Origin of the sequence: Saccharopolyspora sp. ID03-671, assembly GCF_045278815.1 — a bacterium.
GTDB lineage: Bacteria > Actinomycetota > Actinomycetes > Mycobacteriales > Pseudonocardiaceae > Saccharopolyspora > Saccharopolyspora ipomoeae.
In genome coordinates this window covers 6,533,450-6,588,668 of record NZ_CP134054.1, presented here as the reverse complement: position 1 = coordinate 6,588,668, position 55,219 = coordinate 6,533,450, and the positions used below count along the sequence as shown (strand labels likewise).

The window sequence follows — 55,219 nt, the reverse complement described above, 5'->3', positions numbered from 1 at the left end:
GCGGCGTCGAGCTCGGTGGAGCGGTCGACGGACGCGTTGAACTCGGCCACGGTGCTCTGCAGCGCCGCGGCGTCAACACCCGTGCCCGCGGCCAGTTCCTCGATGGTGTCGGCCACCACGACCGAGGCACCGGGCATGTCGTACTCCTCGGCGCGCAGCCAGGGGCGGGTGGTGGCGTCGAAGATCTGGAACGCGGAACCGCCGGGCTGGGCCAGGATCCGGGCGCCGTACTTGGCGTAGGTCAGGTTGCGGAAGTCCGCTCCCTCGTCGAGGAATCGTCGCCCGGCGGAGTTGACCACGATGCCCAAGGGGTACCCGCCGCGCGTGAGCTGGTTGGTGAACTCGCGGTTGCTCTCGTTGTGCTCGTGCCAGGCGTCCCACGCCACGCTGTGGCAGGTGCCCCAGTCCCCGTGGGTCGCCGCCCCGGCGGCGATCGCGGCGGTGAGCATGTCGCCGGTGTTGTGCGGCGTGCCGCGAACCTTGGCCTGCTGCCACCCCTCGCCGAGGTGCTCGCGGCGCATGTCCGCGTTGGCCTCGAAACCACCTGCGGCCAGCACGACGGACTCCGCGCGCACCTCCCGGCGCTCGCCCTCGGGATCGGTGTAGGCCACCCCGACCACCGCACCGCCCTCCAGCACCAGTTCCCGGCAGCGGACTCCGTAGCGGATCTCCACGCCCGCCGACTCGGCCGCCGCCGTGTGCTGTTCGATCAGCCCCTTGCCGCCACCCGTGCTCCCCACCGCCAGCCCGCCCCAGAAGACCTGGCGCTGCTCGTGGTCGGGATAGGCCTGGCGCTCGTACATGAGCCGGAAGCGCAACCCCTTCCCGCGCAGCCACCTCAGCGCGTCCTGGCTGTCGCCGATCAGCACGTCGGTGAGCGCCGGATCGTTGCGCCCCTCGGTCACCTTCGCCATGTCGGCGGCGAAGTCCTCCGCCGCGTAGGGCGGCAGGACCGAGATGGCGTGCCGCTCGTCGTCGTCGAGCAGGTCGGCGACGTCCTCAAGACCACTGTGGACGATGCGGAACGCGCCCGCGGTGTAGTAGCTGTTGCCGCCGGCTTCCGCGGGCGCTCCCCGCTCCAGCAGGAGAACGCGCCGACCGCGCTCGGCCGCGGCGTGCGCTGCGCTGAAACCGGCGTTGCCGCCTCCGACCACGACGACGTCCACCACGTCACCAGCCGCTGAGCGGTCCTGTTGTCGCACTCTTCCTCCCGGGTCTTGTATCCGACTGCATGTGACTGTATACATTCGTGCACCACGATGTCCAGGACAGCCCGAGGGAGCAATGGAGCTCTATGCGCAACAGAAGACGGCAGGACACCGCACCCCGGCGACGATGGACCTACTGGGCGCCGCTGGCCGTCGCCGTTCTCGCGACCGGCGCGCTCGTCGCCACTGATCCCGGGGAGGACCCCGAACGCGGCGCCGCGGCCCGGGTTCTCGCAGGCCAGCAGTTGCGGATCATGGCGCCCGCGGCTCCCGGTGGTGGCTGGGACCAGACCTCCCGCGAGATGCAGAGCGCGTTGCGCGATCTCGTCGGGCGCAGCGAGGTCTACAACGTCAGCGGCGCGGGCGGAACGATCGGGCTCAGCCAGTTCGTCCGCCACCAGGGCGATCCGAGCCAGCTGATGACCACCGGGCTGATCATGATCGGCGCCGCCGAGACCAACGACTCGCCGCACTCGCTGTCGGAGACCGTCCCGCTGGTCCGGCTCACCACCGACTACCAGGTCGTGGTCACCTCGGCGGACTCGCCGCTGCGGGACATGACCTCGGTCGCCGACGCGATGCGCGCCGACCTGCGCGGTGTTTCGATCTCGGGCGGCTCCGCCGGCGGGGTCGAGCACATCCTCGCGGCGATGCTGGCCAAAGCCGCCGGGGCCAACCCCGCCGAGGTCAGCTACGTGGCGCACTCCGGAGGCGGCGAAGCGCTCACCACGCTGCTGTCCGGCCGCTCGTCCCTCGGCATCTCCGGGGTGTCGGAGATCCGGCCGCAGATCGAAGCCGGTCAGGTGCGCGCGCTCGCGGTGTCCAGCCCGCACCGGCTCCCCGAACTGCCCGACGTGCCGACGCTGCGCGAAGCCGGGCTCGACGTGGAACTACAGAACTGGCGCGGTGTCGTCGCGCCGAAGGGCATTTCCGCGGAACACGAGCACGCGCTGGAGCAAGTGCTGCTGGAGATGACGAGAACCCCCGGTTGGCGCGAGGCGCTGGCCCGCCGGGGTTGGGGCGACGCGACGCTCGCCGGCCCCGAGTTCGAGGAGTTCGTGCGCTCCGAGGAGTCCCGCGTGGCGGAGCTGCTCGCCGAGATCGGATTGGGGAGGCGATGATGACCTCAGAACCGGAACAGGGCTGCGATCGCAGAACGGCCCTCAGCTCAACGCTCTTCGGCGCTCTCATGGTGGTCGCCGCGATCCTGGTCATCACCGACGCGATCGCGCTGCCCGACACCGGCAAGGGCGTGGCGGGACCGGCGACCGTGCCGCTGGTGCTGGGATCGCTGCTCGGCGTCGTCGGGATCGGGCTGGTCGCGCGGTCCTCCGCCGAACTGCGCTCGGCAGCGGCCGGAGTTCCGCTGCGATCGCGCTCCGCGCTGCGCCTCTGCGCCCTGGTGGCCGCGCTGGTGGCCTTCGCGCTGCTGCTGCCGGTGCTCGGCTACGTCGTGACCTCCGCAGGGCTGTTCATCGCGGCCGCGCTGCTGCTCGGCGCACCCCGCGGCTGGCACGTCGTCGCCCACGGGTGGTCGCTCGCCGCCCTGGTGTTCCTCGTCTTCGACCGACTCATCGGGCTCACCCTGCCCACCGGCCCCTGGGGGTTCTGAGATGGACCAGATCGGACTCCTGCTCGACGGTTTCGCGGCCGCGCTGACCCCGTCGCACCTGCTGTGGGCGCTGGTCGGCGTCACGATCGGCACGGCGGTCGGCGTCCTTCCCGGCATCGGTCCCGCGTTGACGGTGGCGATGCTGCTGCCGATCACCTTCCGGCTGGAACCCTCCAGCGCGCTGATCCTGTTCGCCGGGATCTACTACGGCGGCATGTACGGCGGGTCGACCACCTCGATCCTGCTCAACACACCCGGCGAGAGCGCGTCGATGATCGCCGCGCTCGAAGGCAACAAGATGGCGCGGGCCGGCCGGGCCGCGGCAGCGCTCGCCACCGCCGCGCTGGGCAGCTTCGTGGCCGCCACGATCGGCACCATCGGACTGACCTTCCTGGCCCCGCTCGTCGCCGACTTCGCGACCGGGTTCGGGCCGCCCGAGTACGTGGCGCTGATGGCGGTCGCGTTCACCACCGTCTCCGCCCTGCTGGGCCCGAACCTGCTCAAGGGCATCGCGAGCCTGCTGGTCGGCATCACCATCGGACTGATCGGCATCGACTCCCAGACCGGACAGCCGCGGCTGGTGTTCGGCGCCGAGGCTCTGCTCGACGGCATCGACGTCGTCATCGTCGTGGTGGCCCTGTTCGCGCTCGGCGAGACCTTCACCCGCCTGATCAGCAGGTACGGGCAGTCGAGCGTCCAACCGGTGCGCGGCCGCACCGCGCTGTCGCGCGACGACCTGCGCCGCTCGTGGCCGGCCTGGCTGCGCGGCACCGCGCTCGGCTTCCCGATCGGCAGCCTGCCCGCGGGCGGCGCCGAGGTCCCCACGTTCCTGAGCTACACCGTCGAGAAGAAGCTGTCGCGGCACCCCGAGGACTTCGGGCGCGGCGCGATCGAAGGGGTGGCCGGTCCGGAAGCGGCCAACAACGCCGCCGCGGCAGGGGTTCTCGTCCCGCTGCTGACCATCGGCCTGCCCACCTCGGCGACCGCCGCGGTGATCCTCACCGCGTTCCAGTCCTACGGCCTGCAACCCGGACCGGAGCTGTTCACCGAGTCCGGTCCGCTGGTGTGGACGTTGATCGCCAGCCTCTACGTCGGCAACGTGATGCTGCTGGTGCTCAACCTGCCGCTGGTGAAGGTGTGGGCGCGCATGCTCACCATCCCGCCGCACACCATCTACGCCGGGGTGCTGGTGTTCGCCGCGCTCGGCGCATTCGCCGCCGGAGGCACGACCGCGGACCTGCTCGTCCTCTGCGGACTCGGCCTGCTCGGGCTGCTCATGCGCGAAGCCGGCATCCCACCGGCCCCGGCGATCGTCGGGCTCATCCTGGGTCCGATCGCCGAGCAGCAGCTCCGCCGTGCGCTCGTGCTCTCCGAGGGGGACCCGTCCATCCTGGTCTCCGGCCCGATCACGATCGCGCTGTGGGCGGTGGTGGCGTTGTCGCTGCTGCTCTCCGTCCTCGTGCCGGTGGTGCGGCGGCAGCGGCGCGCTCGGGAGGGCGCGGACCTGACGTGAGCGCGTTGCGCCGCGAGGAGCAGTGCATACGGCAGTATGCTGAGCGAACCCGATCCGAGGAGGGACGAACTGTCCGAGGTATACGACCGGCTGCGCGCTGAGATCGTCGACGGCACCTGGGAGCCGGGCGCGGCCCTGGCGGAACTGGCCCTGGCGGAACGCTACGGGACCAGCCGGACGCCCGTGCGCGAGGCGCTGCGCCGGCTCCAGCAGGACGGGCTGGTCGAACGCGGTCAACGGGGCATGCGGGTGCGCACCCGCAGCCCCGAGGAGATCCTGGAGATCTACGAGGTGCGCGTCTCCCTGGAGGCCACCGCCGCGTCGGCCGCCGCGCAGCGCCGCACCGACTTCGACCTCGTGCGGATCTCCCGCGCGCAGAAGGAGATGTCGGCGACGCCGACATCGGATCCGGCGGAGATGGCCGCGGCGAACCTGGCGGTGCACGAAGCGATCTGGGCGGCCAGCCACAACGGCACCGTCGTGGACCTGCTCACCCGGCTGAACAACCACCTCACCCGCTACCCGGCCACCACCCTGGCGCTGCCGGGCCGCTGGGAGGAGGCGATCGGCGAGCACGAAGCGATCATCGCGGCGATCGAGCGGGGCGACGCCGAACGCGCGCACGACCTCGCCCGCGACCACATGAGCAAAGCCCGCGAACTCCGCCTGCGCATCTACGGCGACACCGCGAGCGGATGACGCACGTCCGGCGGTGGGCCGCGGCACTTCGGGTTTCGCGACCGGCGGGTGGCGGGAACACCGAGGTGACCCGCCCGTGAAGGCTGGTGGAACGCGGCGATGAACGGTGACCCGTTGGACAGGCACGTGCGCGATCGCACCGAGGGACGTCTCGGCACGGTGGACGCGATGGCCGGCTACCTCGACGACGTGCGCGAGGCCGCCCGGGCGATGGAGATCGAACTGGACACCGCCCGCCTGAACCGGCAGCGGATGACCGTCGAGATCGTGATCAGCGGCGCGCCGGAGCTGACCGTGGAGTGGACGCCGTACCTCGGTTGGAGCTTCACCGAGGGAAACCGCCGCTGCTACCGCGTCGGGCAGGAAGCCGACGCCGCCGCGCTGCTCCCCGATCCGGACGAGGCGGCGGGCTGGTTGGGCGTGCTCGCCACCGGAGACCGCACCGGGCACGTCGAGCAACCGATGCCCCTGGACCCCGACGACGCCGCGCTCGTCGAGCGCTTGGCGACCTTCGGCCAGGGAAGCGATCCGCACACCCCGGGCACCGATCACGCGTAGGTGGGCCGTGCCGGAACTTCCCGACGTCGAAGGTTTTCGCCGCGTGGTCAGCGACCACGTCGTGGGCTCGGAGGTCGCGGCGGTGCGGGTGCTCGACGAGGGCGTCGTGCGCACCTCGCCGGACGAGTTCGCACGTGCTCTCCGGGGCGAGGTGATCGCGGAGCCGAGCAGGTGCGGCAAGTGGCTTCGGGTCCCGACCCGCAACCGGTCCGGCTACCCGCAGCTGCTGGCGCATTTCGGCATGACCGGCGCCTTCGTGTGGACACCGGGGGAGCAAACCGATCACCGGCACGACCGCGTCGTCTTCGAGTTCCGCGACGGAGCGTTGCGCTACCGGGACATGCGCAAGCTGACCGGGCTGCGGTTGGCGACCGAGGCGTCCGAGGTCGAGGACCTGCTCGGCGACCTCGGCCCCGACGCCGCCGGGGTGAGCCGCCGCGACCTGCGCGCGCGGCTCACGCGCACGGAACGCCGGATCAAACCAGCGCTGATGGACCAGGCGGTCGTGGCCGGCCTGGGCAACCTGTGCGTGGACGAGATCCTGTGGCGCTCACGGCTGGCTCCGACGCTGAGGACCACCGACCTCGACTCGGCCCGCTGGGCGAGGTTGCACGCCCGGCTGGGCTCGGTGCTGCGCAGCTCGTCGCGCGTCGGGCACGTCCCCGACCGCCCGTCCTGGCTGACCGGGCACCGCAACGAGCACGACGCCCGGTGCCCGCGGTGTTCGACACCGCTGAGGAAGAGCAGGATCGGAGGGCGCAGCACCGTCTGGTGCCCCCGTTGCCAGCCGTCCTGACGTCGCTCGCCACTACAGGCTGAAGGCGACCGAACGCAGGATCAGGACGACCACGAACACGGCGGTGAAGGCCAGGTCGATCGAGAGCTCTCCGACGCGCACCGGCCGCAGCACCCGACGCACCGGCGCGATCACCGGCTCGGTCCCGGCGTGGGTCAGCGCGCGAGCACGTCTCACCCAGGGCGGCCCCTCGGTCGCGGCCCGAGCCCAATCCAGCACCACCCGAGCGATGAGCAGCAGCAGGTACGCCGACAGGACGTACCCCAGCAGGGTGCCGATGAGGCTCATGGCCAACTCCTCCGATGTTCGTCGATCCGGCTCTGCAGTATCAACGAACCACCCGCGCGGGAAGTGCCGACTCCCGGCGGCGAACTCCGGGCCCTGTGGATCAGCGCGCGCGGGTGGAGTCGCCGCGGTCGGTCGTGAGGCTGGCCTCGATCTCCTCCAAGCTGCGGTTCTTGGTCTCCGGGAGCCACCGGTAGAGGTAGCCCAGGCACAGCGCGCCGAGCAACGCGTAGATCCAGAACACCACCGATGCACCGAGCGCGGATATCAGGGTGAGGACTGTCAGCGACACGACGAGGTTCATCGCCCAGTGGGTGACGATTCCGAACGATGCCGCCTGACCTCGAACGTTGTTGGGGAAGATCTCGCTGTTGACCAACCAGATCGCGATGCCGAGGCTGCACGCGAACGCCGACTCGTAGATCATGAGCACGACGATCAGCCAGCTCACGGTCGCGCCCTGCAGCGGGAACAGGAACACGACCCCGATCGCCACGAGCGCGAGCACGATGACCGCCGTACCGCCCAGGATCCAGGGGCGGCGGCCCGCCCGGTCGATCCAGAGCAGCGCGGGCAGGGTGAACAGCACGTTCACCACCCCGATCGCCACCGAAACGCCGATCGCCGCGGTCTTGCCGAACCCCTCGTCCTCCAAGATGGTCGGCACGTAGTAGATGATCGCGTTCACACCGACGACCTGGCTCGCCCCCGCCGCGACGACACCGACCGAAACCCACCGGCGGTAGCGCGGACCGAGCAGCTCGCGGTAGGTGATTCGTCCCTCCGCGCGAACCGCCTCCCGGATCTCCGCGATCTCCGCCTCGACCTCGTCCGCTCGCCGGGTTCGCACGAGGACACCCCGCGCTTCGGCCTCCTTCCCGTGCGAGAGCAACCAGCGAGGGGATTCCGGCAGGCCCAGCAGCCCCACGGCCATCAGCACCGCGGGCAGCACGCCCACCCCGATCATCCAACGCCACGAAGCGGACTCGGACAGCCCGTAGCCGACCAGGTAGGCCATCAAGATCCCGACGGTCACCATGAACTGGTGGAGCGACACGAGCCTGCCCCGGTTGCGCGGCGGCGCGAGCTCGGCGATGTAGGTCGGCACGACCAGTGAGGAGATGCCGATCGCCACGCCCAGGAACACGCGCGAAACGATGAGCCATCCGGCACCGGGAGCCACCGCTGATCCCAGCGTCGCCAGTGCGTACAGGACGGTGACGCCGGTCAGCGTCCGCTTGCGGCCCAACCGATCCGCGACCTTGCCACCGACGATCACACCGACGACGGCACCTGCCAGCAGCGCCGCGGTCACCACCTGCTTCATCGTCTCGCCGAGCGCGAACGCGTCGCTGATGTAGGGCAGCGCTGCTGCGACGACACCCGTGTCGTAACCGAACAGCAGACCGCCCAGCGCCGCGACGACCGAGGCGCCGGCCACCAGCGCCCCTCCCGTCAACCTCCCCGTCCCGGCTACCCGGGCGTGCTCTTCACCTGGAGCGCGCGCCATGGTTCCCTCCGCAACCTCGCCATCCCGGTTACCTGCGCGATCGTCCACTTCGACCTGTCGAGCAGTGTCAATCCGGTGGTCGACCCGTCGCAACCACAGTGAGCGGACGCCGGCACGGCGGAAATGCGAAAGTTCTTCTCGCTCGCCGCGAGCGGTGCTCATGAGGGTCGCGGTCGTCGATCCTCGGCGCTCCGACTCCGGTGAGCTCGGGTCCGATGGGGATAATCGGCGTGCTGACGTCGCCGGTGGTGTCGAGGATGGAGTCGTGTCGTGATCGTGCTGACCCACCGCCGTAGCAGATCACCGAACGATCGGCGACCACGATCAGCGGCGGCGCCGGGACCACCCGGCCGAAGCCAGGCCCACGACGGCCGCGGCTCCCGCCACGGCCAAGGTGATCCCGTAGGCCGGGTGCATCGCGCTGATCGGTTCCCAGCCGGTGATCGCGATCCCGATCACCACCCCCAGCACGATCAGCGACAGCGCGCTCAGGAACCAGTTCCCGCCACGTCCCGCCCTCGTCCTCATGCCGCCGAGAGTACGCGGCCCGCCACCTCGCGGTGCCACCGTCACCCGAGCGCGGCCGCACCGTTGGAGGTTTCCCGTCATGCGCCGGTGGATCACCCGACCGCTGGCTGCGCTGCTCGCCGCGGTCGTTTGCGCGGTCCTGCTCTACGCACAACCCCTCGCCGCCACGCCTCGGGCGCGCGACGCGATGCGGTCCGGGCCGGACGTCACCGTCGTCGACCGGCCCACCGAGATCGAACTGCGCCCAGCTCGAACTCCCGTCCGCGCAACAGGTCTGGTGTTCCACCCGGGAGCACGCGTCGACTCCCGCGCCTACCTGCCCCTGCTGCGCCCGGTGGCCGAGGCCGGCTACCTCGTGGTGGTGCTCAAAGCTCCGTTCGGGATGGCGATCCTCCAACCGCAGCAAGGCCGGCACCTCTTCACCCGCGCCGGACCACCACGCCGCTGGGTCGCCGCCGGGCACTCCCTCGGCGGCCCCACCGCAGCGCGGCTGGCCACCCACCACCCCGCCGAGGTCCGCGGTCTGCTGCTGTGGGCGAGCTATCCCGACATCAGCCTCCGCGACCGCCGCGACCTCACCGTCACCTCGATCTACGGCACCCACGACGCGCTCTCCCGCACGCCAGACGTGCTGGACGCACCCCTGCCGCCGGACACGGAGTTCGTGCCCGTCCCCGGCGCCGTTCACGCCCACTTCGGCGACTACGGCCCGCAACGCGGCGACGGCCGGCCCGGCACGACCCGCGAGCACGCCCAGCAGCAGATCATCGCCACCACCCTCCGCCACCTCGACCAGGTCGACACCGCGCCATGACCCGCTGCCCCGCCGGGCGGGGGCGGCGCGCCTCGACTGCTTTCACGGCCTCGGGTCGGGATCAGCGCCGATTCCGAACACCGGGCCGTCGCGGCAGACCAGCGGCGCCTCGCGGATGCCGTCGCCGTCTCCGGCGGCGCAGCCGTGGCAGTAGCCGAGCCCGCAGGCCATGTGCGCCTCGATCGAGACCTGCGCGTCGGCGCGCCATCGCGCGGCGAGCTGCGCGGCCAACCGGGTCAGGCGCTCGGACCCGCTGGTCAGAACCAGCTGCGGCGGGTCGTCGTCGAACGCGCGGTGCAGGCGCTCGCGCACGGCGGAAACCCGGCTGGTGCCCTCCGCGTCGGTCACGAGGAGCAGCTCGGCCCCGCAACGGCGGAGGACGTCCTCGCCGAGCACCGCAGTGCGGTCGCGACCGCTGAGCACGGCCGACACGCGCACCGACGTCCCGGCGAGGTCCTGCGCGACGCTCGTCATCGCGCACGTTCCCACACCGCGCCCGATGAGCAGGACGTGCCGCGCCTCGTCGGTGATGGTGAACCCGTGCCCCAGCGGTCCGGTCACGACGACGTGCTCGCCCGCGACGACGGCGGCCAGCGACCTCGTGCCGTCGCCGACGACGCCGTACACGATCTCCACGACTCCTCGCTCGGCGTCCCGCGCGTAGATCGCCATCGGCCGCGGCAGCACCGTGCCCGGTCGCGCGTCCGGCGCGACCATCGCGAACTGCCCCGCCCGCGCGCGGTGCGCGATCGTCTCGGACCGGAGCCGCAGCACCCGGTACCGGTCGGACAGCGCCCGGTTGGTGAGCACCGGCGCGCGCTCGGACACCGGCGTCGGCAGCTCACCGCCGAGGACGTTCAGCTCAGCGGGTGCGATCACGGCAGGCTCCCGTCCAGGCGCAGCAGCCCGGCGGCCAGCGCCGTCGTGCCGAGCGCGATGTCGTCGATGTCGGTGCGCTCCGCCGGGTCGTGGCTGATGCCCGCCTCGCTCGGCACGAAGAGCATGCCCGCCGGAGCCACCCGGTCGACCTGCTGCGCGTCGTGACTGGCGCCGCTGGTCAGCACCCGGGGTTCGACCCCGACAGCTCGGCACGACGCGGCGAGCTCGTCGCGGATGCCCGCGCGCAGTTCCACCGGTGGGGTGTCGGCGAGCTGCTCGTGGCAGTACCCGATCCCCCGCTCGTCGCAGATCCGCTTCGCCCGTCGCACGATCTCGGCGGCGGTGTCGCGCTGCCGTCCCGCGTCGGTTCCCCGAACGTCGACCCACAGCGAGGCGCTGCCCGCGATCGTCGTCATCGAACCCGGTGCGACGTCGAGCCTGCCAACGGTCGTCCTGGTCCCGACGTTGCTCTCGTCCTGGCCCAGCGTCTCGACGGCGAGCACGATCTCGGCCGCCGCGGCCATCGCGTCAGCGCGCAGGTGCATCGGCGTACCTCCGCTGTGCGTCGCGCGGCCGCGGAGGTCCAGCCGCAGCCTCGTGCTTCCGGAGATCGAATCCACGACGCCCAGCCGGACCCCCTCGGTCTCCAGGACGCTGCCCTGCTCGATGTGGAGTTCCACGAAAGCGGCCCAGTCGGCCGGTTCCCACCGCGCGTCCTCGACAGTCGACGGGTCGAGGCCGACACCGGCCATCGCGTCGGCGAGCGTGACGCCGTCGGCGTCCACCTTCGACGGCAGGTCGTCGGAACCGGTGAGTCCGGCCGCGATCCTGCTGCCGGTGCACGCCTGACCGAAGCGCGCGCCCTCCTCGGCCGCGAACACGACGAACCGCAGCGGGTGCCGGTGCGCGATGTCGTGCTCGACCAGCAGCCGCGCCACTTCCATCGCCGCGCACACCCCGACGATCCCGTCGTAGGAGCCCGCGTTGGGGACGCTGTCCAGATGCGACCCGGTGCCGATCGCCGGGAGGCCGGCACCGGTGCCCGGCCGTTCCGCGAGCGTGTTGCCCGCCGCGTCGACCCACGTGCTCAGGCCGAGCGCGGACATCGTCTCGGAGAAGAGCGCATGGGCACGACGTTCGAGCGCCGTGTAGGCCAGCCTGGTCACGCCCGGCCCGCAGTCGTTCTCGGAGAGCGCCGCGAACCCGTCGAGCAGGTCGCGCAACCGCCCGCCGTCCGCGCGGAGAGACGTCATCGGCGCAGTTCCTCCGCCTCGTGCGCCGGCACGAGCGCCGCCGTGGGGAGGCCGGTGACGTCGTCGAGCGCCTCGGAACCGACGACGGCCGCGGCCGCCACGAGCTCGCCACCGCTGCCGATGACGAACTCGCGCAGCTTCGCCAGCCAGCGACCTTCCCACCGGGTCGCGACGAGCGCGGCGCGCCGGCCCTCCGCGATCGGTTCGTCGAGCGTCAGGATTCCCTCCACTTCGGACGCCCTCCGGACGGTCGCACCGAGCTGCAGCGCGACCGCGTGGGCCAGCACCGCCTCATCGGGCGTGCTCCAGATGACCAGCGTTTCGGCGTTCGACGCGCGCAGCTCCTCCGCCAAGGCGCGTCCGAGCACCTCGACGTAGCGCGGTGAGACTCCGGTGTTGACCGTCGGACCGTAGGTGTCCGCGTCGACGCCGAGCGCGCGCAGCGCGGACGTCGGTGTCGTCGTGTTCGGCACTATTCCTCGCTTTCCAGCAGTCGTGCGTCGGAAACGGTCAGCCCGCAACGCGTCCGCGCCGTCACGCGACCGCGCCGTCGAGCCGCTTGCCACCGCGTTCCGGGATGAGCAGCATCGCCACCATGTCGACGATGTAGATCAGCGCGAGGAAGCCCAGCGCCGCGCCGAACCCCTGCCAACCGGCGACGAGCGCCACGACCAGAGGAGCGAACCCGCCGACACCACGTCCGATTCCGAAGAGGACGTTCTGGGCCGTCGCCCGTGCCGCGGTCGGGTAGTTCTCGGCGATGATCGCTCCGTAGCCGCCGAGCATGCCGTTGGCGAACACGCCCATCACGGCACCGCCGATGAGCACGGCCATCGGCGAGGTGAGCTGGCTGTAGGCGAACAGCGAGATGAACGCGCCGGCCTGGAAGATCCAGAACGAGCGGCGGCGGCCGATCCGGTCGGCCAGCTGGCCGAAGATCATGATCCCGGAGATCATGCCGATCACGGTGGCGGCCGTCCAGAGCCCGGAGTTGGTGGTGCTCAGCCCCAGCTGCTTGGTGAGGTACGTCGGCAGCCACGTGAGAATGCCGTAGTAGCCGAAGTTCTGCACCGAGCAGATGATCACGATGCCGAGGCTCGTGCGGATCGTCCTCGCGTCGGCGACGAGCAGCCGGTACGGGTTCTCCTGCTTCTCGCCCGCCTCGACCCTCGCGCGGGACCGGACGAACGCCTCCGGCTCCTCCAGCCGCATGCGCAGCGCGATCGCGACGAGCGCGGGGAAGACACCGATCACGAACAGCCCCTGCCAGCCCCACCACGCGATCACCGGTGCCGAGATGAGCGCCGCGAGCAGGACGCCGAGCTGGAAACCGACGCCGACCCACGACGTCGCACGTGCGCGCTTGAGGGCGGGGAACGCTTCCGCGGCCAGCGCCATGCCGATGCCGAACTCGCCGCCGATGCCCATGCCCGCGATGAACCGGAACACCGCGAGCTCCACGAATCCCTGCGACAGCGCCGTGAGCCCGGTGAAGATCGCGAACAGCAGGATCGAGTAGGTCAGGACGCGCACCCGGCCGAAGCGGTCGGCGAGCGCGCCGAAGAACATCGCGCCCGTCACCGTGCCGATCAGGGTGATCGTGGCGAGCAGTCCGCCCTCGGTATCGGTGAGCCCGAGGCTCGCGGTGATCGCGGGCAGGGCGAAGCCGAGGATCTGGAGATCGTAGCCGTCCATCGCGTAGCCGACCGTGGCGCCGAAGACCGCCTTCTTGCCGTACGGGGTGACCTCCTGCGGCTGTCCGTCCTCCGCGCCGACGGCGGAAACCTCTTCGGCCGCTCTCATTCTCTGCTCGTCGTCTTCGGTCATCGCTGGTCCTCCGATTGAGTGGAGAGGGTGCCGATGAGTTCCGCGAGGCAGGCGACACCGAGCCGCGCAGCCAGCGCCGGGAGCTCCTCGACGATCTGGGCCATCAGGTGGGGCCGCGCGAACGTGGCGGTTCCGATCTGGACGGCGGTGGCCCCCGCGACGAGGAACTCCGCGACGTCGCTCGCCGATCGGATCCCCCCGCACCCGATGACGGGGATGTCGGCGGCGCGCGCGGCGAGCCACACGAGCCGCAGCGCGAGCGGCTTGACGATCGGGCCCGACACGCCACCGGTCTCGTTGCCCAGCGCGGAACTCCGCTGCCGGGCGTCGACGGCCATGCCGGGGAAGCTGTTGCACACCGTCACGGCGGTCGCGCCGGCGTCGCGGGCCGCTCGCACCGCGTCACCGATCGTCTGCAGCTGCGGGCTCAGCTTGACGAACACGGGTTTCGCGCTGCGCGCGACCACTCCGGCCACGACCTCGCCCATCGCACGGGGGTCGGTGTCGAGCGTCGCGCCTCCGCGTTCGAGATTGGGGCAGGAGACGTTCACCTCGAACGCGGCGTGCGGCGACTCCGACAGCTCGTCGACGACGTCCCAGTACTCCTGCGCGGACAGTCCGCCGACGCTCACCACCACCGGCACGCCGAGCCCCGCGTACCCGCCGAGCCCCGCCTCGCGGAACGGCACCACACCGGCGCTCGGAATGCCGACGCTGTTGAGCATCCCGTGCGGCAGCTCGGTGATCCGGTGGGTCGGGTTTCCCGGCCTGGCGTGCGCGAAGACGGTCTTCGTGACGACGGCACCGAGCTCCTCGACCCGCGTGAGGCCGTCGAGTTCGGGACCGAAGCAGCCGGAGGCCGGCATCACCGGGTTCGCCAGCGCGAGGTCGCCGAGCCCGACGCTCAGGTCCACCGGTGGGACGCCCGTGGTCGCCGGGCTCCGCGTCTCGTCGACGAATGCTGTCGTCTTCAAAGTGGAAACCTCTTTTCACTACGAGAACGGGAGCTTCTCCCCGGCACACCACGGCTGTCAAGAGCTCGCGCGAGGCGGTAACACGCCCGCTACACGGGTGACACCGCGCGCAGCGGACGGAGCACCTCGGAGCAGTCGTCGACATTGGGGAGCGCGAGAATCCGCTGCCACAGCGCGGTCTCATCGACCTGCGCGCCACCGACGAGACCGACGAACTTCGCGCGCAGCTCGTCGGACGACAGCGGGTCGTGATGGTGCCCGCGCGGGTCGTCCACCACCGCCGACAACGTCCCGGCCGAGGTGCGGACGACGACCTCCGTCGGCGCGTGGTCGGGCCAGCGCCGGTCGAACTCCGGCTTCGCGCTGACCGCGACCTTCGCGGCCAGCCCCGCCACATCGGGGTCGTAGTCGAAGGTCTCGACCGTCGACGCGCGATGCGTCAGCGCCGCCGCGACCGCGTAGGGCAACGAGAACCGCGCCGACAGGTCGTTCGGAGCCGGTTGCCTGTCCAGCTTGAGGTTGTTGCCGACGGTGTGGATCTCGACCGACTCGATGTCCGTCACGGGTACCGCCGGCAACGACAGCACGGCGTCGATCGCGCCGTGCGTCAGCGCGCACGCGCTGTGCCGCTTGAAGTAGTTGCGCAGGATCCGCGGCCGCGCGTGCTCCACCGGCTCCCGCAACGCCGCATCGTCCACCGGCTGGCCGGTCAGCCCCCCGAACAGCGCGGGGATCGATTCGATCGAACCGGTGAAACCCGCGCGCAGCAACCGGATCGAGCGCACGGCCGTCTGCGCGGCCAACCCCATCGCCGTGTTGCGGGCGGTCGCGCCGACGTAGCAGGCGTTCCAGACGGGCACGACCGGCGTCGTCGCCGCGATCGCCGCGGCCGCCAGCGGGTCCTCGTCGAGCAGCAGCGCCACCGCCACGGCACCACCGATCCCGGCGAGGTGGCCGTGCGGATGCGTCGGTGGTCGCAGCCGGAACACCGCGAGCAGCCTGGAACTCACCTCGTAGCCCGCGACGACCGCGCCGAGCAGCGCCGCCCCGGACCGGTGGGTCGCCTCGGCCACGGCGAGCGCCGCGGGCACCAGGTGCATGCCCGGGTGGCCCGTGGGACGGGTTCCCTCGTCGAGTTCGAGGAAACCGCCCGCGGTCGCGTTGTGGAACGCGGCGTGCTCGGCCGACGCGAGCTCGGCGCCCGCGGCCAGCACGGTCGAGCCACCCGCCGGTGGGGGCCCGCCGAGCTCGTCGTCGGCTCCGCGCAGGCGCGTCATCTCGGCGGTCCGACCACCGGCGATGCTCACGCCGACCGTGTCGGCGACGACGTGCGCCGCGTGCCGGCGCACGTCGTCGGACAGGGGTTCCCGCGCGAGTGCGCACGCCTGCTCGATCGCCGCGCGCACGCCCGAGGTGAGTTCCTCGACGGAGCTCATGCCGTCTGCCGATCGGCGCGGTGCGCGGAGTGGTCGGCTGCGACGAAGCGGCCGCGCCGCTCGGCGACGATCTCCCGATCGCGCACGACGACCTGGCCGCCCAGCACCGTTGCGACGGGGCCGCCGACCAGCTCGAAGCCGTTCCACGGGCTCACCGGCTGCTTCGCGATCAGCTCGTCGTTGCGCACCGTCCGGCGCAGTTCCGGGTCGACGATGACCAGGTCGGCGTCGCTGCCCGGCCGGATGACGCCCTTGCGCGGGTAGAGCCCGTAGAACTTCGCGGTGTCCGTCGAGGCCACCGCCGCGAGCCGTTCCGCGGTCGTCCTGCCGCGCGCCAACGCGTCCAGCAGCACGGGGCCGAAGGTCTCGCAGCCGACCGCGCCCGCGGGCTGGGTTTCGAATCCGCGCGCCTTCTCCTCGACGGTGTGCGGCGCGTGGTCCGAGCCGACCGACGAGATGGCGCCGTCGTTGAAGCCCTCCCACAGCGCGTCCTGGTCGCCCTTCCGGCGCACCGGCGGGTACACCTTCATCACCGGGCCGACCTTCGGGTAGTCGGCGTCGGTCAGCGTCAGGTACTGCGGGCAGGTCTCCGCGCTGACCGACACGCCGTTGCGCTGCGCCGTGCGCACGGCGTCGAGGCCCATCTCCGACGCGAGGTGCACGACGTGGAACCGGCAGCCGGTGGCTTTCGCGAACTGCGAGGCGATGGAGATCGTCGTGGCCTCGGCGACCGCGGGCCGCGCGGCGAGGAGGTCCTCGTAGGACTCGATGGGGTGGCCGAGCGCCTGCTGGCTGGTCGCGAGAACGTCCTTGTCCTCGCAGTGCGCCGCCAGCACACCACCGTGCTTGGCGACCTCGGCGAACAGCTGCAGCACCTGGCCGTTCGGCGGTGGCGGCAGCAGGTTCTCGGGCTTCTCGTCGCCGACGTTGTAGACCAGCGAACGCGTCTCCTTGTGCAGCGCGTAACCCCAGAACAGCTTCACCGCGACCGCGCCGGCCTCGAACAGCGGGCCGATCTGGTCGATGTTCGTCTCGCCCAGCGCGAGGCCCCACAGCCCGAAGTCCGTCCACGCGTGCTGTTCGTGCTGCCGACGACGCTCCTGGAACACCTCCGCGGAGTCGACCGGCGGGATCGCGTTCGGCATCTCCAGCACGGTGGTCACGCCACCGACGAGCGCACCGCGCGTCGAGTGGTCGAAGTCCTCCTTGTGGCTCGCCCCGGGGTCGCGGGAGTGCACGTGCGGGTCGATGAACCCGGGGAACACGAGCTTGCCCTCGGCGTCGTACCGCTCGTCGGCCTCGACCTCGGCGCCGCGATCGAGGATCGCCGCGATCTTCCCGTCCACGCACAGCAGGTCCGCGTCGAGCGCGCCTGCCGGGGTGACCAGCCGACCACCCGTGATGTGCAACCTCATGCGTCTTCTCCTGATTCTCCTGGGACTTCCGCGGCTGCGCCCGGTTGCCGCGCTCCGTCGAGCACGCCGACCGCGCACACCAGGTCCTGGATGGCGAGCCCGTGCGATTCGAAGACCGTGATGTCGTCCCCGTCTCCCCTGCCGGGAACCCGGCCCGCGACGATGTCGGCGAACTCGGTAGCCGCGGCGGGATCGAGCCCATTCGCGAGCAGGTCTCCGCATTCGAGCGCGGCGACCGCCGCCGAGTCGACGGCGACGTGCGCCGCCCGCTCGAACACCGACCGGTCGAGCTCCCTGCGTGCGGCGTGATTGCTGCCGACGGCGTTGACGTGCGTGCCCGCGCGCAGCAGTCCGCCGTCGAAGAGCGGCTCGGCCGCGCCCGTCGCGGTGATCACGACGTCGGCGCGCGGCACCGCGCGCTCCGGGCTCGTCCCGGCTTCGACGTCCAGCCGGGGATGCGCCCGCCGCAGCCCGTCCGCGGTGGCGGCTGCCCGCGTCGCATCGCGTCCGACGACCAGCACTCGGCGCAGCTTCGGCAGCACGTCGACGAGCGCGCTCACCTGCGCCGGTGCCTGAAAACCGGTTCCCAGCAGGCAAACCGTCTCGCTGTCCGGCCGCGCCATCAGCTCGGTCGCGAGGGCGGAGGCCGCCGCGGTGCGCCGCCTGCCCAGCAGGTCGGCCCGGACGAGACCGCGCAGCTCACCCGTCTCGCAGGTGTAGACGACCACGGCGATCGCGCTCGCGCGATTCGTGCCGGTGCGCACCACCGGGTACGACTTCACGGCCACCGCGTCGAGCGTCGGCGCGATCGCGGACATGACGTTGAGCGTGACGTTCCCGCCGGTGCTGCGGCGGCGCGGTTCGTCCCACGCCTCCCCTGCGCCGAGCAGCTCGAACGCGGTGCGCACGTCCGCGAGCGCTCGCGGAGGCGGCAGCAGCGCGTCGACGTCGTGGTCGGTCAGGATCCGCGGCATGCCTTCCTTCCCGGCGGCCGAGTTCCGCCCGCCACCGCACCGACACTCAGATTGGAAAGATGTTTCCAGTTCGGTTAGGCTGAGCTTGAACGACCGTTCGCGACGTTGTCAACCCCGGTCGCGGCTCAGCTAGGGTTGCCGACGACGCACGACGAGCACGGGAGGAGAGCACGCCGATGACCACCGCACGCCCACTCGAGGTCATCGTTCGCAGCGTGGAGGTGCTCAACGCGGTCGGTGCGGCGCGGTCCGGCCTGACCCTGCAAGAGCTGCACGACGAGCTCGACATCCCGCTCGGCAGCCTGCACCGCATCCTCACCACGCTCGACCAGGCCGACTACCTCCGCCGCTCCCCCGTCACCAAGCGGTATTTCGTCGGCCGCGCCGCCCGGGCGCTCGCCGGCCGCGGTGGCTCGCACGGCGCCCGCCTCGTCAAGCCGCCCGCGGCGCTCGCCGAAGCCGCCGACGAGACCGGCGAGACCGTGTTCCTCACCGAGCTCATCGGCGACGCCCCGGTCTGCGTGTCCATCGTGGAGGCCGAGCACGCGCTGCGGCTGTTCGTCCGCATCGGGCAGGAGATGCCGCTGCACGCCGCCGCGTCGAGCCGCGCGATACTCGCCCACCTCGACGAGGAGATGGTGCGAGCCCTGCTCGAACAAGCCGATCTCACCGAGTACACCGCTGGAACGCCGCATCACGTCGATGACGTGATGCACGTGCTCAAGCAGGTCCGCGAGAAGGGCTACGCGGTGTGCGAGAACGAGCTCGACCCGGACGCGTGGGCCGTGTCGGTGCCGATCCGCGACGGCGACGACCACGTGCTGTCGAGCGTCACGATCACCGCACCGGGTTCGCGCGTGGCCGACGCCGAAGTGCGCGAGCGGCTCACGGGCGCGGCGCTGCGGGCCGCCGCTCGCATGTCCGCGGAGCTCGGCAACCCCGACGCCCAGTCCTGATGGGTTCGCCGGAGACCACCCGCTCGATCGGCCTGCTCGCGACCGGCGGCACCATCGCCGTGGCACCGCCCACGACCGGGAACCAGGACCACGTCGGCGTCGCCGCGCTGACGCCTCCCGCGCCCGGCCTCCCCGAGCGGATCGAGGTCGTACCGCGCGACGTCCTCGGCCGGTCCTCGCGGCAGCTGACGGCCGACGACCTCTGGACGCTCGCGACCGCGGTCGACGAGGAGATCGCGGCGGGCCGCGACGGCGTCGTCATCACCCACGGCACGGACACGCTGGAGGAGACCGCCTACGCGCTGGCGCTGCTCGTCGAACCGAGGGTTCCCGTGGTGATCACGGGCGCGATGCGCTCGCCGCACCACTCCGGGCCCGACGGTCCGGCGAACGTGCGCGCGGCCCTCGTCGCCGCGGCCGACCCCTCGCTCGCGCCGTACGGGCCGGTCGTGGTCTTCCAGGACGAGGTGCACGTCGCCAGGCTCGTGACCAAGATGCACAGCGCCCGCGTCGCCGCGTTCGCCTCCCCCGCGGCGGGCCCCGTCGGCTTCGTCGCGGAGGACGAGGTCGAACTGCTCCTGGGGCCCGCGCCGGGAACCGACCGCCTGCCCCGGTCGAACCCGCCGACCGCGCGGATCGCCCTCGTCCACGCGGCGACCGGCGTCGACGGCTCCGCTGCCGACGCCCTGACGTCCGACCCGGGCACCGCCGACGGCGTCGTGGTCGCCGCCCTCGGCGCCGGACACGTCTCGCCGTCCCTGGGCGCAGCACTGGTTCGGCTCGCCCGGGCGGGCACTCCCGTCGTCATCACCAGTCGTTGTCCCGACGGCGCACTGCTGCGCGAGACGTACAGCGGCGCGGGATCCGAAGTGGACCTCCGCCGATCCGGATTGCACTTCGCGAGCACGCTTTCCGCACCGAAGGCACGGCTGCGCCTGCTCTTCGGGCTGTCCGCGGGCATCCAGCTCGACGAGCTCTTCCCGACGCGGCGTCCGGGCCGCGGCTGACTCCACGTCCCGCTGAACCGCTCGGCAAGTTCGGCAAGCTACCTCCCTGAACTGGCCTCGTTGACCGAGATCGCCTGACTCCGTTGCCGAAGTTCATCGGGACGAACTGTGGCGGTCTCGCTGAGCTCGGCCTCGCGCAGAGCTTGCGCACGCGGTGGTCGTCCACCAGGCGCAACATCTCGGCCAGGTCGAATCGCGACATCGTGATCAGGGGCGCGCGGGTGCGCAGGCTGTGGTTCATCAGCACCGTCATGCCGTAGAAAGTGGCCGGGATGCCCGACGACGCGATGCCGACCGTGCGCGTCACCTTCAGTGGAAGGATCAAGCGCAGCGAGGTCAAGCGTCAGCGCTGATCACTTAATACCCACACCATCCGAGCCGATTCCGGTGTCGTTTTGCGGCCCAACTAGGTGTTACCCGAGGGGAAACATGTGACCAGGGTCGAAAGGCCCGTGGTCAATCGCCCACCGGCACGCACACTCAACCCACGAGAAAGGAATCCCATGCGCCGTAAGACAACCCTCTCAGCGCTGAGCCTGGCCGCGTTCGGCAGCACGCTCGCGCTGGCCGGGTGCGGGCCCCCAGGCCAGGTATCGATAGACCCCGGTGCACCCGCCTACCTGGAGGTCTGGGGGAGCCGTAGCGAGGCCACGGTATCGACCATGACCGGAGTTTACGTATCGAACACCGTGGCGCTCCCGCACCGTCAAGCCCTGCCGGAGGGCCACGTGCGCGTGGGGGTAACGGCCATGCCCAGTGTGGATGACTACATCAACGGTGCGGGCAACACCACCGGCGAGGTCGGGTGCCGCATCGTACGCGGGGGAGGCGTGGTCGACGAACAGTGGGCCTCCGGGCAATTCACTAATATCAGCTGTGAGAAGTGGCGCTGATCGCCCAACACCCAAGCCACCCGAGCCGATGTCGGGTGGCTTTTGCTGCCCGACTACGTGTTGCCCAGGGGAACACAAGCCAAAAAGGTCAACTACAGCGAGATTCCGGACTATCTGATCGTTCGCAAGGAATTCGAGGGCGACTCGATGCGCGCCATCGCGGGGGCTGCACCCGCGCTTCGGACACCTGAGCGCCGAGTAACAGGTCAAGCGAAGGCCAGCACCCATCGGGGCGAGTTCGATCCGACCAGCCCGATCACGTCGCCTGTCCGGACTCCCCGGGCGTGCAGCCCCGCCGCGACGTCCTCCACGGCGGCGTGCAACCGCCCGAAAGTCATCGCGTCGCCGGTGGTCCCGTCCACGAGCGCGGTCGCTCCGGCGTGGTTCCCGACATCGGCTCCGAACAGGAACTCGGTCAACGACACGTCGGGCACGTCGACGTCCGGGTACGGGCTGCGCATCGGCATCGGAACTCCTCAGGGGGTCGTGTCTCGGCTGCGGCCGCAGGCGTGCCCGGCCGCTCGGTAGGCGTAGGTGTAGTTGCGGGCGTTGGCGAGCCCCGTCACGTAGCCGCGCAGCTCGCGGGTCGCGGCGGCGTTGCCCGTGGCGTAGAGGCCGCCGATCGGGGACCCGTCGCGCCGGAGCACGCGGGCGTCCCGGTCGATCCACAGCCCGAGCGTGCCCATGCCGAACCCGACCAGGGACAGTTCGAGGGCGTAGAACGGCGGGGTCCGCACGGCGCCCAGGCACGGGTTCGGCCCGTGCTCAGCGTCGCCGTAGGTCCGCCGCACGAACGGCCGGGTCCCCCGCTCGAACTCGGGGTCCTCACCGCGATCGGCCGCGCGGTTGAACTCGGCGACGGTCGCCCGCAGCCCTTCGGGGTCGATGCCCACCGCCGCGGCCAACCCGGTGATGCTGTCCGCCCGGGGGATCGAGTCGGGCCAGCGCTCCCCCGCCGCGTACGGCCCCAGCCGGTAGCGCGCGCGGAACTCGTCGTCGACGACGAACCAGCACGGCACGTTCGACCACCGGCGAAGGCGGGTGTCGAATCGGCGCAGCGCGCTGATCAACGCGCCGTAGTAGCTCTCGTCGCCGAACCTGCGCCCGTCGCGGTTGACGATCAGGGAATGGGGAAGGCCGAGGTGCGTCAGCAGGGGCCGCACGAGGGCGACGTCGGTGCCGGGGTGGACCTCCCCGGGGAACCCGTACCCGACGCTGAAGAAGGGGTCGGCGCCGCGAACCAGTCCCGCACCTGCTCGTTCCGCGAGCGCGATCGAGTCGCCGTCGACGACGGGCGGGGCGCTCTCGACCAGCGCCGGTACGTCCTCCAGCTCCGCCGCGTGCGGTGAACCGCCGTAGCCGCCTGCGGCGATCAGCACCCCGCGACGGGTCCGGACCCGGGTTCGCCCGGTCGGCCCGTCCAGCACCGCGCCGACGACGTCCCCGCCCTCGACCAGGAGCTCGCGCACCCTGCGTTCGAGCAGGCACTCCACCCCGCGACGCACGAGCGCCTCCCGCGCGAAGGCGCCGACGAGGCCCATGCCGTGCGTCAGGCGATCGTCGGCCACCTCCTCCCGGGCGGCCGAGTACGACTCGGTGCGGCTCACACCGATGTCGTAGTACGGCCCCTGCCGCAGGTGCGGGCGCCACGCGCCGAGGTCCCGGCCGTCGACGACGCATTCGAGCAGCCGTCCTCCGGCGGTCGATCCGGGAGCCGGGTGGTAGAGGTCCGGCGCGCCCGGGATCACCCGGAACGGAACACCGGCCGCGGCGAACCACGCGGTCGCCTCCCGCGCGTCGTGCAGGTACGCGCGGCGGGCTTCCCGATCCACCGGACGTTCGCCCTGGACGTGGTCCAAGTAGGACTCGACGGACTCCAGGGCGTCAACCGGTTCCGGCGTCAGCGGATCCCCGCCCACCCACGCGAAACCCCCGCTGTACGCCGCGACTCCGCCGACCACGTCGGATCGTTCGGCCACGAGGACCTCGGCGCCGAGGTCGGCGGCCCGCAGCGCGGCGGCGAGACCGCCGAGCCCACCGCCGACGCAGAGGAAGTCGACCTCCCCGGTGCCGGTCATCCGAACGCCTCGGAACCCGTTGCGGAACAGCGCGAATCGAGCACGGTCGACCTCCTGCGGTGCGTACGGACGGATTTCGCTCGCGACACTGCGGTGAACCGGGCGGTCAGACCGGCAAGCGGTCCCTGCCGGTCTCGCGCAGGGTCAGCACGGTGATCAAACCGACGACCGCCACCCCCATGACCCAGAACGCGGGCGCCATCGGGTTCCCCGTGCTCTGCACCAGTTGTGCGGCGATGTAGGGAGCGGTGCCGCCGGCGATGATCGTGCCGATGTTGAAGCCCAGCGCCACGCCGGTGTAGCGCACCTGCCGCGGGAACAGCTCGGTGAACTGGGGGAAGGCCGGGACCTGCGCGAACCCGTTGAACGACATGTACACGACGTACACGAGCCCGACGACCAGGATGCTCGACGTCGCGCCGAGGATCGCGAACGACGGCCACGCGATGACCAGGTAACCGACGTAGGCGGTGATCAGCACGGGCCGCCGCCCGAACCGGTCCGACAGCGCACCCGCGATCGGGTAGGTGACGCAGGCGAGCCCGATCCCCAGCGCCGAGGTCCAGTACACGACCTGCTTGTCGAAGCCGAGGTCGTTGATCAGGTAGACGTTGAAGTAGGTCAGCCCGATGTAGCCGCTGCCGTTCATGGCGATCGCGATGCCGATGACCCGCAGGATGGACACCGGGTGCTGCTTGACGACCTGCAGCAGCGGGCTGCGCACCACCTCCCGCTTGTCGGCCATCTCGGCGAACTCCGCGGTGTCCTCCAGCCGGACCCGAACCCACAGGCAGAGGATCGCCAGCGGGATGGAGATCAGGAACGGGATCCGCCAGCCCCAGGCCGTCATCTGCTCAGCCGTGGTCAAGGTGCTGACCAGGCCGACGACCGCTGCGGACACCGCGAACCCGAGGGTCGAGCCGAGCGCCGTGACCGAGCCGTAGAGCCCGCGGCGCTTGACCGGCGCCGACTCGGCGACGTAGGTCGCCGCGCCGCCGATCTCGCCACCGGCCGAGAACCCCTGGGCCAGCCGGATCAGCACCAGCAGCACCGGGGCGAGGACCCCGACGGCGGAATAGGTGGGCAGGAGCCCGAGCAGGCCGCAGCAGATCCCCATCGCCACGACCGTCACGACGAGCGCCCGTCGACGTCCGCGACGGTCGCCGAGCCTGCCGAAGAACCAGCCTCCGACGGGTCTCATGACGTAGGCCGATCCGAAGACCGCCAGGGTGAGCAGCAGGGACACGGCCGGCTGGCCGCTGGGGAAGAACAGGGGGCCGATGGTGACCGCGAGGAAGGCGTAGACGCTGAAGTCGTAGTACTCGATCAGCGTGCCGACGCCTCCCGCGGCGGCGGCGCGTCGAGCCATCGCAGGCGAGGCTCCGGTGGTGGGTGCGGCGGCTGGTGGGGCCGTCTCGGACATGGTGCTGACTCCTGATCGTCGTTGACCGGGTCGAGGAACGGTCAGTGCTGGGGGCTGGGGTTGCGGGCGTGCTCGGCCAGCAGGAGCTTGACCGAACCGCCGGCTTCGATCACGCGGCGGACGCGGGCGCTCGGCGGGTCGCCGCGCAGCTCGGTGCCGCCGTCGAGGCCGACCACCGCCGCTCGCCAGTCGACCTGCACCGAGTCACCGGTGGTGACCGCCGTGCTGATGCCGGGCACCGTCAGCAGCGGCATGCCGTTGTGGGTCTCCCCGCGCCAGAACCCCGGGGAGAAGGACTCGGCCAGCACCGCGGCGATGCCCAGGTCGCGCAGCGCCACCATCGGCGGGTAGTGCGGGTGGCCGTAGCCGAAGTTGCGGCCACCGACGATGACGTCGCCGGGCCGGACGCGGTCCGCGAAGGTGGGGTCGTAGGCCTGCATGACCTTGCCGCGCAGGAACTCCGCGTCGTAGGACTTGATGTTCTCGACCCCGATCACCAGGTCGATGTCGAAGTCGTCGCCGAACACCCAGGCCACGCGCCCGCGGATGAGGTCCGGTGGCGGAGGGTAGTCGCGGGCGGCGCTCATGAACGCGTCACCTCCCCCGCCGAGGCGATCGTGCCGGTCACCGCGCTGGCCGCCACCGTGAACGCCGATCCCATGAAGATGTTCGCGTCGGTGCTGCCCATGCGGCCGGAGATGTTGAGCACGCCGGTGGAGATGCAGTTCTCGTCCGGTTGCAGCGGTTTCTGGTAGCCGAAGCAGAAGTCGCAGCTGGAGCGGGCGATGTGCGCTCCGGCCGCCCGCAGCACGTCGAGCAGCCCTTCGTCCTCGGCCTGCCGGTGCACCGCGTCCGAGGTCGGGACCACGTTGAGCTCGACCCCCGGGGCGACCTTCCTCCCGTCGAGGACGAGCGCGGCCGCCCGGATGTCCTCGATCCGCCCGCTGGCGCAGGAACCGATGAACGCCTTGGTGACCGGCGTTCCGGACAGCTCCACGACCTGACGGGTGTTGGCGGAGCGAGCCGACCCCGGCAGCACGACCTGCGGGCTCAGCGCGGACAGGTCGATGGTGTGCACCGCCGCGTAGTCGGCACCCGGGTCCGGCAGCTGGGGCGTGAAATCCGTTGCGGCGAACCGCCGCGCGTAGGAGAGCGCGGCCTCGTCCGGCTCGAACACCGCGGACACCGCACCGGTGAACATCGCCATGCCGCACAGGCCCTGCCTGCGGTCGATCGACATCGCCCGCGCGCCCGGCCCGGCGAACTCCATCACCTGGTGCGCGCACCCGTCGGCCCCGAACTCGCCGATGATGTGGTGCACCAGGTCCCGGCTGTCGACGCCCGGAGCGAACTCGCCGGTCAGCTCGAACCGCGTGGTGCGGGGGACGTCGAGGTAGATCTGCCCGGAGACCCAGGCCTCCAGCAGGTCCCGGCGCACGCCCCACCCCAGCGCGCCGAACGCGCCCGCGCCGGAGATGTGGCCGTCGAAGTGGATCAGGAAGTTGCCGGGCAGCGCGTAGCCGAGCTCGGCCATCACCTGGTGGCCGATGCCGCGGGCCTCGTGCAGCTCGATGCCGTAGAACGCGCACCAGTCGCGGGTGACCTGGTGGACCTCCTGCTCCTTCTCGGTCCCCTTGGTCAGCATGTGGTCGATGAAGACCACGTAGCGCTCCGGTTCGGCCAGCGCGCGGATGCCGAAGTCGTCGTGCATCTGCCGGAACATCACATCGGTGTAGCCGGGGAAGTCGTAGGCGATCATGTAGTCGGGGCGCGCGGGCAGGTTGTCGCCCGCCTTGACGACGTCGACGCCCGCCGCCCTGGCCAGGATCTTCTCGGTGATCGTGCTCGCCATTGCGCCTCCCTCAGACCGTCTCGGTGGCGGGCAGGTACGCGTGCTGCTGCCGCTCGATCTCGGGCATCCCGATGAGCTCGACGAATTCGTGGTGCGGTGTGGCTCCCGCGCCGACCTGGGCCGGCGGTTCGCCCGCGGCGAGACGGCTCAGGCACTCCTGCGCGGCACCGGTCACCGCCATCAGCAGCTGGGTGGGCAGCAGCGCGATGCGGATGCCGATCTGCTCCATCACCTCGGGGGTGAACTCCCGCTCGGTCCAGGCCGAGGCCGTCAGGGTCGCCATCAGCGGTGCTCCGGTGATCTCGTGGCAGCGCCGCCACTCCTCGACGGTCGTGAAGGTCTTGGTGACCGGCATGATCAGGTCGGCTCCGGCCTCGACGTAGGCCTCGGCCCGGCGGAGCGCCTCGTCCCCCTTGGCATCAGTCCGGGCGATCACGAGCATTCCGGTCTCCCGCGCGGCGTCGCGCACGGCGCGGATCTTGCCCGTGGCCTCCGCCAGGTCGAGCAGTTCGAGCTCGGCACCGGGGATCAGCGGGCAGCGCTTGGGCGAGCGCTGGTCCTCCATGAACACCGCCGCGACCCCGGCATCGGCGAACCGGCGGGCTGTTCGCGCGGCGTTGACGGCGTTGCCGTAGCCGGTGTCGATGTCGGCGATGACCGGCAGCGGGCTCGCCTCGCGGATCGTCCGGACGGCGTGCAGGTTCTCCGACATCGTGTAGAGCTCGGCATCCGGGTAGCCCAGCGCGGCCGAGATCGCGAACCCGGACGCGCACAGCGCGGGAAAGCCCGCCTGCTCGGCCAGCCGCGCGGTCAACCCGTCCCAGACGCCGGGTGCGTAGACGAGTCCTTCGGTGGTCATCTCTCGCAGATCCACTGACAGCTCCCTTGTGTATCGTGATGCGATACGCGTTCCGAAACTGTGCGCGAGGGACACGACCATGTCAAGCCGCTTCGGTCAGCAGGCCGCTAGCCTGACGCTGTCCCGAAACACGAGAGGGGAGGTGGCGGTGGCACGAGAAGCTGTCGAGGACAGCTCCGGGCGGGAAACCGTCGGATCGGTGCTGCGCGCCTGTCAGCTGCTGGGGCAGTTCAGCGCCGAGCGGCCCGTGATCACGCTCGCCGAGCTCACGGCGACCAGCGGGTTCAACAAACCGACCGTCCACCGGCTGATGAGCACCCTCGTCGAGGCCGGCTGGGTGCACCGGGACCACAGCGGGGCCTACCGGGTCCGGATGCCGATGTTCACCATCGGCGCCGCCGCGCTCGCCGGGTTCGACCTGCGGACCGAAGCCCGGCCGGAGCTCGAAGCGCTGGCGTCCGACTTCGGCGACACGGCGTTCCTGATGGTCCCCTCCCCCGCCGGGGCCGTGTGCATCGACCGGGTCGAGGGCGGCAAACCGATGGTGCTGGCCGCCGTCTCGATCGGATCGGTCCTGCCGTACCACGCCGCAGCCGCGCCGGTGGCGATGGTCGCGTTCGACCCCGAGCTCCGTCGCCGGGTCCTGCGGGAGCCGCTTCCCGCCTTCACCGAGACGACCCACTCCGAGCCGGGGGAGTTCGCGACGCACCTGGATCACGTGCGCGCCGAGGGGGTTTCGCGCAGCCGCAACGACTACCTGCACGGGGTCTCGGCCGTCGCCGCCCCGATCCTCGGTTCGCGCGAGTCGCTGGTCGGCACGATCAGCCTCGGCGGGCACAGCGAGGACTTCACCGGCGCGGACGGCGATGTGCGGGCCGAGGCGGTGCGCGCGGCGGCCCGGCGGCTGAGCGACTCGCTGAAAGCCGCGCGGCCCTGAGACGCCGGATCGCGGCTGCGAGCAGCCGGGTTTCGGTGCGGGCGCTCGGGCGCGGCGAGCTCCGCCGCGCGCGTCGTCAGCTCACGCGGACGGACGCGGCGAGGCGCGCGCCCGGCGGTCTCCCCGCCGGGACGCCCGTTCTCACCGCTGGGCGGGCACCGTGAGGTCCGCCGCTGCGCCGGTGTGGAAGGTGAACCGCGCCTTGCCGATCCAGATCTCATCGGATTCGAACAGCTCGACGCGCTTCACGGGCCGCCTGTTGACGTAGATCCCGTTGAGCGAACCGCTGTCGCGGAGGAAGTACCGCCCGTCCACGATCTCCAGCTCAGCGTGGAACCGGGACACCGTCACGTCGTCGATCACGATGTCGCAGTCGCGGTGACGTCCGATCACCGTCAGCGGCGCGGAGATCACGAACTCCGCACCCTCGTCGGCTCCTCGTTCGACCACCAACCGCGTGCTCGTCCCGGCCTCGCGCGGCGTCGGGATCAACTCGCCCCACCGCCCGGTGACGGCGAGCCCCTGCGTCGGCGCGTCGTCCGATGCGCGCCGGTCGAACAGTCCGGTGACCTCGGCGATCTGAACCATCGGCTTTCCCTCCCGCAGCCGTTGAACCGACTCTCGAAAACGTCCCCTCCCGGGGAACCTCCTCGAGCATGCAGCCGAGTGGGGGTCCCGCGACCAGGTCTTTCGCCCCGGTTTTGCCGTGTTCCACCTCACCGCACCCGGGAAAACCCGCGAGCGGAGGTACCGGTGTTGCGGTTGCGCACACCTGGTGGCGGAGGTGCCGGAGCGTCGGAACCACCGGCGAACAGTTCTTCCTCAACCACGTCCTGTTCACCCAGCCCGACCACGAAACGGCCCGCTCGCTGCAAGCCGACGCCCTGGAACAGCTGGGGTTCGTCACGCCCAGCGACCACCGCGTTCGAAGATCATGACGGCCGTGGTGAGGAACCGGCGATGATGCGGTCGCGGAGTTCCTCCACACCTCGGGCGCGGGCACCGGCGACCTGCGGTTCGGGCACCTCGGCCGGGACGACGGGGACGTGGCGCGGCGCTTCGGCGAACAGCCCGGCGATGGCCCGGACCATCGCCGGCTCGGTGCCCCAGGCCCCGCCCAGCACGATGAGCTGGGGGTCGGCCAGCGCGACGGCGGCCGCGAACACGCCGCGCACCGCGCGCGCGAGCGCCCGGCGCATCCGGTCGCCGGCCTCGCCATCCGCCTCGATCGCACTCCGCAACGCCTCGACGTCGACGGCGGTCGACCCCCGCCGACGAAGCCCGAGCGCCGCGAACACCTCGATCAGCGGCACGACCGCTCCGTCCGGGCCCTCGGTGCGGAGGTGCGCGATCTCGCCCGCGAGACCACGATGCCCGCGCCGCACCGCGCCGTCGGTGACGACCGCGCACCCGAGACCTTCGTCCAGGTACACGTAGACGAAGTCGTCGACACCGGCCGCGCGGCCCGCGCCGCGCTCGGCACGGGCGGCCCAGTTGACGTCGTTGTCGACCAGCACCGGGCCTTCGACGAGCGGTTCCAGCACGGCGACCGGATCCAGCTCCCCGACGAGGAAGGGGACGTCCGGCAGCTCCACCAAGCGCCCGGTCTCGCGATCGACGGGGTCGGCGGCGCTCACCACGGCGCACCGGATCGAGCCGCGAACAGCGCGCCGGAGCCGGGCGGCGACCTCCGCCAGCGCGTCCGCCGCCACCTCCACGCCGGGCGACCTGCCGATCCGCTCCTGCTCCCGGGCGACGACGCGGCCGAACGCGTCCGCGGCCTCCGCGACCACCCCGGACGGCGTGATGCTCGCGATCATCACCGCCCCGCACTCCTCGCTCAACGAGTAGTACGAGCCCGCCCGCCCACGACCGGTCGTTCGCTCGCCCGTGTCCACCAGCACGCCGGCCTCGCTGAGCCTGCGCACGCTGTCGGAGATCGTCGGCTTCGAGATCCCCGTGCGCGCAGCGATCTCCGTTCGCGTCATCCGGCGCTGGTCCATGACGGCCCGGAGCACGTGCTCATCGGTCAGCGAGCGCAACAGCTCCAGGGACGGCTTGGCGGAGGACATGCCGAGAGTTTAGTCAGGAGTGTTGCCCAAACAGCACTCGGCAGCTACCTTCACCTATTAGTTAGGAGTCCTGACCAAAGGAGTTCGACGTGACCACCACATCCGACGTGCGGCGGACACCTGCGCTGCCTCACTGGGAGAGCACGCCTGATGACCTGTCCGCCGCGATCCAGCAGATCAAGCCCGCGCTGCGCGCTCGCATCGAAGCCTCAGGCCGCACCGTCGAAGAGGCCTTCGCGGTCGTGGAGCGGCGCATCACCGAGCGCGTGAGCGAGATCAAGGCGGCGCAGGAACGCGGCGAGCCGGTGGCCGGTCATCGACTACGCCGACATCGCCGGCGGGACCGTCAGCGCCGAGCAGATCGACCAGCTCAAGCGGCGAGGCTGCTTGGTGGTGCGCGGGCACTTCGACCGCGACCAGGCCCTGGCCTGGGACGCCGGCATCGTCGACTACGTCGAGCGCAACAACTTCTTCGAGACCTACCGGGGGCCGGGCGACGAATTCTTCGGCAGCGTCGGGTCGAAACCGGAGATCTACCCGATCTACTGGTCACCAGCCCAGATGGAAGCCCGGCAGAGCGCCCGGATGGCCGAGGTGCAGGCGTTCCTCAACTCCTTCTGGAAGCACGAATCCGAGGGCGTGCAGTGGTTCGACCCCGCGCGCGACGCCATGTACCCCGATCGCATCCGCCGCCGTCCGCCGGGTGCCGACTCCGCCGGGCTCGGCACGCATTGCGACCCCGGCACGCTCGACCTGTGGATGACCGAGTCCTACCAGCGGGCGTTCAGGCACCTCTTCGACGGCACCGTCGAGCAGTACGACCCCTGGGACGCCGCACACCGCACCTCAGGCCCCCAGTACCCCGGCTCCACCATGTGCTCGGCGTTCCGGACCTTCCAGGGCTGGACCGCCCTGTCCGACATGGACCACGATCAGGGCGTCCTGCACACCGTCCCGATCCCCGAGGCCATGGCGTACCTCATGCTGCGCCCCCTGCTCGCCGACGTCCCCGACGACGACATGTGCGGTGTCACCACCAACCAGGTCTTCCCCGCCACCCACAAGTGGCACACCGATCTGCTGGAGGGCCTCGTCGGCATCCCCGACATCGAGGCCGGGGACTCCGTCTGGTGGCACTGCGACATGATCCACAGCGTCGCACCGGTCGCCGACCAGCGAGGATGGGGCAACGTCATGTACATCCCCGCCGCCCCGTGGTGCCCGCGCAACGAGGCCTACGCCGCCACCGTCCGCGAAGCCTTCCTCACCGGCTCCAGTCCCACCGACTTCCCGCCGGAGCACTACGAACGGGACTGGACCGGGCGGTTCACCCACGACCAGCTCAACGAAACCGGCAGACGCGGAATGGGATTCAACTGACCGAACCGCCCTCACTGCGAAACCCCGGTTGTTCTCGGGGACTGGTCGATGAAGGGGGCGGTGCGGAGTGAGCACGACCGACCGGTCGGGACAACCCGAGTTCCTCTGAGAAGGCGACCGAAACCGCCGCGACGACCGGAGAGCTCGCGGCACGTCTCCACCACCTCGTCACCGGGGTGCATCGTTCGGACGCCGAGTTCGTCGGCCTGCGACCGGCGTGCGCGTGCCGTTCAGGACGACGTCCTGACCGGCGGCGAGCGCCTCCCGATACGGCCGACGGTGCGCCGGTGGCGGAACGCGTTCTCCTCAGGCGGCCGATCGGGTCGTCATCTCGGTCCTCGCGTGGCGGTAGAGCACCTTGAGCGCCGCGGTCACGGGAAGGGCCAGCATGGCGCCGAGGACTCCGGCGAGCGCCCCTCCGATGAGGATCGCGACGAACGCGCCCAGCGGGCTGAGCTCGACCGCCTTGGCGAAAACCCGTGGTGTGATCAGGTATTTCTCGACGGCCTGGTAGACGATGAAGAACAGCAGCGTGATCACGGCCAGGGGCAGGCTCTCGCTCAGCGCGACCACCGTGCCCGCCACCGAGGCGAGCGTGGCCCCGATCTGCGGGATGGTGTCCAGCAGCGCCACCACGATGGCGAGCAGCGCCGGGTACGGCACGCCGGCGATCAGGAAGAACGCGTAGGACGCGATCCCCGCGCACAACGAGACGACCGCTTGCCCGGTGACGTAGCCGCCCACCCGGCTCATCGCGGTGCGCAGCGCCTCCGCACGACCCCGGCCGGTCTCCTCCGACCGGTCGACCGCGGCGTGGATGCGCGGCATGGCCAGCGCGAAGTAGACCATCAGCGCCCCGACCGTGCAGGCGGCGAACACGCCGCCGAAGACCACGCCCAGGGCGGCGAACCCCGCGGTCAGCGCCTGCAGGGCGAACGTCGCCGCCGCGCTCGCGGTCTCCTTCAGCTTCTCCTGCACGGCCGGGTCGTGCAGGTGCGCGCGCAGATCGCCGGGTTCGCCGAGGTTCGCACCGAGGCCCGCGAGCAGGTCGGGGACGCGCGCGACGAAGTGGCCGAGCTGACCGATCGCCGGGACCAGCGCGAGCAGGACCAGCGCTCCGACGACGATCAGGACCGCCGCGACCAGGCACGCGATCGCCAGACCGCGTCGCACGTGATGCCGCTGCAGCCAGGCGACCGCCGGCTCGATGCCGAGCGCGAAGAAGAACCCCAGGAACACCAGCACGAGCATGCCGCGCACCGTGTAGGCCAGGACCGCGAGCACACCCACCGCCAGGTACACGCAGGCGATCTGCGCGTGGCGCACCAGCGCTGCGGGACCGCTCCCCCGTCCGTCCGGCGAGTTGCTGGTCATGGGCGCCGCCCTTCGGAGCGACAACGGTGGTCAGCCCACAGCCTAAGGACGAGCCCGGGAATCGCACGTCGGCGCCGACCCGGCCTCCCGCGTGAACGGAGCTTCGACAGCTACCCGTTCACCGCTCCCGCTCGAACAGTCGTCCGAGCCGACGGATCATCGCGTTCCCGTTGCGCGTTCGGGCAGCCGAGTTGCTCCGCGCCCGTCACCGGGAGCCCTTCTCGTGGTCGGGCGTGGTGGCGACAGTCGTCGAAGGCGGAGGGAGGTGACGGGATGCGAGAGCAGGAGCCGTGCCCCGAGCACCGGGTCAACCGGCCCAGCCGACCCGCGCGGACGCCTGCGGAACCCGCTGCCCGGGGTGTGGCGGCCGGCGGGCGGCTCACCCCCGCCGGGGTGCTGGCCCTGCAGCGCCTGGTCGGCAACGACTCGGTGGTGCGGACCCTCGGCCACGAAGTGCAGCGCAGTGCGGTGCACCAGGCGCTGCGGTCACCGGGGCAGCCGTTGGACGCGGAGGTCGCGGCGAACATGGGGACCCGGTTGGGAGCTGACTTCTCCGACGTCCGGGTGCACACCGATACCGCGGCGCACGAGGCGGCCGAGTCGGTGCGGGCGCACGCGTTCACGTCCGGTTCGCACATCGTGTTCCAGCGCGGGCGCTACGACACGTCTTCCCCGGCAGGCGAGCGAATGCTGGCGCACGAGCTCGCCCACGTGATCCAGCAGCGGTCGGGGCCCGTCCCCGGGACGGAGACCCCCGACGGGTTGAAGGTCAGCGATCCCGCAGATCGGTTCGAACGGGAAGCCGACGCGACGGCGGCCAGGGCGATGTCGAGCGGTGCCGCACCATCGCGGCCGATTCCTCGCAACGGCGCACCTCGGGACGTCGGGTCGACCGTCCAGCGCATGGACGAGGTGCGCGAGGAGCCGGAGGGACCGTCGGTGGTGGTCGACTTCCCCAGACCCAAGAGGAACTGGTCCCAGATATTCGTCCCCGGCAACACTCCCGAGTGGACCGAGCTGGTCGCCGTCGTCGAGCGCCACCACCCGCACATCACCGACGATCCGCAAGTGATCTTCAACCACGAGAAGCAGTCCGTCCTGGTCAAATACCATCCGCGAGCTCTGCACGACGCATATCCGTCCCTCTCGACCCACCTCGTGGGCAGCTTCGGGACGGTCGGGCGTCTCGAAGAGCGGGGAAGGCAATCCGCGAGAACTCGCCGGTACTGGTCCCAGCAGGACGCCCGAGACGAAACCCTTGAGCGCGAAGCCGTCACCGAGGCGAGGAATTTCGCCGGCGGCGCGGCGGTGAACCACCCCCTGGCCGGTCGAACCGGGCTGATGCCGGGGGAAGCGCTGCGAGCGCTCCTCACGAATCCCGACGCAGATGGCTTCGTCATCGGGGAGAAGCACGACGAGGAGTACGCCTGGAACTTCCTCGCGGCCAACCTGAACGCGGCGAAGGCCGCCGGTCTGCGCACGATCTACCTGGAACAGATCCGCCGGGGCGATGCCCAAGGCTGGGTCGACGAGCACCTGGGAAGTGCGCAGGACGCGCCGATGCCACCGCAGCTCGACGTCTTCTGCCGCGCGTACCAGGACCGCTGGCATCACGACGGCCTGCGGACAGTTCTCAACGCCGCAAAAGCCGTCGGCGGGATCACCATCCAGGGCGTTGATGCGATCCCCGCACGGAAGCGGAGGGTGCTGGGCACCGAGCAGGAGGTGGCGGAGGCTTGGTCAGCGCACACGCGTGCGGCGAGGATGAACACCTTCGCGGCCGACGTCGTCCGGCAGGACCAAGCGAGAACGCCGAGCAAGTACGTGATTCTGATTGGCCGCGCGCACGCCGGGCACCACTCGTTCACCGGAGACCGAACCAAGCTGATCGACGAACCCACCCACCTCGTGGGTGACGGGGACGCGAAGCCGGGTCTGCCCGACGTGGTCCCGGGAGTCGCCGACTACCTCGGCCTTCCCGCCGTTGAGATCTCCTCCCCCTCGGACGCCTGGGACTGGATCAACCCCATCGACCTTTCTGCGTCCTCTGCACGCCGGTTCACCGGGGACGAACGCCATCCTCGTACCGGCCACCCCACCGGGAATCCGTGAGCACCGCCGTTACGACACCGCCCGTGGTGGCAGCGGTCGCTCAGAGGATCTCGAGCGGTGTTGGGCGGTTCGGGGCGGGGAACCGGGCGTCGAGCTCGGCGAGATCGTCCGCTGACAGCCGGACGTCCAGTGCCGCGCGGTTCTGCTCGACGTGGTCGCGGGTCGCGGCCTTGGGGATCGCGCACAGACCTTCCCCTGCCAGGACCCAGGCGATGGCGATCTGCGCGGGCGTGGCCCCGTGGCGCTCGGCGACCCGTCGCAGCACCGGGTCCCCGAGCAGCCGCCCCTGCTCGATCGGCGAGTAGGCCATCACCGGCAGCTCGCGTTCCCGGCACCACGGCAGCAGGTCGTGCTCGATGCCGCGCCGGGTGAGGTTGTAGAGCACCTGGTTGACCGCGCAGTCGCCACCGCCGTCCTGCGCCGACAGCTCGGCCATGTCGTCGGGGTCGAAGTTGCTGACCCCGAAATGCCCGATCTTGCCGCTTTCGCGCAGTTCCTCGAACGCGTCGAGCGTCTCGGACAGCGGTGTTCCGCCCCGCCAGTGCAGCAGGTAGAGGTCGAGGTGATCGGTCTTCAACCGGCGCAGGCTGCGCTCGCACGCCTCGACCGTCCCCCGCCGGTCGGCGTTGTGCGGGAACACCTTGCTGACCAGGAACACCTCGTCCCGCCGACCGTCGATCGCCTCGCCGACGACTTCCTCGGCACCGCCGCTGCCGTACATCTCGGCGGTGTCGATGAGGCCCATGCCGAGGTCGAGCCCGTGTCGCAGCGCCGCGGTCTCCGCGGCGCGGTCCGCACCGCGCTCGCCCATGCCCCAGGTGCCCTGCCCCAGCACGGGCAGGTCGCCGCCGGACGGGAGTCGCAGGTGTCGCATCGTTCGCACTCCGTTTCGCGTCGCCGCTGACAGGCCGCGTCGGACCCGGCCGCGGTGCTGTCCGCAGCCGGCTCCACCGCATGTGTCAGGCTAACGTCATGGCACTGCCTCATGACGACATCGACCCCGGTGGCCTGCTGGAATACTCCGTGGTGTTCACCGACCACTCGCTGAATCACATGTCGCAGCGGTTCGCAGGCGTGATGCAGGGCATCATCGACGTCCTGCGGACGACCTACCGGGCGCACGGCGTCGCGGTGGTACCCGGCGGTGGCACCTACGGCATGGAGGCCGTCGCGCGCCAGCTCGCGACCGGCCGCCGCTGCCTCGTGGTGCGCAACGGGCTCTTCTCCTACCGCTGGTCGCAGATCCTCGACATGGGGTCGATCGCGCAGGAGCACGCGGTCCACCGGGCACGACCGGTCGACGAGTCGCACCAGGCCCCGTGGCGGCCGGCGCCGATCGACGAGGTCGTGGCCGCCATCCGCGAGCAGCGACCCGAGGTGGTCTTCGCTCCGCACGTCGAGACCGCAGCGGGCATGCTGCTGCCGGACGACTACGTCCGCCGCCTCGGCGAGGCCGCCCACGAGGTCGGTGGCCTGCTGGTCCTGGACTGCATCGCGTCCGGAGCGCTCTGGGTCGACATGACCGACCTCGGCGTCGACGTGCTGCTGAGCGCACCGCAGAAGGGCTGGAGCGGGTCCCCGTGCGCCGCCTACGTCATGCTCAGCGAGGCCGGTCGGGCCGCGGTCGAGGCGAGCACGTCGACGAGCTTCGCCGCCGACCTGAAGAAGTGGCTGTCGATCTCGGACGCCTACACGCAGGGCCAGACCCCGTACCACGCGACCATGCCGACCGACACTCTCGCGCACAACCTGGAGCTCATGCTCACGACCCGCGATCGCGGCTTCGAAGACCTCCGCGCCGCGCAGGTCGACCTCGGCGGCCGCGTGCGCGCGCTCCTCGCCGAGCACGGGCTCCCGTCGGTCGCCGCCGACGGGTTCGCCGCCCCCAGCGTGGTCGTCGTCCACGCGGACGACCCGGAGCTGCGCAGCGGCGCCGCCTTCAAGGAGGCAGGCATCCAGGTCGCGGCCGGAGTGCCGCTGCACTGCGACGAACCCGCCGACTTCTCCACCTTCCGCGTGGGCCTCTTCGGCCTCGACAAGCTCGGCGACGTCGAAGGCACCGTCGCCCGCCTCCGGACCGGACTGGAGAAGGTCAGCGGCTGACGACTCAGAGGTGGGTCGGTGCGAACATCCGCAGAGCCGCGGGCAGGGCAACCACGCTGAGTCCGCGCGTGCTGAGCGCATCTGCAAGATCAGCGCGCGTGACTCGGCGTCGGTCAGGGTTGCCGGACGCCGAAAGACCTGGCCGGCGCCACGAAATCGGGCCTGGCCAGGTCGGTGGCGCGCGACTGCACGAACGCGCTGGTCAGGTAATCGCGCGGGATGCCGTGGCCGCTGTCGTCGACGATGAGCCCGGTGACGTCGAGCTGGTCCGCACCGCGCTCACCAGCTCGGCACAGCATCAAGCTCTGTGGGGACAGCGCGCGTAGCCTAGGGCTTCGTCACGGGGTCGAACAGGGCCAACTGGCCGTCCTCGTCTTCGGCGAATTCGACGTCCGAGCACAGATCCGCCGTGTTGCACAGCTTTCGGCATTTTCGGCAGTCGGCTCTCAGCTCGACCGCTTCGCACTCGAACAGCGGGCCTCGGCTGATCAGCTGGCCGCAGACCGTCGTCGGCTGGTGCACGCCACTCTCGGACGTGACCTTGACGCGGTGCACCTTGCGTCCGGGACCGATGCGGAGATTGCGGTCTCGGAATCGTCTGAGCTGCTTCTCGGCTTCTGCTGCGACCTGGCCCGGACTCCCATCGGACGTAGACACATGATCATGCTCGCCCGGCCTCGACTCCCGGCGGAACCGCGAGACCGGTGATCGCATTGCTCCAACCGGCAGGCACCGTACGGATTCACGGGAATCTGCGGCCGAATCCAGGGATCAGTTGAGAGAACGGCGGCTTGAGCTGGACCGGTTGGGCGTCGATCGGGATTCGGTGCACGGCGCAAGGGGAGCTCGCGGAGGTCGAACCAGCGCGTCCGGCTACTGCACCCGACCGGTGCTGGTCAGTTCTCCGCGGAGGCGGGCGGTGTCCTGGGCTGGGGGGAGGCCGTAGGTGCGGCGGTATTCGCGGTTGAACTGGGTGGGGCTGACGTAGCCGACGGCTTCGGCTGCTCGGGCTGCGGTGGTGTTTCCGGCGAGGAGTTGTCGGCGGGCTTCCTGGAGCCTGAGGTGCTTCTGGAAGTTGAGCGGGCTCATGCCGGTGGCGGCCTTGAAGTGCCGGTAGAGGGTCGCCGTGCTCATGTGGGCGACCGCCGCGATCGCGTCGACGGTGAGCGGTTCGGTGTAGTGGGTGCAGATCCACCTGGCCGCCGAGCGGATCCGGGCCGTGGCGGTGTCGGCGAGGGTGAGGTCGCGCAGCATCGGGCCGAGGGGGCTGACGAGCAGGCGGTAGAGGATCTCGGCCTCGACTCGGTGCGCCAGCGGGCCGATGTGCTCGGGCGTGTCGAGCAGCCGCACCCATCGGGTCACCGCGTCGGTGATGTCGGGGGTCATCGGTGCGGTGATCTGGCCGCCCGGGTTCGGACGCGCGGGCGCGCTCGGCCCCAGCTCCAGGACGAGATCTGCGAGCGTCCCACCGTCGAGGCTCAGCACCGCTGAGCGGTAGGGCAGCTCCTCGAACGTGGCCGTGACCGGCATGACCAGCGAGTTGAGGAACATCTCGCCGCGGCCGACGGTCCAGCTCCGCTCCCCCGCGACACCGCGCTTGGAACCGGCGGCGGTGAAGCAGACCAGCGGCTCGTAGAGCACGTCGGAGGGCACGACGGGCTCGTCGATGATCGCCAGCGAGAGGCGGGGCACGGCGGACCCGTCGCCGACGTGCCGGGTGATGGCGGCTTCGAGATCGTCGAGCACGGAGCACTCCCCGTTGAGAAGATCAGGCAAGTTCATGCTACTCGCAGCCCATGCCCCCGGGGCGCGGCGAACCTAGCGTTGACGGCATGACGCAGCAGGACAACACCACGACTCTGCCGAAGCGCGCGCTCGGCACGCAGGGCCTTCAGGTCGGGGCGATCGGCCTCGGAACGATGGGCATGACGATGGCCTACGGCGCCGGAAACGAGTCCGGCGGCATCGCCGCGATCCGCCGGGCGCACGAACTGGGCGTGACGCTGTTCGACACCGCCGAGCTCTACGGCATGGGCACGGGCAGCAACGAGCAGCTCCTCGGCCGAGCCGTCGAGGGCATCCGCGACGAGGTCGTGCTCGCCACCAAGTTCGGCTTCGACATGAGCACTCCGCCCGGCCCCGACGGGTTCGCGCTGAACAGCAGGCCCGACAACATCCGCCAGGTCGCCGACAACAGCCTGCGCCACCTGGGCACCGACCACGTCGACGTGCTCTACCAGCACCGGGTCGACCCGGAGGTCCCGATCGAGGACGTGGCCGGGACGGTCGGCGAGCTGATCGCCGCGGGCAAGGTGCGCTACTTCGGGCTCAGCGAGGCGGGCCCGGACATCATCCGGCGCGCCCACGCCGTGCACCCGGTGTCGGTGCTGCAGACCGAGTACTCGGTGTTCGAACGCGCCGTGGAGCCCGACGTGCTGCCGGTGGTGCGCGAACTGGGCATCGGCTTCGTGCCGTACTCGCCGCTGGGACGGGGCTTCCTCACCGGTTCGGTCAAGCCCGCCGCCGAGTACCCCGCCGACGACATGCGCAGCTGGGACGAGCGGTGGCAGCCCGGCAACTACGAGGAGAACCTGACCGCCATCCGCGAGCTGACGGCCCTCGCCGGCACCAAGGGCATCACGGTCACCCAGCTCGCCCTGGCGTGGCTGCTGGCCCAGGGCGACGACATCGTGCCCATCCCCGGGACCCGCAGCCCTGAGCGGGTCGCCGAGAACACCGCGGCGGCGCACATCGCGCTCACCCCGCGGGATCTCGCGCGCATCCGGGAAATCCTGCCCCGCGGCTCGGCCGGATCCCGCTACCCGGAGTCGGTCATGCCGACCTGGTGAGCCGAGCGGACGCCCCCGTTCCGCCGACCTGCGTCCGTTTCCTAACGAATGATCCGGAAGTCTTGTGTCCCGTTCGGTGAACGGTGTTCATTGCACGGTGGCGCGGTCGCCGAGAGCCCGGTGTCTCCGCGCTGTCGATGCGGACCGAACGGCGGAAGGACGTCATGAGCGATCGCGAGAACGGCTTGGTCAGTCGGCGCTCCGTGCTGGTCAGCGGCGGGGTGGCCGCCGCAGGTGCCGCGATGCCGGTGGGGGCCGCGGGTGCCGCTCCGGCGGCTGGTGGCGATGCCGACGCGATCGTGGTGGGCGGTGGTCTGGCCGGGCTGGTCGCGACCTCGGAGCTGGTCGCGCAGGGCCGCAAGGTGCTGCTGGTCGATCAGGAGCCCGAGGCGAGCCTCGGTGGTCAGGCGTTCTGGTCGCTGGGCGGGTTGATGTTCATCGACTCCGAGGAGCAGCGGCTGGCCGGCATCCGCGACTCGCTGGAGCTGGCCCGCGCGGACTGGTTCGGGAGCGCCGGTTTCGACCGGGGAGTCGACGACCCGCTGGGTGAGGACCACTGGGCGGCGCGGTGGGCCGAGGCCTACCTGCAGTTCGCCGCGACCGAGAAGCGTTCCTGGCTGCACGGTTTGGGCGTGCGGTGGGTGCCGGTCGTGGGGTGGGCCGAGCGCGGCGGCCGGCACGCCGACGGCCACGGCAACTCGGTGCCGCGCTTCCACCTCACGCTCGGCACCGGCCCCGGTGTCGTGGAGCCGTTCGAGAAGATCGTGCGGGAAGCCGCCGACAACGGTCTGGTGACGTTCAAGTTCCGCCACCAGGTCGACGAGCTCACGATCACCAACGGCGCGGTCGACGGTGTGCGGGGCGGAATCCTGGAGCCCAGCAACGCGCCGCGCGGCAAGCCGAGTTCGCGCACCAGGGTCGGTGATTTCGAGCTGCGCGCGCCCGTGGTCATCGTGACTTCCGGTGGTATCGGCGGGAATCAGGACCTGGTTCGGCAGAACTGGCCGGAGTGGCTGGGCGCCCCGCCGAAGCGCATGATCACCGGCGTTCCGGCGCACGTCGACGGCCGGATGCTCGGGATCACCGAGCGGGCCGGTGCGCGGCTGGTCAACCGGGACCGGATGTGGCACTACACCGAGGGTTTGGCCAACCACACCCCGATCTGGCCCGATCACGGCATCCGGGTGCTGGCGGCGCCGTCATCGCTGTGGTTCGACGCGCGCGGGCGGCGGTTCCCGAACCCGGGCATCCCGAGCTACGACACGCTCGGCACGCTGAAGCTGATCAAGGACACCGGCTACGACTACTCGTGGTTCGTGCTCAACCAGCGGATCATCAACAAGGAGTTCATCCTCTCCGGTTCGGAGCAGAACCCGGAGCTCACCCGCAAGGACCTCGCCGCCTACCTGGCGAGCCGCGCGCTCAACGACACCCCGCCGCCGGTCAAGGCGTTCCAGGACTTCGGCGAGGACTTCGTGGCGGCCGATTCCGTCTCGGAGCTGGTGGCCAGGATGAACGACCTCAGCGGTGACGATCTGCTCGACGCCGCCGACCTGGAACGCCAGATCGTCCAGCGGGACCGCCAGGTGGACAACAACTACACCAAGGACGAGCAGGTCATGGGCATCCGCAACTCCCTGGCCTACGTCGGCGACAACCTGATCCGCACCACCCCGCTGCACAAGATCCTCGACCCCGAAGCGGGCCCGCTGATCGCGATCCGGATGAACCTGCTGACCCGCAAGACCCTCGGCGGCCTGCAGACGAACCTCGACGGCCAGGTCCTCGACGGCCGGGCCAACCCCATCCCGGGCCTCTACGCCGCGGGCGAGGTCGCCGGTTTCGGCGGCGGCGGAGTCCACGGCTACCGGGCGCTGGAGGGCACGTTCCTCGGAGGCTGCCTCTTCTCCGGCCGCCAAGCGGGCAAGGCAGCGGCCCGGGCGACGGCCTGATCGCGCGCCGGGGCGAGCTTCTCACCAGGACTACACTCGGAGGTAGCGGTGCTGGGCACCGAGCTGAAGGTGTGAGCTGGTGGTGACATGTCCCGGCGTGTGGGCAACCTCCCCGGCTCGGAGAGCGTCACCAGCTTCGTCGGCCGGCGGGCGATGGTCGGCGAGATCCGCGGGCTGCTCGGATCCGCCCGCCTGGTGACGCTGGTCGGCACCGGTGGCATGGGCAAGACCCGACTGGCCGTCCGCGTCGCCGAGTCCGCGCACCGGGCTTTCGCCGACGGGGTCTGGATCGTCGAGCTCGCCGAGCTCCGCGATCCGACCCTGACCGACCACGCCATCATCGACGCCCTCGGCGTCCCGGACCGCTCGGCGGAGTCGTCCCGGGACGTGCTGGTCGAGCACGTGCGGGACAAGTCGCTGCTGCTGGTCCTCGACAACTGCGAGCACCTGATCGACGCGTGCGGCGAGGTGATCGCCGCCGTGCTGCGCGCGGCACCCGGCGTGCGCGTCCTCGCGACCAGCCGGGAAGCGCTGCACGTCCTCGGCGAGCACATCGTCCCCGTCCCGCCGCTCAGCTTCTCCGGCCACGGGGACCCGCTCCAGCACGAGGCGATCCAGCTGTTCGCCGAGCGAGCGGCCGCCGCCGTGCCGGGGTTCACCCTCGACGCCGACAACCGCGAGGCCGTCGCCAGGTTGTGCGCGAGGCTGGAGGGGATGCCGCTGGCCATCGAGCTCGCCGCCGTGCAGCTGCAGGCGATGGGCGTCGACGAGATCCTGGACCGCCTCGAAGACCGGTTCCAGGCGCTGCCGACCGTGCTCCGGGGTGCGCCGGCCCGCCAGCAGACCCTGCGCGCCGCCGTGGAGTGGAGCTACGCGCTGTGCTCGCCGGCCGAGCAAACGGCGTGGGCGCGGCTGTCGGTCCTGCCAGGGGGGTTCGACCTCGCCACGGCCCTCGCCGTCATCGGCCGAGATTCCCTCACGACGCAGGAGGCCACCGACGCGATCACGGGCCTGGTCTCCAAGTCGGTCCTGTCCCGCTCGGCCCGCAGCAGCCGCTACCACGTCCTGGAGACCATCAGGCAGTTCGGCCGGGAGCTCCTGCGCGGCAGCGACGCCGAGGTCGAGGTGAGCCGACGGCACCTGCACCACTTCGCCGACCTGGCGGCGCGCGCCCGCCACGACTGGTCGGGGCCGCGGCAGCCGGAGTGGGCGGCGATGGAGCGGCGCGAGCAGGTCAACTTCCGGGAGGCGCTGCGCTTCGGCTTCGACACCGACGCGGACCGGCCCGCGACCGTGCGGATGGCCGTAGACCTGCGCCACCTCTGGGTCATGGGCGCCGGCCGCGAGGGGCGGGAGTGGGTCGACCGGGCGCTCGCCGAGCTCCACGACGACACTCCCCTGCGCGCCGAGGCGCTGTGGGTGGCGGGTTGGGTCCGGCAGGTCCAGGGCGATCCGATCGGCTCCGCGGCGATCTTGACCGAGTGCATCGCCGTCGCCGAGCGTCTCGGCGAGCAGCTCACGCGTGCCCGCGCCGAGCAGTTCCTCGGGGTCAACGAGCTGCTCGGCGGTCACCTCGACGAGGCGGACGCGCTCCTCTCCGGCGCGCAGAGCACCTACCGGTCACTCGGAGTCGCCGACTCGGAGTCGCTGATCGGGTTGGCCGCTCACGGGTGGCTCCGCCTGATCGAGGGCGAGGACCGGGAGGCCGAACGCATCGCCGAGCAGTGCCGCCGCCTCAGCAGGGAGGTCGGCGAGAGCTGGGCGGCGACGTGGGCGCTGTGGGTGCTGGGCCTCATCGGCTGGACCCGTTCCGACGAGATCCTGGCCTCGGCGGCGCTGCGCGAAGCGATCGAGATCAAGCGGGAGCTCGGCGACTGGCTCGGCATCCCCTGCTGCGTCGAGGTGCTGATCTGGGTGCTGGCCGAATCCGGTCGGCACCGGCGCGCGGCCCGGCTCGTGGGAGCGAACCAGGAGCTCTGGCTGCCGATCGGCCTGCCCATGTTCGGTTTCGCCGACTACCTCCAGGCCCACGAGCGCTGCACCGCCACCCTGCGCGAAGCGCTGGGCGACACGCGGTTCGACGCCGAGCAGACCGCGGGCACGCACATGTCACCGGAGGCCACCGTCGACTACGCGCTCGGCACACCGCAGCAGACCCGCACCGCCGATTCCTCACCGCTGACCCGCAGGGAGGGGCAGGTCGCGCGACTGGTGGCGGACGGGCTGACGAACCGGGAGATCGCCGAGCAGCTGATCATCTCGCCGCGCACCGCCGAAGCGCACGTCGAGAACATCCTGAGCAAGCTCGGCTACACGTCGCGGACCAAGATCGCCGCGTACCTGCGCGCGGATCCCGACCTGGCCGACTGATCCTCAGACCTCGGCTCGGGCCGGGATCGTGGTCACCGCGACGAGCACCGCCTCGCGGTGGGTGCGGCAGACCGTGCGCGCGCTGTCGGGGCCGGGCTCGGCGCGGGTGCCCTCGAAGTCGCAGATCCACCTGCCGGTGCACGGGTTGCGGTACACGTGGGACGTCTGGTGCGGCAGCTGACCGGTGGTTCGGCGGGAGGACATGATCGAGCTTTCTCGCGAAGGGCCGGGGGATCTGATGCGCTCCAACTTCCCGTGCGGGTGCTCGGTCGACCAGGGCAGAACTACCGAGTTCGCTACCTAGACCGCCACCGTCCTCGGCGCGCCCCGCCCGGTCTACGCAGTGACCTACGCAGTGCCACGGATGCCATCGGGACCGGGACCAAAGACCCTGGACAAGTCCTCGCACCACCGACCAGGGCGTCCAGATGCTCCTCCAGAACCGACCGCACCCACATCCCGCCGAGACCCACCGCCGCTACGCGCACCTCCGCGACCGCCGCCTGGCCGGTGTCCTCATCGACGAGGACACCGCCGAGGACCGCGAGGAGCTCTCCGCCCTCGAACGCATCAGCTGTCGCGTGCACCGCCGCTGGGCCCACGAGTGCATCAGCTCCCCCACCCACGTCATCGCCGTCACCGGCCACCGCTGGTGCCGCCCCTGCGAAGCCGAGGCCAACATCGCCGTCGACGAGCTCACCGGCGACATCACCATCACCTGCACCCGCTGCGCCCGAACCCCCACCACCCCGGCAACCAGGCAGATCCTCCGCACCTGCAGAGCAAGCCTCGCCACAGCCACCGAACACCGCCGACGCGCATAGCCGCCCGAAAACCAAGAGCGACCGCTGCGCGGGTCATGTGTCCGAGGCCGATGTACATCAACACGGCGTTCTGAAGCCGCGAGTTCTTTACGATCTTGAACATGGCGGAGCTGACGGCAGCGGAGAAAAGGCTCGTCGAGGGGGCGCGGTCGGGCCGGCTCGTCGACCTCTCGACGGCATCGGACAACGAGATCCGGGGCGTCGTGATCAGAGACCTCCTGCGCGGCCACCACTCCGAAGACCCTGATCCTCGCGGTGTGCGACTGCGCGGAGCCCACATCATCGGCGAACTGGACCTGATCGACATCCGGGCTTCGATTCCACTGGAACTCACCCACTGCGCCCACGACGCTCCGCTGCACCTCACCAGAGCTCACCTTCCACGCCTCGATCTGTCCGAAAGCACCTTCTGCGCGTTAGAAGCCGAGTCCTTCACCTGTGAACACGACCTGCAGCTCGTCGGGATTCAATGCGAAAGCCTGAATCTGGTGGGCGCAAACATCTCAGGCCAGGTCAACGCCACCCGTGCTCGGTTGGACTCCTCAACCAGACCGGCGGTGAACGCCGAACGCATCACCGTCGGAAACGGGTTGTTCCTCATCGACGTCATCGGTCGGTCAATCAGCTCTCGCGGCGCTCTGTGCCTGCTCGGGGCCACCATCACCGGGCCGCTGGAACTCGACAAAGCCCAACTTCGGGCGACCGATGGCCCTGCGATCAACGCCGATTGGCTCACCGTCAAGGGAAGTCTCTTCCTCAACGAGGGTTTCACGGCCGGCTCCGACTGCGAGCGCGGCACCGTCCGTCTGCAAGGTATGTCGCTCACAGGTCAGCTCAACCTCAACGAGTCGTCTGTCATGAATTCGTCCGCGGAAGGCCCAGCGCTGGTGCTCATCGGAGCCCAAGTCGGTTCTGACCTCGTCCTCCCCATGCACGTACTCAGCAATGGCGGAAATCGGACTGTTCTGGCGAACCTGAACGGCCTCCAGTACCCGTTCGTGCCACGCGGGTCGACGCACCGGGAATGGCTGAAGCTTCTCTCCCATCACAGTCCCGCCTACGCCGCTCAGCCCTACCAACAACTCGCCTCCGCACATCGCGCTGCAGGACACGAACGCGAAGCCCGCGACATCCTCATCGCCCAGCAGCGCGATTTCCGCCGCCGAGGCAGACCAGTCGGCAGAGGACGCAGGATCCTTCACCTCGCCAGCGGAGCCTTCATCGGTCATGGGCACCGCCCGTTCCGGGCCCTCGGATACCTCGCGGGCGTGTGTCTGCTCGCCGGAATCACATCGCTGGCCGCTTCCGCGCTCGGTGTCGCCATCCGACCCGCCCCACCAGGCGGTCGCTGTTCACCCGCCGAGGTGTTCGGCCTCGCCGCCGACACCGCACTCCCGCTTCTCAAAATGGGTGGCGCCAAGCACTGCGAGTTCGCCACTACGACCCAGCTCGGCCAGGCCTTCTTCGCAGGCGGTTATGTCCTGCACATGCTCGGGTGGGCCTTCGCAACCCTCTTCGTAGCCGGATACACCGGACTGGTCCGAAAACCCAGCTGACACCGGAATCTGGATCACGCTTCCCCGCCACTTCGCCCCCGTGGCAGCTGGCCGCCGCCACGTCAGGTGCGGAGGATTCCGACTGCTCCGAGGACGTTGCCCTTGTTTGCTTCTTCGTCGTTGACCGGGGTGTCCGGGCGCCAGTGGGCTGCGGGGACTACTCCTGGGGTGACCAGGGTGTAGCCCGGGAACAGGGCTTCGACTTCGTCGGGGGTGCGGATGTGCAGGTGTGGGGTGGAGGTTCCTGCGAGGAGGGAGCGGAGGGCTTCGATCTCGGTGTCGGTGCGGGAGAGTTGGGCGTTGTTGGAGACCGCCAGGGCGCTGTCGGGGACGCAGGCGTCGCGGTAGCGCTCGACGAGCGCTGCGCCGTCCGGGTCGGGGAGCAGGTCGAGGATGCCGAAGGCCAGGACCGCGACCGGTTTCGAGAAGTCCAGCAGCTCGGCCACGCCCGGAGCTCGGAGGACGGCTTCGGCGTCGCTGACGTCGAGTTCGGTGACCGAGACCTGCGGGTCGTCGCCGAGGAGGTGGCGGGCGTGGTGGCAGGCGATGGGTTCCCAGTCGACGTAGGCGACCTTCGCGTGCGGGCAGTGCTCGCGGGCGATCTCGTGCACGTTGCCGACCGTGGGGACACCGGACCCCAGGTCGAGGAACTGGTCGATCCCGGCCTCGGTCGCCAGGTACCGGACCGCGCGGCCGAGGAACGACCGGTTCGCGTAGCTGTAGTCCCGTTCGGTCGGGACGAGCGCGAGGGCGTGATCGGCCGCCTGGCGGTCCACCTCGAAGTTGGCGGAACCGCCGAGCAGGTAGTCGTACATCCGGGCGATGTTCGGCCGGGTGAGGTCCGCGTGCGAAACCTCGGCCGCCAGCTCGACTTCCCTGGTCTCGTCGGTCATGATCTCACCGTATCGGAACGGGCGGCGACCGATCAGCCACTCAGCGCGATCGCCTCGATCAGTCGTTGACCAGGCCGCCGTCGACCACCAGGTTCTGGCCCGTGACCGCCCGCGACCACGGCGAGGCGAAGAACAGAGCGGCGTCGGCGAACTCGGCGGGCGTCACCACGCGACGCAGCGGCGTGTTCGCCGCGATCGCGTCGAACACCTCCTCGGGAGTGGCGGCGCTCGCGTCGGTGGTGCGCAGCAGCCCACCCGAGACCATGTTGACCGTGATGCCGTCCGGCCCGAGATCGGCGGCGAGAGTGCGGGTCAGCGACAGCAGCGCCGCCTTCGCAGCCGTGTAGTCGTGGTAGGGCACGACCGGGTTCTGGAACAGGTTCGTCCCGACGTTGATGATCCGGCCGGCACCGAGCTCCCGCATGCCCGGCAGCGCCGCCTGCGCGACGTTCAGCGCACCTCGGACGCTGCCCTCGAACTGCCCGGAGAACTCGTCCCACGTGATCGCGTCGGCGTGCGAGCGGGCGTCGCCGTTGAAGGCGAAGTCGGCCAGAGCGTTGTTGACCACCGTCGTCACCGGGGTCCCGAAACGCTCACGTGCCGTGGCGAACAGGGCATCGACCTGGGTCCGGTCGGTGACGTCGGCCGCGACGGCGATTGCCCGGTCGCCGAGCTCGTCGGCCAGCGCTTCGGCCTGCTCGCGGCTGCGGCGGTAGTCGATCACGACGCGGGCGCCCTGCCCCGCGAACGCGCGCACCAACGCGGCGCCCAGCCCGCGCCCACCTCCGGTCACCACGACAACCTGATCGGCGAAATCCATAGGCCGCACGGTAACGCCCGGCAGCAGGACATCAGCACCCGCGGGTGCCCTGACCTGCTAAGAGGATGCCGGATCTCCGGTCACGACAACGATGCCCCCGCGTCCCCGGTGGCGAGGAGCGGGGGCACCGCACGAGCCGTGCTCACGGTCGATCGAACCTGTTGGCCTTCACCGCGCGGATGAATAACGACCACTGATCGCCGGTGGCCGTGAAGAAACCCGCAGCTCGGTCCTTGGTGTCGCGCACGGCAGCGCCGTCGCCGACCCGGCCCACCTCGACGCAGTTGTCGACTTGCGCCGAGCGCGAGCTCTTGCGCCATCCGATCGGACCGGTGTGGTCACGCATCCTGTTCCTCCCATTCCTCGACGATGTCGGCGATGAGCGAGGTGGACTCCGCCTCGCTCATCGCCATCTGCTCAACCCTAGGCAAGGCGGAGCGGTATGCCGAGACATCTTCGGGCTCGTCGAGATAAAGCGCGCTGACGCGGTTCTCGATGCTGATCACCGGATCGCGATCATCGAACTCGACCAGGACGAACGGACCCTCTAGACCAGCATGCCAACCCGTGCGAATCGGCAGCACGCGCAGCATGACGTTGGGCTGCTCGGCGAGCTTCAGCAGTTCACGCAACTGATCAACCATCGTCTCGTCGCTGCCGATCGCCTGCCGGAGCGCGAGTTCGCCGACGAAGGCATTCAGCTGTACGGGCTTCTTCCGGTTGATGGCGTCACGGCGACCGAGCCGCACGGCCACCCGCGTGTCGATCTCGGAAGGGGGTACCTCGGCCGAGATCATGATGTCGCGCGCGTAGTCCGCAGTCTGCATGAGACCTGGTACCAGCAGAGGCGAAACAGTCGTGATCCTGGTTGCCGCGCGCTCTATCTCCAGCAGCGTCGCGAGCTGACGCGGTTGCTCGGGCATTCCGATCGACAACCACCTCGGCGCGTCAGGTTCATCCGCCATCCCGAGGAGCCGCTCGCGCACGTCCGTCGGGGCTCGCACCGCTTGCAAATACGCGGCGACCTCGGCAACTCCTGGCCTGCGGGCGCCGGTTTCCCAGCGGGACACGGTTGCGTGCGACGTGTCCAGGAGCTTGGCGAGCCCGCGCAGTCCGAGACCCGCCGCCTCGCGAGTAGCGCGGAGTTCTGCCCCGAAGACTCGGGCCCTGATGGTTCGCCGAGTGTTACCAGCCATGTTCCAGAGCATAACCAGACGCGAGTTTGTGCAGGTAGATCACCCGATCGGTTCGTTGCCCCAGTCCGTTACCAACTGCCACAGTGTTACCCGTTCCAATAGTCGGCGGCGCGCGATGCCGCGGCACCACCAACAACGCACTGGGGACTCGATGACGAGCTTTCGGCCGCACCCGTTCAGCTGGCGACCAGGCGGCACCAGCAGGCACGCCACCACCGCCGCACCCGCCGACGGCCAGCAGTTCCAAACACTCTGCGGGACGACGGAAATCGCCGACACCTGCGCGGAGGCGTGGTTCTTGCCCACGTGCGCGGCCTGCAACGTGGCCACCCACGAACTCGCCGGTGTTCCGATGCCGCCCACCTCACCGGTGGGGCCATGAACAACGTCGCGAACGTCATGCGCGGGGCGCTCGTGTCGATCGCCGCCGCGGTCGACAACGTCGAAGCAGGCCACACGACCCCGGACGAGCGAGAGGAACTCGCACGGGTCTGCGACCGCCTCGCGGACGTCCTGCGCAGGGACACCGGCCGGCCGCCCGCGATCGACGGCGACGTCATCGCAGTCGTCGTCGAAGAGCACCGCCGATGAGACCGCTCCACCACCCGGTGGCTCCCGCTGCACCGCGGCGACGCCGAGAACCTGCTTCGCGACGCAGGAGCCACCGGACATCCCTCTGCCCTTGAAGCGCTCGGCCATCCGATCGTTGACCCCCGGATGCGGCAGCAGGCGGGCCCGGGCAGGGCCCGCCTTGGGTGAGAGGGGGAGCTCCGGACACGCTCAGGTCTTCTGGCGTGCTGGATGGATGAATCCTGGCTGAATGCTCGTTCGACCGCGGACTGCCTCAGAGCCGCACGTTCGCAGAGATGCCGTTGGTCGTGTCCTGCACCACGATGTTGGTGAACCGCACGGTCATGGGCGGGCTGCACGACGGCTGGAATGTCGCGGTCCCGGTGAGGGTGAATTCGGCCTTCCCGTTCTGCACCGGGAAGTCGCCCGCGGTCGAGACGCTCGTCTTGTTCACCGCGCGCGGGTGATTGCCGCCGCTGTTGATGCACTCCGCAGTGGCGGTGAGCACGATGTGCACCTGAGATTCGTCTCCCAGCCCGGCTTCCTTGCCGGAGACGGTGAGCGTGTTGCCGGAGGCAGAAGCCTCGAACGCCGACTGGATGAAGTGGGGGCTGCCCGCGAACGCCGCGGGCGCGACCAACACCAGCCCCGCCAAAGTGGCGAGAAGGACGACCAATCGCCGTAACATCGAAAACCCTCCTGCATGTCAATGCCCTCGGTGCTGGCTGATGTGAGCGCGGGTTCCGAGGAAGCGTCGTGCGTTGAGCAGGGCGGTTGGTCGTACCCGGTGCGTACACCTGCGAGCACCGGATCAGCGGGCATGGGTTTACCCGAAGACTTCATGCTGAGCTTCCGGTGGCAGCGTCCACCAGGGACGAAATCCTCTGGCGCGCTCGGTGCTGCGCCAGGGGTTGCACCCCGGGGAACATCCGTTCGTCCGGGGCTGGCGGTCCGCGAGGACGGTGGCCGGTTCTTCGCGCACGTGTTCACATTCCGACGCCGCAATGCGAGAAGTTCTACAACTGCGCCACTTTCGTTGTACGGAGTGGGCACACCGGGCCTGTGAGTGGAAGTCTGACAACGACCCGCTGTTCGGTTTTCCGTCCGACGCCGCTCACCCGGTGTCCCGCACGTTCACGAACCCATGTGCGAGGCGAGTGCGCACGACGAGGTTGGTCAAAGGAGTCGACCTTCAAGAGGAGCAGCAATGAAGTCCATTCCCCTGTGGGTGGCCGTGCCGGTGACCGTCGCTGTCGCCCTCCCCTTCGGACTGTGGCTGGGCACCTGGTCGCTGCCGTTGTGGCTGGCGTTCATCGTGTGGGCCGAGTACTTCGCCCTGGGCGCGAGGCCGACCGTGCTCCGCATCGTGGTCCCGTCATTCCTGAGCGGTGTGGTCAGCGCGGCGATCGCACTGATCTTCTCGCTGCTCGTCGGAACGGTCGTGGGCAACGCCGCGATCGTCACGAGCGGCGACGTGTCGTGGTTCGTAGGCCTGCCGGTGGCCCTCGTTCCGCTCATCTACGCGATGCAGTTCCTGCCGTTCGCGCGGGACACCGGGACCCTCCCCTTCTTCAACGGCCTGTCCATGGGTCTGGCCACGTTCTTCATCGGGATCTACACGAACTTCGGAGGCCTGGCGCTGCCCGCTGACAGCGTGCTGCTGCCGCTGATCACCTCGGTTCCCGCGGTGCTGGGCGGACTGCTCGGCGCCTTCCTCGGATGGTTCAACGTCGCCATCATGACGCCATTCGGCCGCCGAGCACCCCAGGAGGCTGAAACGTCCGTCGACGCCTGACCTCCCGTCGCGCACGCCGAGCAGCCGCCGCATCACTCGGCCACCGAACGCGGTGAGAATCAGGGGCGCGGGAAGCGGCCTTCGCCGCGGCGGCCGACGAGGCCGGCGACCAGTTCTCGCAGCTCGTCCTCGGTCTGGGCCGCGCTGATGCGGGCGTTGTAGTCGCTTTCCACTTTGCGCAGGAAGTCCGGCCAGGGCTGGGGAAACTCGGCGAGGTTGACGTAGCGCTGGTTGTCGCGCAGCTTGCCCGCGCCGATCTTGTCCTGCTTGTGTCCGTGGACGCTGGACTCGGGGTTGGCGGTGGACTCCGTCGAGCGCCAGTTGTGCACGTGACCGACCGGGCTGTCGTGGTTGCCGGGCGCGAGCGTCTCCAGCCCGACCTCCAGGGAGCCCGCTCTGGTCGACCGCGGCGGTGTGTAGATCAGCAGCAGGTGGCCGTGCGCCCCGTTGGGCATGATCAGGTCACCGTTGCAGTCGAGATTGCCCTTGCCGCCGATGCCGGCGTCCAAGCCCCTCACCAACACCTGGTGCTGCTTCAACCGGGGCAACAAGTTGCGGACCGTGGCGGGCCAGCCGCCACGCTCCTTGAACGCCCCTTCACTGCCGCCTCGATCGTCGCTGATGGACATGTGGTGGCTCGCGTACGTCCGTTCGGTGACGTGCTCGGGGAGCTCACCCTGCGCGTCGGCGATCTCCAGCCACTCCGCCAGTTCGTAGCGCCCGGGCCCGTCCTGCGACAGCGGCGGGATGCGGATGTTGACCCGGCCCCCGTGCGCGAGCGCCCGCGCCACGTCGCCCTCCCGGTAGTCGATGTGCTCCGCCCCCGGGGCCGGCCGGATCTTCAGGCCGTTCTGCAGGATCAGGAAGACGCGGGTCAGCAGTTGTTGCGCGTGGGCCTGCTTCTGCTGCTCGGCGGTGGCACCCTCCCCGGACGGTTCCTGCGGGTGCAGCGTGTCGACGAAGGCGTTGCGGATCTGCTCGTCCCGCTCGGCGTGCAGCGGTGCTCGCTCCTCCGCAGGCTGCGCGTTCGCGGTGAGCGTGCGGCCGAGGGTGTATGCGGGACTGTCCTGCCGTCCCTCGCGCACCCTCTCGCGGAATTCCAGGGTGGCGATGAGCAGGCGTCGTCCCGGGGGCAGCTGCAACCAGTCGTGGTACTTCCCGTTGCGGGCGTAGGTCGCCGCGTCGTCATAGGTGCCGACCCCGGCCGATTCCAGCCAGCCCCGGCGCTGCTCCTTGATCACCCGAACCTCGTCGTCGCTGAAGAGCGGCCCCTTCTTCAACCGCTGCAGCAGATCGGATTTCAGCCGCTGGGCGCTGACCAGCTTCCCCAACCACCAGGCCTCGTCCGGCGCGGCCACCGACCGCTCCCCCGCCCGCTGCACGGCAACCGCCGTGGCCCGGTTCCCGGCCTTCCGCTGCAGCGCGAGCAAATCCTCCGGCGCCACACCCGAAGCGCTCCGCCGCAGGTCAAGGGCAGGACGGGACGTGCCGGTCCCCTCCATCCGGCTGTCCTGCCGACGTTCCGTGTTCCGCGCGTTGCCCATCCGCTCCAGCTTCGCGATCACTCCCGCACACCACCAGGCACCGAAGGGCAGAGGTGCGGGCAGATCGCTCACTGGCGTGGTGCTGTGCGGGCGGGTACGAATCGTTCGAGGCTTCATCTCGATCTGGGAGGGGATCGTCATGCTCACGCGGCCTCGGACCGTGGCGTTCGACGTGGTCGAGACGCTCATGGCCCTGGAACCCCTGCGATCTCGGTTCGCCGAGGCCGGGTTGGCGCCCGAGCTGGTGGAGCGGTGGTTCGACCGGTTGTTGCGGGACGGGATGGCGTTGAGCCTCGCCGGTGACTACGCGGACTTCCCCGCAGTCGCCGCGTCCGCGCTGCGGACCCTCTCGCGGGGGCGGATGAGCGACGCCGGGGTCGCGCACGTGCTCGCCGGGTTCGGCGAGCTGCCCGCGCATCCCGACGTCGAACCGGCCATGCGCACGTTGGCCGACGCCGGTATCTCGATGGTCTGCCTGAGCAACGGCACCGCCGAGACGACGAACGCGTTCCTGGAGCGCACCGGGCTCGCCCACCACGTCGACCAGGTCATCAGCGTGGCCGACGTCCGCAGCTGGAAACCGCCGGTCCACGTCTACGAGCACGCCCTCGACCAGCTCGGCCGGGCTCCGCAGGAGGTCGCCCTGGTCGCCGTGCACGCCTTCGACTGCCACGGCGCGAAACGCGCCGGGCTCACCACCGGGTGGGCCGGCCGCCTGGAGGGCCACTACGCCGAGGTGTTCGCTCCCGCGGACATCGTCGGGGACGACCTCGTCGAGGTCGCCCAGCAGATCGCCGCAATCGCTCAGGAGGAACGGTGACCGACCTCTTCACGCTCAACGGCAGGAACGCGATCGTCACCGGTGGCGCGCAGGGCATCGGCGAGGCCATCGTGCTCGCCCTCCGCGACGCGGGCGCGCGCGTGTTCATCTGCGACGTCAACCCCGACACCGGCAGAGCGGCGGCCGAGCGCCACGGGGTCGAGTTCGTGGCGGGCGACGTCACCGACCCGGACAGCGTGGAGGCCGCGTTCGAGCACGTCGTGGACGCGGGAGGTTCCGTCGACGTCGCGGTGAACAACGCCGGCATCGTGCACAACCACCCGAGCGAGGAACTCGATCCCGCCGACTGGCGCCGGGTCATGGCCGTCAACCTCGACGGCGTCTTCTACTGCTGCCGGGCCGCGGGCAAGCGGATGCTGGCGCAGGGCTCCGGCAGCATCATCAACACCGGCAGCATGAGCGGGCACATCGCCAACCACCCGCAGCCCCAATCCGCCTACAACACCGCGAAAGCGGGCGTCATCCACCTCACCAAGTCGCTGGCGGGCGAGTGGTCCGGGCGCGGCGTGCGGGTCAACTCGATCTCCCCCGGCTACGTCGGCACCGACATGACCAAACGCGGCCTGAGCAACGAGGAGTGGCGCCGCGTCTGGCTCGACGACACCCCGATGGGCCGGGTCGCCGAACCCCGCGAGATCGCCCCGGCGGTCCTCTTCCTCGCCTCCGACGCGAGCAGCTACTG

The 55,219-nt window shown here is 70.5% G+C and carries 56 protein-coding genes (2 of these 56 cut by a window edge); 24 read left to right on the top strand and 32 right to left on the bottom strand.

The window, feature by feature from the left end; translation table 11 throughout:
- On the bottom strand, positions 1-1,202 hold the 5' portion of the coding sequence (gene tcuA, locus REH65_RS30585; RefSeq protein WP_406690206.1) for an FAD-dependent tricarballylate dehydrogenase TcuA. Its footprint begins 289 nt before the window's first position; 1,202 of the gene's 1,491 nt are visible here — the first part of the coding sequence; its start codon is at positions 1,200-1,202; its stop codon lies beyond the left edge, outside the window.
- Between the two features lie 92 nt (positions 1,203-1,294).
- Between tcuA and REH65_RS30580 the strand changes: the two genes are divergently transcribed.
- The 6 genes from REH65_RS30580 (at position 1,295) to REH65_RS30555 (ending at position 6,386) form a co-directional block, all read left to right on the top strand.
- Complete coding sequence (locus REH65_RS30580; protein WP_406690205.1) at positions 1,295-2,329, top strand: tripartite tricarboxylate transporter substrate binding protein; 1,035 nt, start codon at positions 1,295-1,297, stop codon at positions 2,327-2,329.
- Positions 2,330-2,397: 68 nt separating this feature from the next.
- A complete protein-coding gene (locus REH65_RS30575; protein ID WP_406690204.1) occupies positions 2,398-2,820 on the top strand; it encodes a tripartite tricarboxylate transporter TctB family protein in 423 nt (140 codons plus the stop codon).
- A gap of 1 nt (position 2,821) precedes the next feature.
- Positions 2,822-4,333 carry a tripartite tricarboxylate transporter permease gene (locus REH65_RS30570; RefSeq protein WP_406690203.1) on the top strand — a complete coding sequence of 504 codons (1,512 nt, stop codon included), beginning with the start codon at positions 2,822-2,824 and terminating at the stop codon, positions 4,331-4,333.
- Positions 4,334-4,369: 36 nt separating this feature from the next.
- Positions 4,370-5,032 (top strand): GntR family transcriptional regulator, encoded by a 663-nt coding sequence (locus REH65_RS30565; protein WP_343231411.1) that lies wholly within the window; start codon positions 4,370-4,372, stop codon positions 5,030-5,032.
- Positions 5,033-5,131: 99 nt separating this feature from the next.
- On the top strand, positions 5,132-5,590 hold the full coding sequence (locus tag REH65_RS30560; RefSeq protein ID WP_406690202.1) for a hypothetical protein: 459 nt from the start codon (positions 5,132-5,134) through the stop codon (positions 5,588-5,590).
- A gap of 7 nt (positions 5,591-5,597) precedes the next feature.
- Positions 5,598-6,386 carry an Fpg/Nei family DNA glycosylase gene (locus REH65_RS30555; protein WP_406690201.1) on the top strand — a complete coding sequence of 263 codons (789 nt, stop codon included), beginning with the start codon at positions 5,598-5,600 and terminating at the stop codon, positions 6,384-6,386.
- Positions 6,387-6,398: 12 nt separating this feature from the next.
- On the opposite strand, the gene REH65_RS30550 is transcribed toward REH65_RS30555, so the two are convergent.
- The 3 genes from REH65_RS30550 to REH65_RS30540 form a co-directional block, all read right to left on the bottom strand.
- Entirely contained in the window at positions 6,399-6,674 is a 276-nt protein-coding gene (locus REH65_RS30550) for a YggT family protein (protein WP_406690200.1), read from the bottom strand.
- 100 nt (positions 6,675-6,774) lie between these two features.
- Positions 6,775-8,181, bottom strand: a complete 1,407-nt coding sequence (locus REH65_RS30545) for a sugar porter family MFS transporter (RefSeq protein WP_406690199.1) — start codon at positions 8,179-8,181, stop codon at positions 6,775-6,777.
- Between the two features lie 324 nt (positions 8,182-8,505).
- Entirely contained in the window at positions 8,506-8,709 is a 204-nt protein-coding gene (locus tag REH65_RS30540) for a hypothetical protein (RefSeq protein ID WP_406690198.1), read from the bottom strand.
- 79 nt (positions 8,710-8,788) lie between these two features.
- Between REH65_RS30540 and REH65_RS30535 the strand changes: the two genes are divergently transcribed.
- A complete protein-coding gene (locus tag REH65_RS30535; protein WP_406690197.1) occupies positions 8,789-9,523 on the top strand; it encodes an alpha/beta hydrolase in 735 nt (244 codons plus the stop codon).
- Positions 9,524-9,565: 42 nt separating this feature from the next.
- Here the strand turns inward: REH65_RS30535 and REH65_RS30530 are convergent, their stop codons facing one another.
- The 8 genes from REH65_RS30530 to REH65_RS30495 form a co-directional block, all read right to left on the bottom strand.
- Positions 9,566-10,402 carry a dihydroorotate oxidase electron transfer subunit gene (locus REH65_RS30530; protein ID WP_406690196.1) on the bottom strand — a complete coding sequence of 279 codons (837 nt, stop codon included), beginning with the start codon at positions 10,400-10,402 and terminating at the stop codon, positions 9,566-9,568.
- Positions 10,399-11,655, bottom strand: a complete 1,257-nt coding sequence (locus REH65_RS30525) for a Zn-dependent hydrolase (RefSeq protein WP_406690195.1) — start codon at positions 11,653-11,655, stop codon at positions 10,399-10,401. Before REH65_RS30525 ends, REH65_RS30530 begins: the two co-directional genes overlap by 4 nt.
- Complete coding sequence (locus tag REH65_RS30520) at positions 11,652-12,128, bottom strand: hypothetical protein (protein WP_406690194.1); 477 nt, start codon at positions 12,126-12,128, stop codon at positions 11,652-11,654. The genes REH65_RS30525 and REH65_RS30520 overlap by 4 nt, the downstream gene beginning before the upstream one ends.
- A 61-nt stretch (positions 12,129-12,189) precedes the next feature.
- Positions 12,190-13,482 (bottom strand): MFS transporter, encoded by a 1,293-nt coding sequence (locus REH65_RS30515; RefSeq protein ID WP_406690193.1) that lies wholly within the window; start codon positions 13,480-13,482, stop codon positions 12,190-12,192.
- Complete coding sequence (locus tag REH65_RS30510) at positions 13,479-14,456, bottom strand: dihydroorotate dehydrogenase (RefSeq protein WP_406690192.1); 978 nt, start codon at positions 14,454-14,456, stop codon at positions 13,479-13,481. Before REH65_RS30510 ends, REH65_RS30515 begins: the two co-directional genes overlap by 4 nt.
- 89 nt (positions 14,457-14,545) lie before the next feature.
- Entirely contained in the window at positions 14,546-15,892 is a 1,347-nt protein-coding gene (locus REH65_RS30505) for an MmgE/PrpD family protein (RefSeq protein WP_406690191.1), read from the bottom strand.
- Entirely contained in the window at positions 15,889-17,307 is a 1,419-nt protein-coding gene (locus REH65_RS30500; RefSeq protein WP_406690190.1) for a dihydroorotase, read from the bottom strand. Before REH65_RS30500 ends, REH65_RS30505 begins: the two co-directional genes overlap by 4 nt.
- Positions 17,304-18,281 (bottom strand): ornithine cyclodeaminase family protein, encoded by a 978-nt coding sequence (locus REH65_RS30495; RefSeq protein WP_406690189.1) that lies wholly within the window; start codon positions 18,279-18,281, stop codon positions 17,304-17,306. The genes REH65_RS30500 and REH65_RS30495 overlap by 4 nt, the downstream gene beginning before the upstream one ends.
- A 176-nt stretch (positions 18,282-18,457) precedes the next feature.
- Between REH65_RS30495 and REH65_RS30490 the strand changes: the two genes are divergently transcribed.
- The 3 genes from REH65_RS30490 (at position 18,458) to REH65_RS30480 (ending at position 21,137) form a co-directional block, all read left to right on the top strand.
- A complete protein-coding gene (locus REH65_RS30490; RefSeq protein WP_406690188.1) occupies positions 18,458-19,237 on the top strand; it encodes an IclR family transcriptional regulator in 780 nt (259 codons plus the stop codon).
- Positions 19,237-20,244, top strand: coding sequence for an asparaginase (locus tag REH65_RS30485; protein ID WP_406690187.1), 1,008 nt, complete (start codon positions 19,237-19,239; stop codon positions 20,242-20,244). The genes REH65_RS30490 and REH65_RS30485 overlap by 1 nt, the downstream gene beginning before the upstream one ends.
- A 749-nt stretch (positions 20,245-20,993) precedes the next feature.
- Positions 20,994-21,137, top strand: a complete 144-nt coding sequence (locus REH65_RS30480) for a hypothetical protein (RefSeq protein WP_406690186.1) — start codon at positions 20,994-20,996, stop codon at positions 21,135-21,137.
- A gap of 206 nt (positions 21,138-21,343) precedes the next feature.
- On the opposite strand, the gene REH65_RS30475 is transcribed toward REH65_RS30480, so the two are convergent.
- The 6 genes from REH65_RS30475 to REH65_RS30450 all read right to left on the bottom strand — a co-directional run bounded on the left by REH65_RS30475 (position 21,344) and on the right by REH65_RS30450 (position 27,364).
- A complete protein-coding gene (locus tag REH65_RS30475; protein ID WP_406690185.1) occupies positions 21,344-21,604 on the bottom strand; it encodes an AMP-binding protein in 261 nt (86 codons plus the stop codon).
- A 9-nt stretch (positions 21,605-21,613) separates the two neighbouring features.
- Positions 21,614-23,215 (bottom strand): FAD-binding protein, encoded by a 1,602-nt coding sequence (locus REH65_RS30470; protein ID WP_406690184.1) that lies wholly within the window; start codon positions 23,213-23,215, stop codon positions 21,614-21,616.
- Positions 23,216-23,321: 106 nt separating this feature from the next.
- Positions 23,322-24,638 (bottom strand): MFS transporter, encoded by a 1,317-nt coding sequence (locus REH65_RS30465; protein WP_406690183.1) that lies wholly within the window; start codon positions 24,636-24,638, stop codon positions 23,322-23,324.
- 41 nt (positions 24,639-24,679) lie between these two features.
- Positions 24,680-25,225 carry a 3-isopropylmalate dehydratase gene (locus tag REH65_RS30460; RefSeq protein ID WP_406690182.1) on the bottom strand — a complete coding sequence of 182 codons (546 nt, stop codon included), beginning with the start codon at positions 25,223-25,225 and terminating at the stop codon, positions 24,680-24,682.
- Positions 25,222-26,490: an aconitase family protein gene (locus tag REH65_RS30455; protein ID WP_406690181.1), complete on the bottom strand. Its 1,269-nt coding sequence runs from the start codon at positions 26,488-26,490 to the stop codon at positions 25,222-25,224. Before REH65_RS30455 ends, REH65_RS30460 begins: the two co-directional genes overlap by 4 nt.
- 10 nt (positions 26,491-26,500) lie before the next feature.
- A complete protein-coding gene (locus REH65_RS30450; RefSeq protein WP_406690180.1) occupies positions 26,501-27,364 on the bottom strand; it encodes an oxaloacetate decarboxylase in 864 nt (287 codons plus the stop codon).
- Between the two features lie 133 nt (positions 27,365-27,497).
- Here REH65_RS30450 and REH65_RS30445 point away from each other — a divergent pair, with 133 nt between their 5' ends.
- Positions 27,498-28,286: an IclR family transcriptional regulator gene (locus tag REH65_RS30445; RefSeq protein WP_281458717.1), complete on the top strand. Its 789-nt coding sequence runs from the start codon at positions 27,498-27,500 to the stop codon at positions 28,284-28,286.
- Positions 28,287-28,427: 141 nt separating this feature from the next.
- On the opposite strand, the gene REH65_RS30440 is transcribed toward REH65_RS30445, so the two are convergent.
- A complete protein-coding gene (locus REH65_RS30440; protein ID WP_406690179.1) occupies positions 28,428-28,874 on the bottom strand; it encodes an FHA domain-containing protein in 447 nt (148 codons plus the stop codon).
- 344 nt (positions 28,875-29,218) lie between these two features.
- Positions 29,219-30,358 carry an ROK family protein gene (locus tag REH65_RS30435; RefSeq protein ID WP_406690178.1) on the bottom strand — a complete coding sequence of 380 codons (1,140 nt, stop codon included), beginning with the start codon at positions 30,356-30,358 and terminating at the stop codon, positions 29,219-29,221.
- A 315-nt stretch (positions 30,359-30,673) separates the two neighbouring features.
- Here REH65_RS30435 and REH65_RS30430 point away from each other — a divergent pair, with 315 nt between their 5' ends.
- Positions 30,674-31,738 carry a YbiU family protein gene (locus tag REH65_RS30430; protein WP_406693270.1) on the top strand — a complete coding sequence of 355 codons (1,065 nt, stop codon included), beginning with the start codon at positions 30,674-30,676 and terminating at the stop codon, positions 31,736-31,738.
- A 306-nt stretch (positions 31,739-32,044) separates the two neighbouring features.
- Here the strand turns inward: REH65_RS30430 and REH65_RS30425 are convergent, their stop codons facing one another.
- Positions 32,045-33,112, bottom strand: a complete 1,068-nt coding sequence (locus REH65_RS30425) for an AI-2E family transporter (protein WP_406690177.1) — start codon at positions 33,110-33,112, stop codon at positions 32,045-32,047.
- A 273-nt stretch (positions 33,113-33,385) separates the two neighbouring features.
- Here REH65_RS30425 and REH65_RS30420 point away from each other — a divergent pair, with 273 nt between their 5' ends.
- On the top strand, positions 33,386-35,224 hold the full coding sequence (locus REH65_RS30420; RefSeq protein ID WP_406690176.1) for a DUF4157 domain-containing protein: 1,839 nt from the start codon (positions 33,386-33,388) through the stop codon (positions 35,222-35,224).
- 40 nt (positions 35,225-35,264) lie between these two features.
- Here REH65_RS30420 and REH65_RS30415 read toward each other — a convergent pair whose 3' ends face one another.
- Positions 35,265-36,098, bottom strand: a complete 834-nt coding sequence (locus REH65_RS30415; protein ID WP_406690175.1) for an aldo/keto reductase — start codon at positions 36,096-36,098, stop codon at positions 35,265-35,267.
- A 98-nt stretch (positions 36,099-36,196) separates the two neighbouring features.
- Here REH65_RS30415 and REH65_RS30410 point away from each other — a divergent pair, with 98 nt between their 5' ends.
- Positions 36,197-37,327, top strand: coding sequence for an aminotransferase class V-fold PLP-dependent enzyme (locus tag REH65_RS30410; RefSeq protein WP_281458281.1), 1,131 nt, complete (start codon positions 36,197-36,199; stop codon positions 37,325-37,327).
- A 113-nt stretch (positions 37,328-37,440) separates the two neighbouring features.
- Here REH65_RS30410 and REH65_RS30405 read toward each other — a convergent pair whose 3' ends face one another.
- From REH65_RS30405 to REH65_RS30395, 3 genes are all read right to left on the bottom strand, one after another.
- Entirely contained in the window at positions 37,441-37,626 is a 186-nt protein-coding gene (locus REH65_RS30405; protein ID WP_406690174.1) for a hypothetical protein, read from the bottom strand.
- A 28-nt stretch (positions 37,627-37,654) separates the two neighbouring features.
- A complete protein-coding gene (locus REH65_RS30400; RefSeq protein WP_406690173.1) occupies positions 37,655-37,882 on the bottom strand; it encodes a hypothetical protein in 228 nt (75 codons plus the stop codon).
- Between the two features lie 318 nt (positions 37,883-38,200).
- The gene (locus tag REH65_RS30395; RefSeq protein ID WP_406690172.1) at positions 38,201-39,073 is read right to left on the bottom strand and encodes an AraC family transcriptional regulator N-terminal domain-containing protein; all 873 of its coding nucleotides are present in this window, start codon (positions 39,071-39,073) and stop codon (positions 38,201-38,203) included.
- A gap of 86 nt (positions 39,074-39,159) precedes the next feature.
- Here REH65_RS30395 and REH65_RS30390 point away from each other — a divergent pair, with 86 nt between their 5' ends.
- The 3 genes from REH65_RS30390 (at position 39,160) to REH65_RS30380 (ending at position 44,498) form a co-directional block, all read left to right on the top strand.
- Complete coding sequence (locus REH65_RS30390) at positions 39,160-40,176, top strand: aldo/keto reductase (RefSeq protein ID WP_406690171.1); 1,017 nt, start codon at positions 39,160-39,162, stop codon at positions 40,174-40,176.
- A 242-nt stretch (positions 40,177-40,418) separates the two neighbouring features.
- A complete protein-coding gene (locus REH65_RS30385; protein ID WP_406693269.1) occupies positions 40,419-42,128 on the top strand; it encodes an FAD-binding dehydrogenase in 1,710 nt (569 codons plus the stop codon).
- 87 nt (positions 42,129-42,215) lie between these two features.
- Complete coding sequence (locus REH65_RS30380) at positions 42,216-44,498, top strand: LuxR C-terminal-related transcriptional regulator (protein WP_406690170.1); 2,283 nt, start codon at positions 42,216-42,218, stop codon at positions 44,496-44,498.
- A 3-nt stretch (positions 44,499-44,501) separates the two neighbouring features.
- On the opposite strand, the gene REH65_RS30375 is transcribed toward REH65_RS30380, so the two are convergent.
- Positions 44,502-44,702 carry a hypothetical protein gene (locus REH65_RS30375; protein WP_406690169.1) on the bottom strand — a complete coding sequence of 67 codons (201 nt, stop codon included), beginning with the start codon at positions 44,700-44,702 and terminating at the stop codon, positions 44,502-44,504.
- A 224-nt stretch (positions 44,703-44,926) separates the two neighbouring features.
- Between REH65_RS30375 and REH65_RS30370 the strand changes: the two genes are divergently transcribed.
- Positions 44,927-45,322: a hypothetical protein gene (locus REH65_RS30370; RefSeq protein WP_281458275.1), complete on the top strand. Its 396-nt coding sequence runs from the start codon at positions 44,927-44,929 to the stop codon at positions 45,320-45,322.
- Positions 45,323-45,423: 101 nt separating this feature from the next.
- Positions 45,424-46,878, top strand: a complete 1,455-nt coding sequence (locus tag REH65_RS30365) for a hypothetical protein (RefSeq protein ID WP_406690168.1) — start codon at positions 45,424-45,426, stop codon at positions 46,876-46,878.
- Positions 46,879-46,940: 62 nt separating this feature from the next.
- Here the strand turns inward: REH65_RS30365 and REH65_RS30360 are convergent, their stop codons facing one another.
- The 4 genes from REH65_RS30360 to REH65_RS30345 all read right to left on the bottom strand — a co-directional run bounded on the left by REH65_RS30360 (position 46,941) and on the right by REH65_RS30345 (position 49,787).
- A complete protein-coding gene (locus tag REH65_RS30360) occupies positions 46,941-47,771 on the bottom strand; it encodes an SAM-dependent methyltransferase (protein ID WP_406690167.1) in 831 nt (276 codons plus the stop codon).
- Positions 47,772-47,829: 58 nt separating this feature from the next.
- Positions 47,830-48,591, bottom strand: a complete 762-nt coding sequence (locus tag REH65_RS30355; RefSeq protein WP_406690166.1) for a 3-oxoacyl-ACP reductase — start codon at positions 48,589-48,591, stop codon at positions 47,830-47,832.
- Between the two features lie 142 nt (positions 48,592-48,733).
- Positions 48,734-48,937: a DUF397 domain-containing protein gene (locus REH65_RS30350; protein WP_406690165.1), complete on the bottom strand. Its 204-nt coding sequence runs from the start codon at positions 48,935-48,937 to the stop codon at positions 48,734-48,736.
- Positions 48,930-49,787, bottom strand: coding sequence for a helix-turn-helix domain-containing protein (locus REH65_RS30345; protein ID WP_406690164.1), 858 nt, complete (start codon positions 49,785-49,787; stop codon positions 48,930-48,932). Before REH65_RS30345 ends, REH65_RS30350 begins: the two co-directional genes overlap by 8 nt.
- A 151-nt stretch (positions 49,788-49,938) precedes the next feature.
- Here REH65_RS30345 and REH65_RS30340 point away from each other — a divergent pair, with 151 nt between their 5' ends.
- Both REH65_RS30340 and REH65_RS30335 read left to right on the top strand, forming a co-directional pair.
- On the top strand, positions 49,939-50,169 hold the full coding sequence (locus REH65_RS30340; protein WP_406690162.1) for a zinc finger protein: 231 nt from the start codon (positions 49,939-49,941) through the stop codon (positions 50,167-50,169).
- Positions 50,166-50,378, top strand: coding sequence for a hypothetical protein (locus tag REH65_RS30335; RefSeq protein WP_406690161.1), 213 nt, complete (start codon positions 50,166-50,168; stop codon positions 50,376-50,378). The genes REH65_RS30340 and REH65_RS30335 overlap by 4 nt, the downstream gene beginning before the upstream one ends.
- A gap of 253 nt (positions 50,379-50,631) precedes the next feature.
- On the opposite strand, the gene REH65_RS30330 is transcribed toward REH65_RS30335, so the two are convergent.
- Positions 50,632-51,012, bottom strand: a complete 381-nt coding sequence (locus REH65_RS30330; RefSeq protein ID WP_406690159.1) for a hypothetical protein — start codon at positions 51,010-51,012, stop codon at positions 50,632-50,634.
- Positions 51,013-51,564: 552 nt separating this feature from the next.
- Here REH65_RS30330 and REH65_RS30325 point away from each other — a divergent pair.
- Positions 51,565-52,152, top strand: a complete 588-nt coding sequence (locus REH65_RS30325; RefSeq protein WP_281458266.1) for a DUF1097 domain-containing protein — start codon at positions 51,565-51,567, stop codon at positions 52,150-52,152.
- A gap of 59 nt (positions 52,153-52,211) precedes the next feature.
- Here REH65_RS30325 and REH65_RS30320 read toward each other — a convergent pair whose 3' ends face one another.
- Positions 52,212-53,597 (bottom strand): hypothetical protein, encoded by a 1,386-nt coding sequence (locus tag REH65_RS30320; protein WP_406690158.1) that lies wholly within the window; start codon positions 53,595-53,597, stop codon positions 52,212-52,214.
- A gap of 238 nt (positions 53,598-53,835) precedes the next feature.
- On the opposite strand from REH65_RS30320, the gene REH65_RS30315 reads away from it, so the two are divergent.
- Together REH65_RS30315 and REH65_RS30310 are read left to right on the top strand one after the other, a co-directional pair.
- Positions 53,836-54,516, top strand: a complete 681-nt coding sequence (locus tag REH65_RS30315; RefSeq protein ID WP_406690157.1) for a haloacid dehalogenase type II — start codon at positions 53,836-53,838, stop codon at positions 54,514-54,516.
- A protein-coding gene (locus REH65_RS30310) for an SDR family NAD(P)-dependent oxidoreductase (protein WP_281458263.1) crosses the window boundary here: on the top strand, positions 54,513-55,219 show its 5' portion. It continues 46 nt past the right edge of the window; the window shows 707 of its 753 coding nt (coding positions 1-707); it begins with the start codon at positions 54,513-54,515; its stop codon lies beyond the right edge, outside the window. Before REH65_RS30315 ends, REH65_RS30310 begins: the two co-directional genes overlap by 4 nt.

What these genes read in the sequence shown, in the direction of transcription:
- REH65_RS30420 (WP_406690176.1), top strand. Translation starts at nt 33,386, where the DNA reads ATGCGAGAGCAGGAGCCGTGCCCCGAGCACCGGGTCAACCGGCCCAGC.
- REH65_RS30405 (WP_406690174.1), bottom strand. Translation starts at nt 37,626, where the DNA reads ATGCTGTGCCGAGCTGGTGAGCGCGGTGCGGACCAGCTCGACGTCACC.
- REH65_RS30415 (WP_406690175.1), bottom strand. Translation starts at nt 36,098, where the DNA reads ATGCGACACCTGCGACTCCCGTCCGGCGGCGACCTGCCCGTGCTGGGG.
- REH65_RS30550 (WP_406690200.1), bottom strand. Translation starts at nt 6,674, where the DNA reads ATGAGCCTCATCGGCACCCTGCTGGGGTACGTCCTGTCGGCGTACCTG.
- REH65_RS30345 (WP_406690164.1), bottom strand. Translation starts at nt 49,787, where the DNA reads ATGGCTGGTAACACTCGGCGAACCATCAGGGCCCGAGTCTTCGGGGCA.
- REH65_RS30570 (WP_406690203.1), top strand. Translation starts at nt 2,822, where the DNA reads ATGGACCAGATCGGACTCCTGCTCGACGGTTTCGCGGCCGCGCTGACC.
- REH65_RS30375 (WP_406690169.1), bottom strand. Translation starts at nt 44,702, where the DNA reads ATGTCCTCCCGCCGAACCACCGGTCAGCTGCCGCACCAGACGTCCCAC.
- REH65_RS30325 (WP_281458266.1), top strand. Translation starts at nt 51,565, where the DNA reads ATGAAGTCCATTCCCCTGTGGGTGGCCGTGCCGGTGACCGTCGCTGTC.
- REH65_RS30355 (WP_406690166.1), bottom strand. Translation starts at nt 48,591, where the DNA reads ATGGATTTCGCCGATCAGGTTGTCGTGGTGACCGGAGGTGGGCGCGGG.
- REH65_RS30480 (WP_406690186.1), top strand. Translation starts at nt 20,994, where the DNA reads ATGCCCAGTGTGGATGACTACATCAACGGTGCGGGCAACACCACCGGC.
- REH65_RS30340 (WP_406690162.1), top strand. Translation starts at nt 49,939, where the DNA reads ATGACGAGCTTTCGGCCGCACCCGTTCAGCTGGCGACCAGGCGGCACC.
- REH65_RS30575 (WP_406690204.1), top strand. Translation starts at nt 2,398, where the DNA reads ATGGTGGTCGCCGCGATCCTGGTCATCACCGACGCGATCGCGCTGCCC.
- REH65_RS30385 (WP_406693269.1), top strand. Translation starts at nt 40,419, where the DNA reads ATGCCGGTGGGGGCCGCGGGTGCCGCTCCGGCGGCTGGTGGCGATGCC.
- REH65_RS30540 (WP_406690198.1), bottom strand. Translation starts at nt 8,709, where the DNA reads ATGAGGACGAGGGCGGGACGTGGCGGGAACTGGTTCCTGAGCGCGCTG.
- REH65_RS30535 (WP_406690197.1), top strand. Translation starts at nt 8,789, where the DNA reads ATGCGCCGGTGGATCACCCGACCGCTGGCTGCGCTGCTCGCCGCGGTC.
- REH65_RS30335 (WP_406690161.1), top strand. Translation starts at nt 50,166, where the DNA reads ATGAACAACGTCGCGAACGTCATGCGCGGGGCGCTCGTGTCGATCGCC.
- REH65_RS30440 (WP_406690179.1), bottom strand. Translation starts at nt 28,874, where the DNA reads ATGGTTCAGATCGCCGAGGTCACCGGACTGTTCGACCGGCGCGCATCG.
- REH65_RS30485 (WP_406690187.1), top strand. Translation starts at nt 19,237, where the DNA reads ATGGGTTCGCCGGAGACCACCCGCTCGATCGGCCTGCTCGCGACCGGC.
- REH65_RS30490 (WP_406690188.1), top strand. Translation starts at nt 18,458, where the DNA reads ATGACCACCGCACGCCCACTCGAGGTCATCGTTCGCAGCGTGGAGGTG.
- REH65_RS30525 (WP_406690195.1), bottom strand. Translation starts at nt 11,655, where the DNA reads ATGACGTCTCTCCGCGCGGACGGCGGGCGGTTGCGCGACCTGCTCGAC.
- REH65_RS30425 (WP_406690177.1), bottom strand. Translation starts at nt 33,112, where the DNA reads ATGACCAGCAACTCGCCGGACGGACGGGGGAGCGGTCCCGCAGCGCTG.
- REH65_RS30495 (WP_406690189.1), bottom strand. Translation starts at nt 18,281, where the DNA reads ATGCCGCGGATCCTGACCGACCACGACGTCGACGCGCTGCTGCCGCCT.
- REH65_RS30350 (WP_406690165.1), bottom strand. Translation starts at nt 48,937, where the DNA reads ATGCGTGACCACACCGGTCCGATCGGATGGCGCAAGAGCTCGCGCTCG.
- REH65_RS30390 (WP_406690171.1), top strand. Translation starts at nt 39,160, where the DNA reads ATGACGCAGCAGGACAACACCACGACTCTGCCGAAGCGCGCGCTCGGC.
- REH65_RS30435 (WP_406690178.1), bottom strand. Translation starts at nt 30,358, where the DNA reads ATGTCCTCCGCCAAGCCGTCCCTGGAGCTGTTGCGCTCGCTGACCGAT.
- REH65_RS30500 (WP_406690190.1), bottom strand. Translation starts at nt 17,307, where the DNA reads ATGAGGTTGCACATCACGGGTGGTCGGCTGGTCACCCCGGCAGGCGCG.
- REH65_RS30470 (WP_406690184.1), bottom strand. Translation starts at nt 23,215, where the DNA reads ATGACCGGCACCGGGGAGGTCGACTTCCTCTGCGTCGGCGGTGGGCTC.
- REH65_RS30580 (WP_406690205.1), top strand. Translation starts at nt 1,295, where the DNA reads ATGCGCAACAGAAGACGGCAGGACACCGCACCCCGGCGACGATGGACC.
- REH65_RS30455 (WP_406690181.1), bottom strand. Translation starts at nt 26,490, where the DNA reads ATGGCGAGCACGATCACCGAGAAGATCCTGGCCAGGGCGGCGGGCGTC.
- REH65_RS30545 (WP_406690199.1), bottom strand. Translation starts at nt 8,181, where the DNA reads ATGGCGCGCGCTCCAGGTGAAGAGCACGCCCGGGTAGCCGGGACGGGG.
- REH65_RS30505 (WP_406690191.1), bottom strand. Translation starts at nt 15,892, where the DNA reads ATGAGCTCCGTCGAGGAACTCACCTCGGGCGTGCGCGCGGCGATCGAG.
- REH65_RS30380 (WP_406690170.1), top strand. Translation starts at nt 42,216, where the DNA reads ATGTCCCGGCGTGTGGGCAACCTCCCCGGCTCGGAGAGCGTCACCAGC.
- REH65_RS30560 (WP_406690202.1), top strand. Translation starts at nt 5,132, where the DNA reads ATGAACGGTGACCCGTTGGACAGGCACGTGCGCGATCGCACCGAGGGA.
- REH65_RS30460 (WP_406690182.1), bottom strand. Translation starts at nt 25,225, where the DNA reads ATGAGCGCCGCCCGCGACTACCCTCCGCCACCGGACCTCATCCGCGGG.
- REH65_RS30315 (WP_406690157.1), top strand. Translation starts at nt 53,836, where the DNA reads ATGCTCACGCGGCCTCGGACCGTGGCGTTCGACGTGGTCGAGACGCTC.
- REH65_RS30475 (WP_406690185.1), bottom strand. Translation starts at nt 21,604, where the DNA reads ATGCCGATGCGCAGCCCGTACCCGGACGTCGACGTGCCCGACGTGTCG.
- REH65_RS30360 (WP_406690167.1), bottom strand. Translation starts at nt 47,771, where the DNA reads ATGACCGACGAGACCAGGGAAGTCGAGCTGGCGGCCGAGGTTTCGCAC.
- REH65_RS30365 (WP_406690168.1), top strand. Translation starts at nt 45,424, where the DNA reads ATGGCGGAGCTGACGGCAGCGGAGAAAAGGCTCGTCGAGGGGGCGCGG.
- REH65_RS30465 (WP_406690183.1), bottom strand. Translation starts at nt 24,638, where the DNA reads ATGTCCGAGACGGCCCCACCAGCCGCCGCACCCACCACCGGAGCCTCG.
- REH65_RS30370 (WP_281458275.1), top strand. Translation starts at nt 44,927, where the DNA reads ATGCTCCTCCAGAACCGACCGCACCCACATCCCGCCGAGACCCACCGC.
- REH65_RS30565 (WP_343231411.1), top strand. Translation starts at nt 4,370, where the DNA reads ATGCTGAGCGAACCCGATCCGAGGAGGGACGAACTGTCCGAGGTATAC.
- REH65_RS30515 (WP_406690193.1), bottom strand. Translation starts at nt 13,482, where the DNA reads ATGACCGAAGACGACGAGCAGAGAATGAGAGCGGCCGAAGAGGTTTCC.
- REH65_RS30410 (WP_281458281.1), top strand. Translation starts at nt 36,197, where the DNA reads ATGGCACTGCCTCATGACGACATCGACCCCGGTGGCCTGCTGGAATAC.